Annotated in this window: 42 protein-coding genes and 1 pseudogene (2 of these 43 only partly in view); 22 read left to right on the forward strand and 21 right to left on the reverse strand. The window is 50.9% G+C overall.

The genetic code is table 11. The features are described 5' to 3' along the window. From ACDC99_RS08195 to trhA, 3 genes and pseudogenes are all read left to right on the forward strand, one after another. Nucleotides 1-272 carry the 3' end of an ISL3 family transposase gene (locus ACDC99_RS08195; RefSeq protein ID WP_042517111.1) on the forward strand. It extends 934 nt beyond the left edge of the window, so the window shows 272 of its 1,206 coding nt (coding positions 935-1,206); its start codon lies off the left edge, out of view; its stop codon occupies nucleotides 270-272. Nucleotides 273-708: 436 nt separating this feature from the next. Then, a pseudogene (locus ACDC99_RS08200) lies at nucleotides 709-953 on the forward strand (IS1380 family transposase); the annotation flags it as partial. Between the two features lie 303 nt (nucleotides 954-1,256). Beyond that, complete coding sequence (gene trhA, locus ACDC99_RS08205; protein WP_042518375.1) at nucleotides 1,257-1,907, forward strand: PAQR family membrane homeostasis protein TrhA; 651 nt, start codon at nucleotides 1,257-1,259, stop codon at nucleotides 1,905-1,907. A 132-nt stretch (nucleotides 1,908-2,039) separates the two neighbouring features. Here the strand turns inward: trhA and cysS are convergent, their stop codons facing one another. The 3 genes from cysS to ACDC99_RS08220 all read right to left on the reverse strand — a co-directional run bounded on the left by cysS (nucleotide 2,040) and on the right by ACDC99_RS08220 (nucleotide 6,337). Beyond that, nucleotides 2,040-3,530: a cysteine--tRNA ligase gene (cysS, locus tag ACDC99_RS08210; protein ID WP_044071807.1), complete on the reverse strand. Its 1,491-nt coding sequence runs from the start codon at nucleotides 3,528-3,530 to the stop codon at nucleotides 2,040-2,042. Between the two features lie 275 nt (nucleotides 3,531-3,805). Then, complete coding sequence (locus ACDC99_RS08215) at nucleotides 3,806-4,696, reverse strand: YitT family protein (RefSeq protein ID WP_044079767.1); 891 nt, start codon at nucleotides 4,694-4,696, stop codon at nucleotides 3,806-3,808. Between the two features lie 246 nt (nucleotides 4,697-4,942). After that, the gene (locus ACDC99_RS08220) at nucleotides 4,943-6,337 is read right to left on the reverse strand and encodes a TolC family protein (protein ID WP_370756548.1); all 1,395 of its coding nucleotides are present in this window, start codon (nucleotides 6,335-6,337) and stop codon (nucleotides 4,943-4,945) included. Nucleotides 6,338-6,376: 39 nt separating this feature from the next. Here ACDC99_RS08220 and ACDC99_RS08225 point away from each other — a divergent pair, with 39 nt between their 5' ends. After that, the gene (locus ACDC99_RS08225; RefSeq protein WP_288763130.1) at nucleotides 6,377-7,129 is read left to right on the forward strand and encodes a helix-turn-helix domain-containing protein; all 753 of its coding nucleotides are present in this window, start codon (nucleotides 6,377-6,379) and stop codon (nucleotides 7,127-7,129) included. Nucleotides 7,130-7,380: 251 nt separating this feature from the next. Here ACDC99_RS08225 and clpB read toward each other — a convergent pair whose 3' ends face one another. The 7 genes from clpB to ACDC99_RS08260 form a co-directional block, all read right to left on the reverse strand. After that, the gene (gene clpB, locus ACDC99_RS08230) at nucleotides 7,381-9,969 is read right to left on the reverse strand and encodes an ATP-dependent chaperone ClpB (RefSeq protein WP_288763129.1); all 2,589 of its coding nucleotides are present in this window, start codon (nucleotides 9,967-9,969) and stop codon (nucleotides 7,381-7,383) included. A gap of 441 nt (nucleotides 9,970-10,410) precedes the next feature. Beyond that, nucleotides 10,411-10,761, reverse strand: coding sequence for a TM2 domain-containing protein (locus tag ACDC99_RS08235; protein ID WP_022316605.1), 351 nt, complete (start codon nucleotides 10,759-10,761; stop codon nucleotides 10,411-10,413). A gap of 306 nt (nucleotides 10,762-11,067) precedes the next feature. Beyond that, nucleotides 11,068-11,448: a DUF2752 domain-containing protein gene (locus tag ACDC99_RS08240; protein WP_022316606.1), complete on the reverse strand. Its 381-nt coding sequence runs from the start codon at nucleotides 11,446-11,448 to the stop codon at nucleotides 11,068-11,070. A gap of 14 nt (nucleotides 11,449-11,462) precedes the next feature. Further along, the gene (locus tag ACDC99_RS08245; RefSeq protein ID WP_302962368.1) at nucleotides 11,463-11,852 is read right to left on the reverse strand and encodes a CD225/dispanin family protein; all 390 of its coding nucleotides are present in this window, start codon (nucleotides 11,850-11,852) and stop codon (nucleotides 11,463-11,465) included. A gap of 230 nt (nucleotides 11,853-12,082) precedes the next feature. After that, the gene (locus tag ACDC99_RS08250) at nucleotides 12,083-12,904 is read right to left on the reverse strand and encodes a GSCFA domain-containing protein (protein WP_042518364.1); all 822 of its coding nucleotides are present in this window, start codon (nucleotides 12,902-12,904) and stop codon (nucleotides 12,083-12,085) included. A gap of 31 nt (nucleotides 12,905-12,935) precedes the next feature. Then, nucleotides 12,936-15,815 (reverse strand): bifunctional fucokinase/fucose-1-phosphate guanylyltransferase, encoded by a 2,880-nt coding sequence (locus ACDC99_RS08255; protein ID WP_370756549.1) that lies wholly within the window; start codon nucleotides 15,813-15,815, stop codon nucleotides 12,936-12,938. A 30-nt stretch (nucleotides 15,816-15,845) separates the two neighbouring features. After that, nucleotides 15,846-18,425, reverse strand: coding sequence for a YfhO family protein (locus ACDC99_RS08260; RefSeq protein ID WP_370756550.1), 2,580 nt, complete (start codon nucleotides 18,423-18,425; stop codon nucleotides 15,846-15,848). 882 nt (nucleotides 18,426-19,307) lie between these two features. On the opposite strand from ACDC99_RS08260, the gene ACDC99_RS08265 reads away from it, so the two are divergent. Together ACDC99_RS08265 and ACDC99_RS08270 are read left to right on the forward strand one after the other, a co-directional pair. Further along, nucleotides 19,308-19,991 carry a 5'-methylthioadenosine/adenosylhomocysteine nucleosidase gene (locus ACDC99_RS08265; protein ID WP_022316099.1) on the forward strand — a complete coding sequence of 228 codons (684 nt, stop codon included), beginning with the start codon at nucleotides 19,308-19,310 and terminating at the stop codon, nucleotides 19,989-19,991. A gap of 100 nt (nucleotides 19,992-20,091) precedes the next feature. Beyond that, nucleotides 20,092-20,571 (forward strand): S-ribosylhomocysteine lyase, encoded by a 480-nt coding sequence (locus ACDC99_RS08270; protein WP_022316098.1) that lies wholly within the window; start codon nucleotides 20,092-20,094, stop codon nucleotides 20,569-20,571. Nucleotides 20,572-20,750: 179 nt separating this feature from the next. Here the strand turns inward: ACDC99_RS08270 and ACDC99_RS08275 are convergent, their stop codons facing one another. Then, nucleotides 20,751-22,055 (reverse strand): MATE family efflux transporter, encoded by a 1,305-nt coding sequence (locus ACDC99_RS08275; RefSeq protein WP_303222803.1) that lies wholly within the window; start codon nucleotides 22,053-22,055, stop codon nucleotides 20,751-20,753. Nucleotides 22,056-22,268: 213 nt separating this feature from the next. Further along, on the reverse strand, nucleotides 22,269-24,071 hold the full coding sequence (gene typA, locus ACDC99_RS08280; protein ID WP_308008285.1) for a translational GTPase TypA: 1,803 nt from the start codon (nucleotides 24,069-24,071) through the stop codon (nucleotides 22,269-22,271). Nucleotides 24,072-24,237: 166 nt separating this feature from the next. Here typA and ACDC99_RS08285 point away from each other — a divergent pair, with 166 nt between their 5' ends. The 16 genes from ACDC99_RS08285 (at nucleotide 24,238) to ACDC99_RS08360 (ending at nucleotide 42,922) form a co-directional block, all read left to right on the forward strand. Next, the gene (locus ACDC99_RS08285; RefSeq protein ID WP_278841273.1) at nucleotides 24,238-24,936 is read left to right on the forward strand and encodes a porin family protein; all 699 of its coding nucleotides are present in this window, start codon (nucleotides 24,238-24,240) and stop codon (nucleotides 24,934-24,936) included. 190 nt (nucleotides 24,937-25,126) lie between these two features. Beyond that, nucleotides 25,127-25,396, forward strand: a complete 270-nt coding sequence (gene rpsO, locus ACDC99_RS08290; protein ID WP_022316094.1) for a 30S ribosomal protein S15 — start codon at nucleotides 25,127-25,129, stop codon at nucleotides 25,394-25,396. Between the two features lie 283 nt (nucleotides 25,397-25,679). Further along, complete coding sequence (locus ACDC99_RS08295) at nucleotides 25,680-26,819, forward strand: OmpA family protein (RefSeq protein ID WP_022316092.1); 1,140 nt, start codon at nucleotides 25,680-25,682, stop codon at nucleotides 26,817-26,819. 593 nt (nucleotides 26,820-27,412) lie between these two features. Then, a complete protein-coding gene (locus ACDC99_RS08300) occupies nucleotides 27,413-28,168 on the forward strand; it encodes an FHA domain-containing protein (protein ID WP_044079328.1) in 756 nt (251 codons plus the stop codon). Further along, nucleotides 28,168-29,175 (forward strand): serine/threonine protein kinase, encoded by a 1,008-nt coding sequence (locus tag ACDC99_RS08305; RefSeq protein WP_022316089.1) that lies wholly within the window; start codon nucleotides 28,168-28,170, stop codon nucleotides 29,173-29,175. The genes ACDC99_RS08300 and ACDC99_RS08305 overlap by 1 nt, the downstream gene beginning before the upstream one ends. Beyond that, complete coding sequence (locus ACDC99_RS08310; protein WP_278839969.1) at nucleotides 29,175-30,179, forward strand: PP2C family protein-serine/threonine phosphatase; 1,005 nt, start codon at nucleotides 29,175-29,177, stop codon at nucleotides 30,177-30,179. The genes ACDC99_RS08305 and ACDC99_RS08310 overlap by 1 nt, the downstream gene beginning before the upstream one ends. Nucleotides 30,180-30,187: 8 nt before the next feature. After that, on the forward strand, nucleotides 30,188-30,832 hold the full coding sequence (locus tag ACDC99_RS08315; protein WP_370756551.1) for an FHA domain-containing protein: 645 nt from the start codon (nucleotides 30,188-30,190) through the stop codon (nucleotides 30,830-30,832). Nucleotides 30,833-30,893: 61 nt separating this feature from the next. Beyond that, nucleotides 30,894-32,522 (forward strand): FHA domain-containing protein, encoded by a 1,629-nt coding sequence (locus tag ACDC99_RS08320; RefSeq protein ID WP_022316086.1) that lies wholly within the window; start codon nucleotides 30,894-30,896, stop codon nucleotides 32,520-32,522. A gap of 90 nt (nucleotides 32,523-32,612) precedes the next feature. Continuing rightward, entirely contained in the window at nucleotides 32,613-33,908 is a 1,296-nt protein-coding gene (locus ACDC99_RS08325) for a hypothetical protein (protein WP_370756552.1), read from the forward strand. Nucleotides 33,909-34,151: 243 nt separating this feature from the next. Then, the gene (locus tag ACDC99_RS08330; RefSeq protein ID WP_370756553.1) at nucleotides 34,152-35,699 is read left to right on the forward strand and encodes a PP2C family protein-serine/threonine phosphatase; all 1,548 of its coding nucleotides are present in this window, start codon (nucleotides 34,152-34,154) and stop codon (nucleotides 35,697-35,699) included. 86 nt (nucleotides 35,700-35,785) lie between these two features. Beyond that, entirely contained in the window at nucleotides 35,786-37,210 is a 1,425-nt protein-coding gene (locus ACDC99_RS08335) for a serine/threonine protein kinase (protein ID WP_052485442.1), read from the forward strand. Next, entirely contained in the window at nucleotides 37,207-37,878 is a 672-nt protein-coding gene (locus ACDC99_RS08340) for a BACON domain-containing protein (RefSeq protein ID WP_287072047.1), read from the forward strand. Before ACDC99_RS08335 ends, ACDC99_RS08340 begins: the two co-directional genes overlap by 4 nt. Nucleotides 37,879-38,122: 244 nt before the next feature. Further along, a complete protein-coding gene (locus ACDC99_RS08345; RefSeq protein ID WP_370756554.1) occupies nucleotides 38,123-38,848 on the forward strand; it encodes a tetratricopeptide repeat protein in 726 nt (241 codons plus the stop codon). Nucleotides 38,849-39,163: 315 nt separating this feature from the next. Continuing rightward, entirely contained in the window at nucleotides 39,164-41,131 is a 1,968-nt protein-coding gene (locus ACDC99_RS08350) for a heavy metal translocating P-type ATPase (protein ID WP_370756555.1), read from the forward strand. Nucleotides 41,132-41,203: 72 nt separating this feature from the next. Beyond that, nucleotides 41,204-41,416, forward strand: a complete 213-nt coding sequence (locus tag ACDC99_RS08355; RefSeq protein ID WP_022315644.1) for a hypothetical protein — start codon at nucleotides 41,204-41,206, stop codon at nucleotides 41,414-41,416. 480 nt (nucleotides 41,417-41,896) lie between these two features. Beyond that, a complete protein-coding gene (locus ACDC99_RS08360; protein WP_042517114.1) occupies nucleotides 41,897-42,922 on the forward strand; it encodes an IS110 family RNA-guided transposase in 1,026 nt (341 codons plus the stop codon). A gap of 52 nt (nucleotides 42,923-42,974) precedes the next feature. Here the strand turns inward: ACDC99_RS08360 and mutL are convergent, their stop codons facing one another. From mutL to tig, 9 genes are all read right to left on the reverse strand, one after another. Further along, nucleotides 42,975-44,897, reverse strand: coding sequence for a DNA mismatch repair endonuclease MutL (gene mutL / locus ACDC99_RS08365; RefSeq protein WP_370756556.1), 1,923 nt, complete (start codon nucleotides 44,895-44,897; stop codon nucleotides 42,975-42,977). 130 nt (nucleotides 44,898-45,027) lie between these two features. Next, nucleotides 45,028-46,728, reverse strand: coding sequence for an OstA-like protein (locus ACDC99_RS08370; RefSeq protein ID WP_288745498.1), 1,701 nt, complete (start codon nucleotides 46,726-46,728; stop codon nucleotides 45,028-45,030). Between the two features lie 22 nt (nucleotides 46,729-46,750). Next, nucleotides 46,751-48,229 (reverse strand): peptidylprolyl isomerase, encoded by a 1,479-nt coding sequence (locus ACDC99_RS08375; protein ID WP_287072010.1) that lies wholly within the window; start codon nucleotides 48,227-48,229, stop codon nucleotides 46,751-46,753. A gap of 533 nt (nucleotides 48,230-48,762) precedes the next feature. Beyond that, a complete protein-coding gene (locus ACDC99_RS08380; RefSeq protein ID WP_287072009.1) occupies nucleotides 48,763-50,292 on the reverse strand; it encodes a peptidylprolyl isomerase in 1,530 nt (509 codons plus the stop codon). A gap of 91 nt (nucleotides 50,293-50,383) precedes the next feature. After that, nucleotides 50,384-51,862, reverse strand: a complete 1,479-nt coding sequence (gene guaB / locus ACDC99_RS08385) for an IMP dehydrogenase (RefSeq protein WP_022316683.1) — start codon at nucleotides 51,860-51,862, stop codon at nucleotides 50,384-50,386. Nucleotides 51,863-52,489: 627 nt separating this feature from the next. Next, the gene (gene recQ / locus ACDC99_RS08390; RefSeq protein ID WP_370756557.1) at nucleotides 52,490-54,667 is read right to left on the reverse strand and encodes a DNA helicase RecQ; all 2,178 of its coding nucleotides are present in this window, start codon (nucleotides 54,665-54,667) and stop codon (nucleotides 52,490-52,492) included. Between the two features lie 107 nt (nucleotides 54,668-54,774). After that, complete coding sequence (gene clpX, locus ACDC99_RS08395; RefSeq protein WP_044075215.1) at nucleotides 54,775-56,025, reverse strand: ATP-dependent Clp protease ATP-binding subunit ClpX; 1,251 nt, start codon at nucleotides 56,023-56,025, stop codon at nucleotides 54,775-54,777. A gap of 17 nt (nucleotides 56,026-56,042) precedes the next feature. Next, on the reverse strand, nucleotides 56,043-56,708 hold the full coding sequence (clpP, locus tag ACDC99_RS08400) for an ATP-dependent Clp endopeptidase proteolytic subunit ClpP (protein WP_022316690.1): 666 nt from the start codon (nucleotides 56,706-56,708) through the stop codon (nucleotides 56,043-56,045). Between the two features lie 117 nt (nucleotides 56,709-56,825). Next, on the reverse strand, nucleotides 56,826-57,671 hold the 3' portion of the coding sequence (tig, locus tag ACDC99_RS08405) for a trigger factor (RefSeq protein WP_278840588.1). It continues 513 nt past the right edge of the window; the window shows 846 of its 1,359 coding nt (coding positions 514-1,359); its start codon lies beyond the right edge, outside the window; it ends in the stop codon at nucleotides 56,826-56,828.

A 57,671-nucleotide genomic window follows, 5' to 3' on the forward strand; every position in this document is an offset into this window, starting at 1 on the left:
AAACCAACAAGGATGATGCAGAATTGGTGCTAAACGAATGGGTGCGGCAGGCCATGGATTCAAAAATACAGCCATTGGTCAAAATGGCTGCTACCTTGCGGGCCTACAAGCCATATATACTTGCATGGTATGACTACCCGATATCAAATGGCCCTACTGAAGGTATAAACAACAAGATTAAAGTGCTGAAAAGACAAATGTATGGATTCAGAAATGATGAATTCTTCACGTTAAAGCTATACGCTCTACACGACAAGCGTCTACGCATTTAACGGAAGAACCTCTTTTTCTCTGTTGCAAATGTAGTAAATATATATTAACCTGCAAGCTTTTTAATAATTTTCTTTCGTTTTATCGTTATTTTCTTTGTTTTGCTTACTTTTTTTATACTATATACACATTAATAAACTATCCTCACATTATTTAATATAAGCAAAAATTTATCAATACAAGCCAAAGTACAAGTAAAATAATATAAGTTAAAAACTTGCCAGATTAAACAAAAAGTCTTACCTTGCAAAACGTTCAAGAAAACAACATTCTTATGCCGTTTTCTTAATTACACATAACAATGCGCTTGTGACGGAATTGGTTGACGCGATAGACTTAGGATATAGTGTCTGAGCCGAGCGGCCTATGATTTTGCCATGTCGAAGAATTCACTTATCTTAGTGTCGCAAAATAAGCAAGAGAATTCAACGATATGACATGGCGAAGATACAAATTATATCTGAGAAACTCACTCCTTTTGGAGGAATGTTTTCGGATCATGGAGCAATTTGACTCCACATTGTCATGTTCTCTCATGAGCATCTACTTCTGTGGTGGCTCATGTACCCCAGGATGTCACTACTCATTTGATGAACCATCTCTCGCTTCATCCGACAATTCGCACTTGTAGCTCAGACACTATCCTCAGAGCGATAAAGGAGCTGAAGCAAGAAAACATTTCAGACAGATTTTGGATAACGCCTACAACTTATGGGTATGATACTGCATATTGCCTCAAGTCGCATTGTGGGGGTAAGGGGATATGAGAGGATGTGTACACGCAAGAAGGACGTTGAAAGGCTTAGTTGCGGATTTGAGATTTATATATACGAAAGAGAGGAAACAGGAAGTTTTTTGAGACTTTCGCTTTGTGCTTATCTCGCCTTGCATTATCTTTGCATCATCTTCTGACAGGATAAGCTGCGGCAGCAGCCAAGAAACATTTCAACTTTAGACACAACAGAAGCAATTAATAAAAGAAAACAATGAAGATTCACTTTTCACATAAGGAAGAGTTGTGGAACTCGTGGTCGCATTTCGGTGGTGTGGTGATGGGCGTGGGCGTAGGCATCGCGTTCCTGATATTCTGTATCGGTCATCAGAACGCATGGGCTACGGCTGGCGTATCGCTATATCTCTTCGGTATGCTATGCTCGTATATAGCCTCAACGGTGTATCATGCGCTGAGCGCACGGAGCGTATGGAAAGAGAGATTGCGCAAATGGGACCATGCCGCCATCTACTGGCATATCGCAGGCAGCTACTCGCCACTGACGCTGACGGCACTGAGAGAGGACGGCGCATGGGGATGGGGACTGTTCGTGTTTATATGGACGTGTGCCATCGTGGGCACGGTGATGAGTTTCAGAAGACTGAAGGACCACAGTAATCTGGAGACGGCGTGTTTCGTGGGTATGGGATTGAGCATCCTCGTGGCTTTCAAACCACTGATAAACAATGTGAGCGAGGCTGCGGTGATATGGATTATCGCTGAGGGAGTGAGCTACATCACGGGTGCCGTGTTCTACAGTCTGAACAAGCGCAAATACATGCACAGCGTATTCCATTTCTTCGTCCTCGCCGGCAGTGTGTGCCATATCATCGCCGTTTGGGATGTATTGATGCAATACCTTTAAACCCCAAACGGTCATTAGGGCTTAATCTGTTGATGACAGATTTGGGATAAACAATAATGCGGATTGCCTTCCTGCCAACAGGATAAGCAATCCGCATTGTTTATAGTTCCAAGATTGTATTATCTATCTTATTTATTTGTTCAGTCTCCAGGTCACACCGTCCTTGGTGTCGTTCACCTCGAAGCCGGCCTCCTTGAGAGCATCGCGAATCTGGTCGCTCGTAGCCCAGTCTTTGGCAGCCTTTGCCTTGGCACGAAGGTCGAGCACCATATCCATGACCTTGCCGAAAGCCTCCTCACGGGCATCGCTGCTGTCGGCACGCTCGTCTTTGAGTCCGAGGATGTCGAAGGCGAAGGTGTGCATAGTGGAAGTAAGTTCGTCGAGACACTCGCTGCATATTGTTGCCTTATGGTCGATGAGCTTGTTGATCACGGTGCATGCCTCGAAGAGATAACTGATCACCTGTGGTGTGGCGAAATCGTCGTTCATGGCGTCGTAGCACTTCTGGCGCAGCTCCTTCACCACCTTCTCTGTCTCCGGGTCGCACTTGTCGCTCACGTTCACATGACCGAGGTCACTGATGCCGTTGAGCAGCTTCTCCAGTCCCTTCTCGCTTGCCTTCAGTGCTTCATTAGAGAAGTCAACTGTTCCGCGATAGTGTGCCGAAAGCATGAAGAAGCGGATAGTCATCGGCGAGTATGCCTGGTCGAGCAGACGGTGCTTGCCGGTGAAGAACTGCTCCAGGGTGATGAAGTTTCCGAGGCTCTTGCCCATCTTCTGTCCGTTGATGGTGAGCATGTTGTTGTGCATCCAGTATTTCACCATCTGGTCGCCCTGGCTTGCCACAGCCTGGGCTATCTCACACTCGTGGTGTGGGAACACGAGGTCCATTCCTCCGCCGTGGATGTCGAAGTGGTCGCCGAGGTATTTGCGACCCATCGCCGTACACTCGCAGTGCCATCCCGGGAATCCGTCGCTCCAAGGACTTGGCCAACGCATGATATGCTCCGGCGACGCTTTCTTCCAGAGGGCGAAGTCTGCCTGGTTGCGCTTCTCCCCCACTCCGTCGAGCTGTCGGCTCTCGTTTATCACGTCGTCGAGGTTGCGGTGTGAGAGTATGCCATACTGGTATTTCTTGTTGTATTTCTCGATGTCGAAGTATACGCTGCCGTTGCTCTCGTAAGCGAATCCGTTGTCGATGATCTGCTTCACGAGTTCCTCCTGCTCTATGATGTGGCCCGAGGCGTGTGGCTCGATGCTGGGCGGCAGCACGTTGAGCGCCTTCATGGCGTCGTGGTAGCGGTTGGTGTAATATTGTGCTATCTCCATCGGTTCGAGCTGTTCGAGGCGTGCCTTCTTCTCTATCTTGTCGTCGCCCTCGTCGGCATCATGCTCCAGATGGCCCACATCGGTGATGTTTCTTACGTAGCGCACCTTGTAGCCGAGATGCTTGAGATAGCGGAATACGAGGTCGAATGTTATAGCAGGACGAGCGTGTCCCAGATGTGGATCTCCATAAACAGTAGGTCCACAGACATACATTCCCACGTTGGGGGCATGCAATGGTTCGAACGGCACTTTCCTTCTTGTCAGAGTATTATAAATCAAAAGTCTCTGTTCCATATCATTGTGTATTTGTTGTTATAATCTTTTTTCCTTGTCTCTTGTACTGTAGCCAGACCTTCCGTCAGAAAACGAATTGACGAGTTGGCGAGTAAACAAGGATATTCTTTTATCCTCTCAAGGAACATCACCGGCCGCTGCATTGCAGAATCCGGTTCAGGGTCCTTGTTTACTTGCCAACCCGTTTACTGAGAGAGAGTTCCCAGCTATTATGTCAATCCGCGGGATATGGGCAAAGCCTTGAGGCTGCCCTCGTTCCCGAGGGTATATCTCTATTATTTTATATTGTCAAAGCCTTCGCCGAAGATACCCTGGCAGTTGGTCTGCGACACAAGTGCATTGGAGTCAATCTTCTTGATATAGTTGTATATATCCTGCGACTCATGACGGCGAGCCATCACCACGAGGAGGTTCACCTCATTCTTTGAATACCATCCCTTGCCCTCAACCACGGTAACACCGCGGCGCACGTTGTTGTTGATAACATCGGCAATCTCCTGGTATTTTCTTGATATGATGATAAACTGCACGGTCTGTCTTGCTCCGTTCACCACATAGTCGCACATATAGCTGGCAATCAGCGTGAAAGCCACACCATATACGATTGTCTCGGTGCTGTGGAAGAGCAGGTAGCTGGAAGAAATGATGGTGATATCCACAAACTGCATCGCTCTTCCGAAGCTCATGCGGAAATATTTGTTGAGCATGGCGATAACGATGTCGGTACCACCGGTAGAACCGTTGTGTGAATAGATAAGACCGAGTCCGCCACCACCGAGCACCGCTCCGATAAGAAGGTGCATGAATCTGTCTTCGCCGGCTGTGATTACAGGATGCGCAGCGAAGAATGGCTGGAAAACAGCCACTACGATAGACAATATCGTAACTCCCAACACGGTACGCACGATGAATTGTCTTGACAATGTCTTGATGGCGATGCCAAGCAAGACAAAGTTGAGGAGCCAGATTGAATATGCTGGTGGGAAATGCCATGCATAGTAAAGAAGTGCCGAGCAACCCGACACGCCTCCCATCACAAATTTCTCAGGCAAGATGAATGCTGTGTAACCAAAGGCGTACATAATCACGCCAAGGGTCAAGAACATGAAGTCCTTAATCTGTTCACGGTCAATTCGCAGTTTAGCTGCTGATGCTTTAATGCTCATCGTTAGAAAGAATTTTATTTTGTTTAAATGTGTGTAACATGGCATAAGCCGAAGGGTATCGGCAATTTCCAGTGCAAAGATATAGAGAAAAGAGATAGCGTCCAAATTAAAACAAGAAAAAAGGATGGTAGATTTTCTTCTCCGCCATCCTTTATGATTTATATAGTGTCACCGATTATATAGAGGCCACGACAGCCGTTTTCCGGGCATATAGGGAATGCTGCGCGGCATCATGCCACAATAGCTCTATACCTGAGAGAGGCGGCGCTGCCGGCGCAGCTCCTTGAGACGCTGTTGGCGATGGAAACCGCGGAGCACTCCCATACCCACCTTGGGCCAGTCAGGGATATGTTTCACAGGGCGGCGCACCATTGGGATGTCCCACAAGAGCATCAATATGGCAAAGAACAGGGCGGCGATGAGCGTCCAGCCGAACAGTATCTTGATGCTCTGCGCCATGAATCCCTGGGTGATGCTCTCCATCATAGCCGGGAAGTCGGCATGACGTGCCGACATCCTCACGCTGTCGATATAGCCGGAGCAGCGTGCAAAGCCGTCACCAACATAGTATTTCATCCCTCGGGCATGGAGCGAAGCTCCCACGAGTCCTCCCACGAACATATGGAGGACATTGAACACGGCGAGCGCCTGGAAGAAATGCTCGAACGACATTATTTCATGCAGACACCACATGAAGGCTATACACAACACGGCATAGCTGAACCCGCGCCACACCAGTGGCAGGCGGAGCTGTTCGCCCATGAAATTCTCCGACGCCACGAGAGCCACCTTTGGCATCATCTCGCTCTTGGCGAGCTTCAGCTGCTGGTCTGATGCCTGCATCTCGAGCGCCGACTGGCGTATGACGGGCGACTGCATGGCTGCAGTGTTCTGCAGGTCTGCCTCCTTGATGCCGGCATCGCCAATTCTGTCGAGGTCCACCTCCGGCTCCACCATCACGCCTTCGAGACCGAGGGTATTGCAGAGCTGATGGTTCAGGATCCTCTTCTGGTCTTCGAGTTTCCTCTTGCCGAGTTTCAGCTGCTCCATCTGCAGTTCGTAGCGCGTCACGTCGTTCTTCAGCGCCATGCCCTGCTGCTGTTTGGTATTTATGTCGGCAATGAGTTTCTCGGTGAGCGCAATGTTGCTCTCATACACCTTTATGCCGTTGTCGAGTTTATAGAGGTAGAGATACTGCCCCAGGGCGAGGAAACGCTGCTGGTTGCGTGTCTGCGCCACGGCATTCTCACTCATGCTCTTCTGGAGTTCGGCGAGTCGGATGCTGGCATCGATGGCTCCTCCGGCATACACCACCTGCTGTGCCTCAAGAGCGAAGGAGTTTCCGAAATGTGGCTGCGAGAATCCTTTTACATTCCCGAAATCACGGTCGGTCATCACCACGTTTCCGTTGTAGCTCAGCTGTAGTGAAGCACCCACATCGGGCAGCCTCTTGCTTTTTGCCTCTTCAATTCCCCGTGCTGAAACATCCACTCCGCTTTTCTGCATTCTCAGCGTCTTGCTGCCACTCTCCACCAGAGTGAACAGCTCTCCGATGGTAATCTTGCGCTGTGGCGTCTGGGCTGTGGCATGCTGTGCCATCATCATTGCGACGACGGCACAGCAAATAATTCTTCTTTTCATTAACTGATAATAATATTTCTGTGTGTATTGTAATGCGGAATGATAATGATATGCCGCACGGGCAGCGCCTCGATACGCGTGAACTTCTCAATGTGGAAGCTCAGCGCCGGATCGGTGTTAACGCTCTTTCCCAACGACATGGTGACACTGACGGAGAGGAGCGAGGACTTCAGTGTGGAGGTATTGGAATACAATGCGACACTGCTACGCGAGGCGAGTCTGCAGATGGAGCAGACTGTCTATTCCCAGTTGCGGGCGGACCGTTGCCGCACGGAATCACCTATAGTGACCAACATCATAAACGACATGTTCTCACTGCTTAAGATTTATTTCGACCAGCCTGAATGTATGTGTCTCGACCAACTCGTGCTTCTCCAGCTGAAGGCTTTCTTCGTAGGGTTCTACGACTATATCTACCGTTTTCCGCAGAAGCGCAAACCCGAAGAGGGCAGTCCGAGGGTAAGGGAACTTTTCAATCTCTTCATGATGTATCTCGAGACTCATTTCAAGGATTCGCGCGATGTGACATACTATGCCTCACTGCTGAACATCACTCCAAAATATCTCAACATTATAGCGCAGCGGATAACGGGCAACACTGTGAAGGCGCTGATAAACGAATATGTTGTTATGCAACTGAAGCTATCGCTCTGCTCCGGCAACACGTCGATGAAGATGTTGGCTGGTGAATACAATTTCAGCGATCTCTCGTTCTTCTGCCGCTATTTCAAACAACACACGGGAATGACTCCCATGCAGTTTGTCAAGAGCGAAGCGCCCAAAAGGACTTGACGCCAATACTCCCCAACGGTCATCTACCCCGTTTAGCCATAATGAACGTTTAGCCATAATGAACATCAGGGATTAGTCATAATTACCGTTAGAAGTTCAATCATGACGCCTGTTTGTGGTTCAGTTCTAATGGCCGTTTGGCTATTAGGCTGATTGGGGATGGAAAAAAAAAACGGAATACTGGCCTTTGTGGTCAATACTCCGTTTTTTTCTTTATCATTCATTAATCAGTTTCATTCCTATACCCCGCATCAGTTTCTGAACTGCAGACCGGCGCCGTTGGCATCGATAACGATAGGTTTCTCGCGGCTTACCTCCTCGGCGAGGATTTTCTTTGAGAGATCGTTGAGCACGAGGCGCTGGATGGCTCTCTTCACCGGACGTGCACCGAACTCTGGGTCGAAGCCTGCGTCGGCAAGATACTGTATTGCGGCATCGGTCACGTTGAGCGTGAAGCCCTGCGGCTCGAGCATCTTCTTCACGGCGTTCATCTGCAACGTCACTACCTGTGCTATCTCCTGCTTCGTGAGCGGCAGGAACATGATAGTCTCGTCGATACGGTTGAGGAACTCCGGACGGATGGTCTTCTTCAGCATCTCCATCACCTTCTGCTTGGTGTCGCTGATGATAGTGTGGCGGTTCTGGGCGTTGAGCTTCTCGAATTCCTGCTGTATGTACTGGCTTCCGAGGTTGGAGGTCATTATCACGATGGTGTTCTTGAAGTTTACGGTCCTTCCCTTGTTGTCGGTAAGCCTACCGTCGTCGAGCACCTGCAGCAGGATGTTGAACACGTCGGGGTGTGCCTTCTCTATCTCGTCGAAGAGTACGACGGAATATGGTTTGCGGCGCACTGCCTCGGTCAACTGTCCTCCCTCATCATAGCCTACATATCCTGGAGGTGCTCCGATGAGTCTCGACACACTGAACTTCTCTTGATATTCGCTCATGTCGATACGCGTCATCATCGTCTCGTCGTTGAAGAGGTATTCGGCGAGTGCCTTTGCCAGCTCCGTCTTACCCACACCTGTGGTGCCGAGGAAGATGAACGAGGCGATAGGTCTCTTGGGATCCTGCAGTCCGGCACGGCTACGACGCACGGCATCGCTGACGGCGGTGATTGCCTCATCCTGTCCGATTACTCTTTTGTGGAGCTCCTCTTCAAGATGCAACAGCTTCTCACGCTCGCTTTGCAGCATACGCGTCACTGGTATTCCGGTCCAACGGCTCACCACTTCTGCTATATCATCGGCAGTGACTTCCTCTCTCACCATGGCTTCAGCACCTTGTGCGTTGCGCAGCTGACTCTGTATGGCATTGATGTCCTCTTGCAGCGACTTCAGTTTGCTGTAGCGTATCTCTGCCACACGCTCATAGTTGCCTTCGCGCTCGGCACGTTCAGCCTCAATCTTCAGGTTCTCAATCTGCTGCTTGTCTTCCTGAATCTTGTTCACGAGGGCTTTCTCTCCTTCCCATTTGGCTCTATACTGCTTCTCCTGTTCTCTCAGGTCGGCAATATCCTTGTCGAGCTGATCAATCTTGGGCTGGTCGTTCTCTCGCTTTATTGCCTCGCGCTCAATCTCGAGCTGTTTCAACTTACGCGTAATCTCGTCGAGTTCCTCAGGCACGGAGTCACGCTCCATACGGAGTTTTGCTGCAGCCTCATCCATGAGGTCGATTGCCTTGTCTGGCAGGAAACGGTCGCTGATGTATCTCTCTGAGAGTTTTACGGCGGCAATACAGGCATCATCCTGTATACGCACCTTGTGGTGGTTCTCGTAGCGCTCCTTCAGTCCACGCAGGATTGAGATGGCGCTCATCTCGTCTGGCTCGTCCACCATCACAGTCTGGAATCGTCTTTCCAGAGCCTTGTCCTTCTCGAAATATTTCTGATATTCGTTGAGTGTGGTGGCTCCGATGGCCCTGAGTTCTCCACGTGCCAATGCCGGCTTCAGGATGTTTGCGGCATCCATGGCTCCCTCTCCGCCTCCGGCTCCCACGAGGGTGTGTATCTCATCGATGAAGAGGATTATGCGGCCTTCGCTCTTGGTCACCTCGTTGATTACGCTCTTGAGTCTTTCCTCAAACTCGCCCTTGTATTTGGCTCCTGCCACAAGTGCTCCCATATCGAGAGAATAGAGCTGTTTGTCTTTCAGATTCTCCGGCACGTCACCTCTGACGATACGCTCGGCGAGTCCTTCCACGATGGCTGTCTTACCGGTTCCCGGCTCACCGATGAGGATCGGGTTGTTCTTGGTACGCCGAGACAGTATCTGCAATACTCGTCTGATTTCGTCGTCACGGCCTATCACTGGGTCGAGTTTGCCGGAGCGTGCCTGCTCCACGAGGTTCTTGGCGTATTTGTCGAGACTCTGATAGTTCTCGTCGCCGCTCTGCGAGCTCACCTTCTGTCCCTGCCGTAATTCGAGAATTGCCTTGCGCATGTCGTTCTCCGTGCACCCGGCGTCTTTCAATATTCTGCCTGCCGTGGCTCCATCTGAAATGACAGCCAGGAGAATCGTCTCCACGCTGACAAACTCGTCGCCCATCTGCTTTGCAAGGCTCTGCGATTTGGCGAGCACATTGTTGGCGTCGGTAGAGAGATACGGCTGTCCGCCCTGAACTCTCGGCAGGTGTTGTATCTCCTGGTCGGCAAGGGTCTCTATCTGCTGTGCGTTGACGCCGAGCTTCTGGAAGATGAAGTTGGCTACATCACGTCCCTTGAGGAGTATTCCCTTGAGGATGTGTACAGGTTCGATAGTCTGCTGACCGTTCTGCTGCGCGGTGTTGACGGCTTGCTGCACCACCTCCTGCGCCTTGATTGTAAACTTGTCGAATGTCATATTTTTATCTCCTTTCTTTTGTTATTATTCTTTATCCTGATTCTTTTTACCTTAACATCAAACAGTCATCAGGCCGTTTGAGATAATATCCTAAAGATGTGAAATCCAAACAAGTCTTAATGACCGATTCGGGTTTTGTTCATTCTGTTCGCTACCGATAGCGCAAAGGGCATACCACGCGAAGAAGCACGACAAATCGGCAGAAGTCTCTGACTATCAGGCATAAAAAAAGCCCCGCCAACCGACAAATAGTCAGAAAGCAGGGTATATTCTACCAATCTGCAATAGGCAGACCTTTCATCTGCAAGGTTTCAGTTCTTTTGTGTCATGGCTTTGCCTTGCTGATATAAAACACCACGACCTTAGAAAAAGATAGTAAACCACCGGAAAATGGGCAACGCCCGTGCCCAATTTCGACATAAATCCATTGACCGGGACAGATCAGAATCCGTTGCCCATCATACCGCCGTTTAGCAGCAGTTGGGCGTTCTTCTCCTTGGTCTTGTCCATGATGAGGAAGAGGTCGACGAGCCACCACACTCCACATCCGCCACAGGTGAGCAGCTTGATGACACCGAGACCAACATCGCCGATATACATACGGTCGATGCCGTAGCCGCCAAGGAATATTGATATCAGCAGACTGATGGTGGGGTCTTTCATCTGCATGAAGGCGACGTTGGCGGTATTGCTGTCCATTGTCTCCAGACGGCTCTTCACCATCGGATACATGTTTGCGGGAATCTTGCTGCCGTATACCATAAGCAGCTGGTCTATCTGATTTCTGTCCATATCACAGGAGGGTTATCGGGTGAATATAATATTTTAACCCAAAACGGTCATTAGGCCGTTCAATGTAATATTTTATAACTGCTTGCAGTCTTTTGCTTTTTATAAGGCGTCTTTTGCTTGTTTTTAATGAGTAATAGCTCGCTATTACTCATTAAAAGCCAAACAAAATCCATCCTTCTAAAAAATCAAAATCCAAGCAAGCCCTAATGACCGATTTGGGTTTAAAGTTTCGCAGGCTTTCAATTTGCTTTGGCTGTAAACAAGGTGACAAGATACGAGTAGACAAGGGGGATATGTATATGGTCGTCAAATGCCAAGGATGTTTCTCACTATCATCCAGATGAAGAAGGTGATGATATAGAACCACACCACGCAGCGGTGTTCTATCACCCTGGCCAAGGCATCGCGCCTCTTGCCATGCGGCATCGCCCACTCCACTATGAAGAGCAGGGCGTATGGCAGCGAAAAGGCGAGATAATAGTTATAGCGCAGCGCCGCCATCGGTTCGCCGTGGAGCAGAGCATGCAGGAAGCGCTGTATGCCACAGGCGGGACAGCTCAGTCCGGTGATGAGTTTCATCGGACATTTGGGAGCGTAGACAGCGTTAGACGGGTCTACGAGAAACAGTCCGCCCAGGATGACCGCTGTTATACCTATTATTATATATATACGCTTGGAGTATGCCACCTGTCAGTTTTGCTCTACATCATTGCACTGCACATACCTGCCATGAAATAAAATATGAACGAAATTACATTAATCACCAATCCGGAGATAAGTCCTATCATACTCCATTTCTTGGCGTCGGCAGCTGATGCCACGGCAGCCTGATACTGACCTGCCATATAGAGTGAGTTCACCTGACTTGCCTTCACGATACCTACGATGCCGAGGGGCAGACAGCAACACAAAGTGACGAGGATGGCAAGCACCATATTGTTGTCTGGCTTTGGAGGCATGTTGCCGTTGCCGAAGCCATTCTGGAAGCCACCATTATTCTGGAAGCCGCCATTGTTCTGATAGCCGTTGTTGTTACCATAACCGTTATTATACTGCTGATTAGGCTGCTGTGGTTGATAGTTCTGATCCATAACTGATGGGTTTTAGTTGGTTTATGGGGAAATTACTCGAAACAATCTTATTGCCTCTTCAAAGGCATCCACCGCCATGACCATTCCTTTCTTTTGACTTGCGACGGTGCTCTTTCTTGTTTCTAATTACAAAAGTACATAAAAAAATGCAAAATGATTAACCCCGGACTTATTTTTTTCAATAAACAACAGAAAAACAACACAATAGAGGTCATCAGGCCGTTTGGTGGTTAGACATCAAGCAGCGGATAATCCTTTTTCAAGTCAGCGATTTTCTGCTGAGTGCGCTGCACGAAGAGCTTATGTTCTTCGCTGTCGGGATTGAAGGGTTTATGGCCGAGAGCCTCACGGATGGGGCGCCAGCGGTTGAGAAATACATTGGTGGCAGCACTGAAATATAGGGACGAAAGGCGCTCCCAGATATAGCTGACGGTCTGATCCGAGGGATGGAGCATGTCTTCCTTATAGAAGCGATAGTCGCGCAGTTCGTCGTTCACTATCTCATAGGCCGGGAAATAGCTGCAGCAGTCGTATTCACTACAGAGTTTGTCGGCAGCCAGAAGCAGTGTCGCCTTGGATAGCTGACTGCCATGGAATCCGTATTTGGCATAGCGGATGGGACTGACGGTCACTATCACCTTCAGGTCCCGACATACGCCACGGAGAATACCTATTGCCTCGGCGAGGGCATCCCGACACTGGTCGATGGTGAGTTCTTCTTCCTGAAAGAGGCGTTGCGGACGCTTCTGGCAGTTGTCCACAATCTCGCCGGTCTCTCGCAGACGATATACGTGGTTGGTGCCGAGGGTGAAGACGCACACCAGACGGTCGTAGCTGTCAGCTTGCAACGGCATGGCGAAGCGGCGCACGGTGTGCAGGATGCTCACCGGATTATACATCACGCCGTAGGGGTTCACCACGGCACGGAATTTTTCGTCGGCAAACCGGCGCCCGATATTGTCGGCGAAACAAGAGCCGACAAACAGCATCTGCTCCAATGGCTCTATGCTGAATGTCGGCTTTGGTATGTCTACTTCTGTTCTGAATATCATATCATCCAATGATTTTATCTTTGAGCCTCACTTAGCTGCGGCTCACCTGCAGACCGGTTTCGCTGAGCGTCATGTCAACGAAGCGGGCATTGGCGTTGGGACGGTTCTCATTGATTATCTTGCGGATGCGGGCTGCCGCTTCCTGATCTTTTGCCACCATATACAGATAGCCGCCGCCACCGGCTCCCGGCAGTTTGTAGCCGAGGCAGAGGTCGTCGACCATATTCGTTATCGCCCTCACACTGTCGGGATTGGTACCGCTGTCCATCGCCTGGTTCTGCGTCCAGGTCTTGCGTATCAGTCCTCCCATGCGCTGGAAATCGGCACGCTGTATGGCGTCATACATGTCGAGCGTATGGCATTTCATGTCTCTGAGCATAGCGAGTTCTCCACTGTGGTTGAGGAACATCCGTCTGACTATCTCCGAGAGGATGGTCTTTGCCGTGCGTGTGATTCCTGTGTAGTACAGCAGATGGCAAGCCTTGTATTCATTGCGGGTGAAGAGGTCGCCCGGCAACCAGCGCACCGTAGGGTTCTGGTTGAAGCCACGCTCCGTCTGCAGCAGTTTCACTCCTTCGAGCACTCCGCCGAACTGGTCTTGCCAGCCTCCACCGGTGGTGAGCATCTGCTCCAATGCCAGAGTGCGCCTGCCTATCTCTCCCTTGTCCCAGGAGAGTCCGCAGAAGTCGTTCAAGGCTCCAAGCACTGTGGCGGCGAGCACACTGCTCGTGCCCAGTCCGCTGCCGGCAGGGATGGCAGAGAGCAATGTCAGTTCTATTCCGCAACCGAATGCCATCAGCTGGTCTTTCAGCGTATTGTGCTGCTCCACGGCGTATGCCGGAAGGAATCCGGCAAGGGCGAGGGCTGCCTTGGGGATGGAGAACGGACTGCCCACGTGTCTGAAGTCAGCGAGCTGTTCGAATGTCGTTATCTGCTCAGAGGCTCCCAGGTCGATGCTCCGCAGTATGATATGCGGTTCGCTGCAGGGCCTGATGTATGTCTGCAACGGCGGCTGGCCGTTGAGTTCTATAGCGAGGTTTATCACGTTTCCGCCTTCCATCAGGCAATATGGCGGCGTATCGGTCCATCCGCCGGCGATGTCGATTCTCACCGGACTGCGTGCCCACACTATCTGGTCGGCATATACCGACATGCGTGGCTGCTGCTTCACGGCGGCCTGCGGAGCGATGAGCCCCTGACGGAGAAGGGCGAAAGCCTTCTCTTCAAATTCCGCCGAACCAGAAGTGTCGCCGCAGCGTCTCGACAGTTCTGAGCGGAACATGTTGTCGTGTATCCTCGTCAGCAGCGGAGCGGAGTCGGCAATAGGTTCCGGAGCCGGGATGCCGTAGAGGGCAAACTCCTTTGCGGCATCGCTGAGGTCCACCTGATAGAACACGCTGTGGCGATAGTTCTTTGCCACCGATGCCCAGCTCGACGCTCTGAATTCGTTGCGCTGTCTGGTGAGGCGTTCGAGGTCTGCCTCGTTAGAGATGTCGTCAGCACTGAGGCGGCGTGCCTCCTGCCAGAGAGCGAGAGCTTCATCACGTTCCTCCTCGCTGAGCTCCTGTCTGCCGTCTATCATCCAGCGCAGCAGCAGCTGCATGCCGTAGGTATCGTATACCACTGGGAATATGCGGGCAGACTGCAGGTCTTCTTTTCCGTCGATGCAGTTTATATCTATGTTGCGCTCTGCAGCCCATTGCGTGAATGGCATTCCGAGGTATTCCACTGATGGGTCGGAGAGATTGCCACGGAACTTGTCATTGAATCCATAGGGGCGCACCACGTATCCGTTCTCTTCCACCGGCACGATGTCAACACACTGTCCTGGCTGCAAATGCAGGCTCCAGTCATTCTCCGGCACTCCGGTGATGATATTCTCGCGGGTGAGAGTCCAGTTCTTGCCCACCCAACTGTTCTCTATCCAGATGTTCTGGTTCTCTGCCGTCAGCTGACAGTCTCTCTCAGCATTCTGCACGAAGAGTGAGGGATGCGGCTTGAGGGAGTGGTGCATGATTTCGCGCTGGTCGTTCACGAGGTTCTGTATGGCGAGCGTGGATGAGAGTATCTCGTGGCTCGTGCCATAATGGTAGAACTCGCCGCCCGGCAACGGGAGCACGGCGACGGTGAGGTCGGCCAGGTCACTGTCTGGCGACGTCGGTTTGTCGCCGAGGGCGCAGCCGAACTCTGAATACATGTCGTAGTTGATTATATCGCCACTTGTCAGGTCGCCATTCTTCAGCGATTTCTTCATGAGCATCTTCACAGCTTTGTCGCTGAGCAGCCAGATGCCGATGTCGGTGAGATAGAGGTGGGTGTTGAGAAGTTCGCCCAGAGTCTTCACCGATGGCTTCTGGAGCATGCATTCCATCTCTGTGGGGTTGTCGCGGCGCGACACGAAAACGCCGTGGTCTTTGGCTATCTCCGGTCCGAGCCATAGTCCGTAGCACACCACGTCTGCCTCGGGTATGTCGCCCAGGGGGTCGGTGGCACGGATATACACGTCGCCGCTCACTATCATAGTGTGAAGCGAGCGTGGCGCTGCATCCATTATCTGCTTATATAGCGGTATCTGCAACGAGAGCAGATCTTGCGACAGTCTCTGTCCGCGCTCCCATCGAAACACGGGTATCGGCGTCAGAATCTTTCCCGACGGGGCGTATGCAGGCAACCGTCGGCTCTGTCCGCCGGCATGCAGGATAAGGCGTCTGTCGGCAGAAAGCCATTCGTCGAAGGTCTTTCCGGCGGCATCGGCGGCATAAGCCTGTTGCAGCAGCCATGTGGTGCCGCCTCCCGAACCGAGTTTCTTCCCTACCGGGTCATTGGAGCAGAACCACTCCTTCCTGTCGTATCCGGTGATATCATGAAAGCAGTCCACCAAGTTTGGCGGAAGTGACAATAGTTTCTTCATCTTAGATCTATAGTTTGTCAGTTTCGGTTTCTACGCTTCTGTCTTGCCAGCCTTGCGTCTTCTGTATTCTCTATATACGAGCAGCAGGAGGATTACGACGAGCAGTGAATATCCTATATAGGCAATGGTCTCTGTGGTAGTCACCGTGGCTGGCTTGAAGGTGAGCACCACCTTGTGTTTGCCCGGTTTCACGTTGATGGCACGCAGGATATAGTTCACCCGTCCCATCTCTACCGGCTGTCCGTCAACGGTGGCTGTCCAGCCCGGATAGTACACCTCTGAGAACACCACTACTCCACCCTTGTCGGAGTTCACGTCGTAGGTCAGCTCGTTTGGCTGATATGAGGTGATGGTGACGAGCGAGTTGCCGTCCTGCTTCGTGGCGTTGCCTATCTGCCGTGCGAATTTCTTGTCTGCCACAGCCTCGTGGCGCAGGTCTATCTTCGCCATAAGATCCATCTCCTGGTTGGCATTGTCTACGAAGCTTACCTTATCCACAAACCATGCCACTCCATAGGCATAGGGGTTCATGATAGGCACTGTCTGTCCGCCGTTGAGCGGCATCACGAAATATTTGGCGTTTAGCATGCTTATCACAGGATAGATGCTGTCGCCGTTCACCTTTGTCATGTCTCCGCCGGCCTCAACGATTGCCGTCATAGCCTTCTGCATCTGCGGCTGGATATAGCGCTCTATCATCTCCTGATAGCGGCGTAGCTTGGCCGGATGGTATCCGCCGAGGCTCTTGTGGAAGTATGACGTCTCGTTCTCGCTGAAGGTATTCGACGCGAAGTTGAGCACGCGGTAGTTGCCACACTCGGTCTTGTCCTGTAGTATCTGCTTGTCGGTAGCTGTCATCTGGATAGGATTCTCGCGCACGCTCTTCTCCACGAACATTCCGTCGTTGAGATAGCGTTTGTCTATCTGCCACATGTCAACGAGACAGAGCACGCAGATGAGTCCTACCATGGCTTTGGCATTGAGTTTCCTGTATATGAAAGCCATGAGGAAGGCGCTGCCGATGAGTATGATGAAGAACGAGCGCCAGCAGTCTGCCGTAAACACGGCGATACGCATCTGGCGAAGGTTGGCGAGCAGCGGATTGAGATATTCCTGAGGTATCTGCGAGAGAGCGCGCATCTCGTTCTGCGACACGAAGTCGGAGAAGAATGCCGTAGGCATCAATGCAAAGGCGAGGGCAATTCCTGCCGTCATAAGGAAGCTGATGAGGATATAGTCGCGCTTTTTGCGGGCGAAGACTGACAGCCACGACACGAATATCGTAACCGGCAGCTTGTCGCGCATGGTGAGTTTCTCCTGCAACACTTCCGGGTGTTCTATTAATTCCTTCAGGGCGAGCATGGCGAGGAGCGGGATGGTGAACTCGGCGATGACGAGTATCGACGCCACGGTGCGGAACTTGGCATACATCGGCATATAGTCGATGAAGAAATCTGTCAGTCCCATGAAGTTATGTCCCCACGATAGCATCACGGAAAGATAGGTGGCTGCCACGAGCGCCCACTTTATAGGTCCCTTCACTATCAGGGCTCCAAGGAAGAAGAGCATCAGCACGAAGGCTCCCACATACACCGGTCCGCTGGTCATTGGCTGGTCGCCCCAGTATTGTCCGAGCTGCTGGTATACCTCCATAAACTGTGGGTCTGCCTTCTGCATCGCCGTCTCGCTCTGCGCCAATGGCACCGAGGCTCCTCCCTTGGTGTTTGGCACGAGCAGCGTCCATGTCTCGTCCACTCCGTAGCTCCACTGAGTGATGTAGTCGCGCTCCAGTCCGCTGTCGGTCTGGTTGGCTGAGCGCTGCTTCACGAGCTCGCTCTTGCCTCTCATCGACTCCTTGCTGTATTCCCAGGTGTGGTAGAGGTTGCTGAGGTTGATGCTCACTCCGATGAGGGCACCGAGGGCACACACTCCGGTGGCTTTCAGGAAGTGTGCCATCTGCTTCTTGCGGATGGCGTCAACGAGGTATGCCACTACCATGAAGAAGATGATGAAGAGATAATAGTATGTCATCTGCACGTGGTTGGCAAATATCTCAAATGCCGTGAAGAGTGCCGTGACGAAGAGTCCCCAGAGGTATTTTCCTCTGTATGCCAGCACAATACCTCCTATCATAGGCGGCAGATATGCCAGTGCCATCACCTTCCAGATATGTCCGGCAGCGATGATGATGAGGAAATAGCTGGAGAATGCCCACACCACGGAACCGAGCGCCGCAAGATAGGTCTTGAAGTTGAACGCCCTGAGCATGATATAGAATCCGAGCAGGTAGACGAAAAGATACCACACGTTTTCGGGCAGTCCCAGATGATACACGTCTACGATGTCGGTGAGCGTGGTGAGACTCTTGTATGCCGGTGAAATCTGATATGTCGGCATACCGCAGAATCCGGATCCCGTCCAGCGAGTGATGTCGCCGTCGGTGCGGTCACGATATTCCTGTGCTTCATGTCCGAGTCCTACTCCGGCTTGGGAGTCGTGGCGGAAGAGCACCTTGCCGTCGATGTCGGCAGGAAAGAAATAGGCGAAAGAAATCACTGCAAAGAGCAGCACTGCCAGCACGTCCGGCAGATATTGTTTCCAGTTTTTCATTATAGCTATAAATTGTTTATTGTCTTGTATTCGCTTGCAAATTTAGACAAAACAAATGAATTACAGGTATCGGGAAATGGAAAGTTGAACTTTGCATTGCAAAATTATATATTATGATTACCCGTTGGCTGAATTAATTTAAGTTGGTCGACATGAGCAAAAGTTGCCCATATCGCTGATTCTTAGCAAAAACGAGAATTTCTGAAAAACTGTCAGATTGTCTGGTTTTTTATCGTAATATTCTGGCAATCAGACAGTTGACTGCCAGGCAATTGTCAGCCTATTGTCTGGATGGTTTGCTGATGAAAAGAGAATTGTCAGGTGAAAAGAATTATCAGATGAAAGGAATTCAGACGACAGGAATTGTATGCGTTGGCAGAATCCTGAAAACAGGAATATGGGTGTTACAACATTAGCTTATTGGGCAGACGCCTTACAGCAAATCTGCCCAACAGGGGCAAGCACGTTGCCCATGATGGGCAAGCACGTTGCCCCACTTGGGCAAGCACGTTGCCCATTTTAACCCAAATCGGTTATTAGGGCTTGCTTGGATTTTGTTATTTTAGAAGAGTGGATTTTGTTTGGCTTTTAATGAGTAATAGCGAGCTATTGCGAATTAAAAACAAGCAAAAGACACCTTATAAAAAACAAAAGACTGCAAGCAGTTATTAAAATTACACTTTAAACGTCCTAATGACCGATTTGGGTTTAACACAAACTGACATTAGGATTAAGTATGCACTAATCTAATTCCGCCAACGGGCTATGATTACCTTTAAATAATAAGCTAAGCGGCATCTCGGGATAAGAAATGAAGGAATTCATTTCGTTCTCCACTCGATTTGCATTACCTTTGCAAAAAGATTAAAAAGGAAACAGTATATGAAAATAGGAATTATCGTCGCCATGGACAAGGAGTTCGTACAGCTGAAGACTCTACTGAGCGACACCACGGTGGAAAGGTTCCACCACAAAGACTTCGTGACCGGACGCATCGGAGACAAAGAGATCATTCTACAGAAATGCGGCATAGGAAAGGTGAACAGTACTATCGGAGCGGTGGAGATGATTGACCGCTACGCTCCCGACCTCGTGATTTCTACCGGCGTGGCTGGTGGCGCCGACGTGGAAATGAACGTCACCGACGTGGTGGTGGGCACGGAATATGTATACCACGACGCTTACTGTGGCGACGAATGCGAATACGGACAGATTATCGGCATGCCGGCAAAATTCCAGGCTCCCAAGGAACTCGTGGAGAAAGCACTGGCGGCTGGCGGCGACACTCCGGTGCATGGCGGACTGATAGTGAGTGGAGAATGGTTCGTTGACAGCAAGGAGAAGATGGGGGGCATCTTGGAGCATTTCCCGAATGCAAAGGCTGTGGACATGGAGAGCTGCTCGATAGCACAGACATGCCACATATACCACGTGCCGTTCATCAGCTTCAGAATCATCAGCGACATACCGCTGAAGGACAACAAGGCTTCGCAGTATTTCGATTTCTGGGCGCGCCTCGCCGAGGGATCGTTCAACGTGACAAAGCATTTCCTGCAGAGCATCTGACAATCTGAATATATTCGTAAGGAGGATTGCCGCTATGACGGTGCCCCCCTGACAAAAGCAGAACTGAATATCCACAACATTAAAAAATACAGTAATCACTATGAAGAAGATTCCAAGTTTCACCATCAATCACGAACTGTTGCTGCCGGGCATCTACGTATCTCGCAAAGACGAGGTGGGCGGCGAAGTGGTAACGACATTCGACATTCGCATGAAGGCGCCTAACCGCGAACCGGCTCTACACGCCGGAGCGCTGCACACCATAGAGCATCTGGCAGCCACATATCTGCGCAACGACGAGGAGTGGAAAGACCGCATCATATATTGGGGACCGATGGGATGCCTCACCGGAAACTACCTGCTCATCCGCGGCGACTACGAATCGAAGGATATCGTGGAACTGATGAAACGCACGTTCCAGTTTGTTGCCGGATTCGAAGGTGACATACCGGGCGCTGCGCCGAAGGACTGCGGCAACTGGCTCCTGCACGACCTGCCAATGGCACGCTGGGAATCGAAGAAATATCTCGAAACACTACGCAATATTAAGGAAGAGAACCTGGTGTATCCGCAGAACTAAACTGCTGCGGACACAAGGGAACGGCAAACCTGTGAGAACGCTATACGCTCTGCCAATCACATTCAGACTCTAACAAGCTCCCCCTTTCATAGTATATCCCCAAATCAGTCATAAGGGCTGACACTTCACTAACGAAGTGTCAGCCCTTTGTTTTTATCCTAATGACCGATCAGGGTTAATTACTCCACTCGCTTCATCTCTCTCTTCCACAGCAGGGTCTGGGCAACGCCTCTCATCGCCATATAGGCGAGGAAGGCAATCCAGAGGGCGTGGTTGGCAAGGGAGGAACGCAGGGAATAATACACCGTGAAGAACGTGGCTGCCGAGAAGAACATCGAGAGGAGCATGCCGCGGGTCTTGGTGCAGCCGATGAAGACTCCGTCCCAGATGAATGCCGCCATTCCCAAAAGCGGTACCAACGATGCCCAGAATGAATATCCATGGGCTGCTGCCACCACAGTATGGTCGTCGGTGAGGAGCGACAGGAACGCGTCGCCTCCTATTATATATAATAAGGTGAATATCACGGTCATCGCAGCTCCCCACCCGAAGAGGTTGCGCACAGACTGCTGCAGTCCCGATCTGTTACCGGCACCGTAGTATTTGCCGCTTATCGCCTCGCCGGCATAGGCGAAACCGTCCATGAAATATGAGAATATCATATAAAACTGCATCAGCAGCGTGTTGACGGCAAGCACCGTCTCGCCCTGCCATGACCCGGCGGAGGTAAAGAAGAGCATCACGCTGATGAGACAGAGAGTGCGCAGGAAAATGTCGCGGTTTACTCCAAGAAAACCTTTCATCGAACGCCATGCGAAGAGGGCTTCTGACTGGAAATGCTTCCACAGTCTGCCATACGCCACTACCCACATCACCACCGCCATGAGGAATCCGGCATACTGAGCCACGAGGGTGCCGAGGGCTACGCCTTCCACCTTCATTCCCAATCCGAAGACAAGACCGAGACTCGCCACGATGTTGACCACATTCTGGGTTATCGCTATGACCATCGGCATTCGGGAATTCTGCATCCCGATAAACCATCCCGTGAGACTATAGAGACAGAGCATTGCCGGGGCGCCCCATATCAGAATGTCGAAATAAACTTCGGCAAACTCTCTCACTGCCGCAGAGGGCTGCATCACGCTGAGTGCCATCTGCCTCAATGGCACCTGCAGCAGTATCATCACCAACGCCACCGCCAGAGCCACTCCCACCGACCTGACAAGCAAGCGTACTGCCTCGGTGAGGTTGCGCTGTCCGAGAGCCTGTGATGTCATGCCGCTCGTTCCCATGCGGAGGAATCCGAACAGCCAATACATCACGTTGAATATCATTCCGCCCACGGCGATGGCGCCTATATATGCTGCCGAACCGAGGTGGCCCACTATCGCCACATCGATGAGTCCGAGCAGAGGCACGGTGATGTTGCTCACGATGGCTGGCAGGGCGATATGGAGTATCCGTCTGTTGAGGTCTGTCATTTTCTTTTTTATTATTCTGTTGTTGGGATATGTGGCAATGTATGATGGATTTGAAGAATAGAATAAATTCAACGCCCATCGTTGGTATCCATCAAAAAGAGGCGTGTCGGAAGCTCTCTTCAAACTCCTTCACGCCTCTGTATATTTGATGCTGCCTTGACCTGGATAGGTCATCGGGGTATCAGCTGCGCTTTTCCTTTATGGGAAAACGCTTTATTCCTTGTTGGAACGCTTGCGCTCCAAGTGGTCGAGCAGTATCTTGCGCATACGCATACTCTTCGGAGTCACCTCCACGAGCTCGTCGCACTTGATATATTCGAGAGCCTCTTCGAGAGAGAGCACCGTGCGTGGCACGATACGAGCCTTGTCGTCGGAACCGCTGGCACGCGTGTTGGTGAGCTGCTTTGCCTTGGTCACGTTCACCACGAGATCGTTGTCGTGAACATGTTCGCCTACTACCTCTCCGCCGTATACTTCCTCACCCGGATCGATGAAGAACTTACCGCGGTCTTGCAGCTTGTCGATAGAGTAAGCATATGCCGTGCCGGTCTCCATGGCTATCATACTGCCGTTTACACGACGTGTGATTTCGCCCTTGAACGGCTGGTATTCCTTATAGCGGTGTGCCATGATGGCTTCGCCCTGTGAGGCGGTGAGCACGTTGGTACGCAGACCGATGATACCTCGCGACGGGATGTCGAACTCGATGTCAACGCGGTCGCCGAGGTTCTGCATGGATGTCATCTCTCCCTTGCGGCGTGTCACCATATCAATCATCTTGCTGGCAAATTCCTCCGGCACGTTGATGGTGAGCTCCTCGACAGGTTCGCATTTCACTCCGTCTATCTCCTTGTAGATAACCTGTGGCTGGCCCACCTGCAGCTCGTAGCCCTCGCGACGCATGGTCTCGATGAGTACCGAGAGATGCAGCACTCCTCGTCCGCTGACAATCCACTTGTCGGTGGAATCCTCAAAAGGAGCCACTCTCAGGGCGAGGTTCTTCTCCAGCTCCTTCTTCAGTCTGTCGCTGATGTGACGGCTGGTAACGAACTTTCCTTCGCGGCCGAAGAACGGTGAGTCGTTGATAGTGAAGAGCATACTCATGGTAGGCTCGTCGATGGCGATTGGAGGCAGTGGCTCAGGGTTCTCGAAGTCGCAGATGGTATCTCCGATCTCGAAATTCTCCAGACCTACCACGGCACAGATGTCGCCGCTCTTCACCTCTTCCGTCTTGGCATGTCCCATTCCCTCAAAGGTGTCGAGCTCCTTGATCTTGGTCTTCTCCATAGAACCGTCGCGGTGGGCGATGGTCACGTTCATACCGTCTTTCAGCGAACCGCGATGCACGCGGCCCACGGCGATACGGCCTGTATAGCTTGAATAGTCGAGACTGGTGATGAGCATCTGTGGTGTTCCGTCGAGCATCTTCGGAGCCGGTATCACCTCAACGATCTTGTCGAGCAGATACTCGATGTTGTCGGTTGGCTCCTTGTAGTCGGCGCTCATCCAGCCGTTCTTGGCACTTCCGTATACAACGGGGAAGTCGAGCTGGTCTTCTGTGGCATTGAGAGAGAACATCAGGTCGAACACCATCTCGTAAACCTCCTCCGGGCGACAGTTTGGCTTGTCCACCTTGTTTACCACCACGATTGGCTTGAGTCCTATCTGCAGGGCCTTCTGCAATACGAAACGTGTCTGTGGCATCGGTCCCTCGAAGGCATCGACGAGAAGCAGACATCCGTCTGCCATATTGAGCACACGCTCCACCTCACCACCGAAGTCGGAGTGTCCCGGAGTATCTATGATATTGATTTTTGTACCTTTCCAGTTAATTGAAACGTTCTTTGAGAGGATGGTGATACCACGCTCACGTTCCAAATCATTGTTATCCAACACTTGGCCGCTCAGGTCCTTTCCGTCACGGAAGAGGTTTCCGGCCAACATCATCTTGTCCACCAATGTAGTCTTACCATGGTCTACGTGGGCAATAATCGCAATGTTTCTGATATCTTGCATAATTTACCTTAATAATATGAGTGCAAAGGTAGTGTTTTTAATTTACATGACAAATAAGCGCATGCCATTTCTTTCATTTAGCAACAGATTATTAACACGACTCGTGCAATAATCAGTGTATCGGGGCGTTTATATAAAAAAGGTAAAACAAAAAAAACAAGTTACTATGAGAAGAATATTTCTTACCGCCATATCATTGGTTATCGGCGTCGTGGCAACAATGGCCCAGCCAAAGGCAGGCACTTTCTCCATAATCCCAAGACTGGGTGTGGCCATAGCCAAGGTGACGGGCGACAAAGTGTACACCAATCTCGCATCGGCATACGGCGATGCCACGCATTCGAACTACAAACCGGGACTGATGGCCGGTGTGGACTTTGAATACCAGTTCTGCGACATGCTGGCGGCATCCATAGGTGCGTACTACAGCAGACAGGGCGAAAGATTCGACGATGTAAAGGAGGCACACGACATGTCGACCAAGCAATGGAACGAAGTGAGAGACTGGAAACAACACCACGACTATGTGAATGTGCCGCTGATGGCAAGTGCATACGTGGCAGACAACCTCGCACTGAAAGTAGGCGTGCAGGTGGGATTCAACGTGGACGGAAAGATGGAATACACCGAAGCGAGCTTCGTGCGCGACCAGGCAGGCGTGGGCTCTACGGAGAGCGTGAAGAAGATAAAGGGTGACGTGAAACTGAAGAAAGTGGATTTTGCCATTCCCGTGGGCATATCATACGAATACATGAACGTGATTCTCGATGCGCGCTACAATATCGGACTGACAAAGGTCTACGACAACATAGATGGCAAGAACTCCGTGTTTACGTTTAGTGCCGGATACAGATTCTCTCTGTAAAAAACGACAGGCGGCAAACGGCAGAATCCGCAAGCCATGGCGCAATACGTACGCATCAGTGACCCAAAATGCAAAAGAATATTAAAATACCAAGATATTCAAGGCCTCTTGCTTTGTAAACAAAATAATATTCTTACCTTTGCACCCGCTTTATGCAAATATAAATAACAATTTTAACAAAATCAAAACAATGTATTTAGATCAAGCTAAAAAACAAGAGATCTTTGGACAGTACGGAAAGTCTAACTCTGATACTGGTTCAGCTGAGAGCCAGATAGCATTGTTCTCATACCGTATTTCCCACTTGACGGAGCACCTGAAGAAAAACCGTAAAGATCATACTACCGCAAGGTCTCTGACCAAATTGGTAGGTAAGCGTCGTGCATTGCTCGATTATCTCTACGACCGCGACATTGAGCGCTATCGTACTATAATCAAGGCTCTCGGTCTGCGTCGATAATCATCGCGCTGCTGAATGCACAAAAAAGGACTAATCCCGATCGGCAACATGCCTGTCGGGATTTTTTGTTGCCACTACATAATGTTTGCTGTCGTCGCCATAGCGCTTTATGATGAACAGAAAACACAAAAATATACATTTATATAGCATTTTTCATACTAAAAGTTATGTAATTAGAAAAAAAAGATTAACTTTGCACCATATATCACAATATTTAAAGGAGGAAACGGCAGTTTTATTCACAAAAATATAGAAATAACGAATTAGATTTATTAATACGGTTATGAAAAAGTTCTTAATTATGCTGGCTATAGCCGGCGTTTCCCTGACCTCAATGGCACAGGAAACAGAAACTACAACAGAAAAGTATAGCGTAGCAACTAACTCTTTCTGGAGTAATTGGTTCGTACAGGGGGGAGTGCAGTGGACTGCGTTCTATTCTTCACTCGAGCATGGTTTCGACACATCAAACAACCCTCTCAAGAGTTTCCGCTCTAACCCACAGGCTTCTGTAGCTATCGGTAAGTGGTTCACTCCTGGTCTCGGACTCCGCACAAAGGTGTCTGGTATCTGGGGTAAGGCAAATGGCGACAGCTTCAAATACTGGAACGCACAGGAGCAGGTGCTCTTCAACCTGAGCAACATGTTCTGCGGCTACAACCCTAAGCGTGTCTACAACTGTATTCCATTCGCTGGTGCAGGCTTTGCACGCAACATGAGCTCTGACATGTATGCAATGGGTATGAGCATCGGTTTGCTCAACGAGTTCAACATCAACAAGCGCGTTGCCATCAACCTCGAGTTGGGTTGGAACCGTCTGGAGAACGACTTCTACTCAGAGGGACACGCAAACAACGGTCCTCGCGGATGGGATTCTCACGACAACTACCTCTATGCAGAGCTCGGTCTCACTCTCAACATCGGCAAGACCGGTTGGGCTAAGGTGCCAGATGTTGACGCTATCAAGGCTCTCTCTCAGTCACAGATCGACGCTCTCAACGCTCAGCTCGCTGACTCTAAGTCAGAGAACGAACGTCTGAAGGCTATGCTGAACGAAAAGCCAAAGGAGGTTGCAATGCCTGAGTCTATCAAGCAGTTCATCACTACTCCGGTATCTGTATTCTTCAACATCGGCAAGACAGACGTTGCCAATCCTAAGGACCTCGTCAACGTTGAGGCTCTTGCTAAGTACGCCAAGACTAACAACTCTAAGATCATGGTTACAGGTTTCGCCGACAGCGCAACAGGTACTCCTCAGATCAACCAGAAGCTCTCTGTTAAGCGTGCTGAAATCGTTAAGGGCGAGCTTATCAAGATGGGCGTACCTGCTGACAACATCTCAACTCAGGCTCACGGTGGTGTAGAAACACTCTCACCAATCTCATTCAACCGTCGTGCAACAGTTCAGATCACAGAGCAGTAATCTGCTCGTCTGAAAATCATAAATTAACAGGAAGCCTTCCGTCTCATCGCAGACGGGAGGCTTCTTTCGTTTTTTTATAACTACTGCCACGCCTACAACAGAAAGGAGTCTGCTCTTATGGTGCTTTTTGCATCTCCTTTACTAACGTTCATTCCATGAAACATTGTGGGTACGTTTTTGGCTCTGATTATGCCCAACCGGGGCAAGCTGCTTACCCAACCGGGGTAAGCAACGTTTACAACCGGGGCAAGCAGCGTTCCCATTTCTTGAAGTTTTTGCTATCCTTGTCAAGGATCCGACCAGCCTGTTTGGAAAACAAATACCAACCATAAAAATGTCTGCCCTTATGTAGCCCTGCAATAGGTTTTCCGGAGAGTAATAAAAATAAATCTGATGCAGATTACCGAACTTTTTAAGTACGAATAATCCAAGATACGACACGTTCAATCCAAAATACACACAAACGGAACATTTACCATTTTTTTTGTATTGTTAATTTTCGTACATTTGTAGATGTGAAAAAGAAATGTGCAAGACAGTTGTACTGCACAGAAAAATTAATCTAACGAGAGTTCATTTAAAACAAATAGCTTATGTCTCAGAACAGAACAGTAATCCAAGGTCTCGAACCAGACAACGGACAGGGTGGAAACAACATGAACAGCGGACTTGGCAACAGCTTCTATTCCAGAAGCGGACGCCAGGCAGCAAAAGGCACCGTGGTGCCGGGAATGATGGGCAACGAAACACGGCAGCCAGACAACAACTCCGGAGAACAGCCACAACAAAGACAGCGCACCATACAGCCAGGAAAACCGGTTGTAGGATTCCTGTACTCTGTTTCCAGAACAGCTGCAGGAGAGTTCTGGCCTCTGCAGATTGGCCGCAACACTATCGGACAAAGCGCAGACTGCGACATACAGCTCGCCGAAGGCACCGTGTCGGGCAACCATGCCGTAATCGTGGTGAGACAGCAGGAGGGCAAAGGCGTGATAGCTTCTATCAAAGACCCGGAATCCACCAACGGAACAAGACTCAACGGAACACAGCTCGGATTCGACGCTGAAGCCTGCCACAACGGCGACATCATAACAATAGGCAACAACTACGAACTGCTGCTCATCCTCATCGATGCAGAGAAGGCAAACCTGAGAGTGAACCCTAACTTCATCGCCGTGGCAACGGAGGAGGACAGCGACGAATTCGGTGACGTGCCGCCATTCCGCAACGGACAGACACGCACCGAAGCCTACGACCCATACGGCAACAGCGGATACAAACCTACAAACGGCACTGTAGGAATGGACGGATCTATCGATCCTAACCACGGCGGAACAATCTCCATGTGATGCAACCTAAGAAGACTGTATTAAAACGTGGTGCATACATATACCTCTTTGCCGAAGGGGTGTGGTACTGCTATAACCCGGCAGAGATGCCATTGGGCAGCGGCGCTATGGGCGACGTGTATCTTGGCTTCAGATGCGACGACGGAGTGAAGGTGGCGATAAAGAGAGTGAAAGACTATTTCGCCAACAACCCCATGATAAGGCAAAGGGCACGTCAGGAGGCTTCACTCGCCTTCAGACACCCTAACCTCGTGGAGATGCTCGGATACTGCGAATATGCCCCCGACCGCGGACCCATCTGGATTATAAGCAAATATGTGCAGGGAGACGATGCTGACAAATATGTAGCGGCATTCCCCAACACTCACAACCGCGCCGAGAAAATCTGCCGGCTGATAATGCCGGTGATGGACGCCCTGGCATACATACACCAGAAGGGAGTGGTACACCGCGACATAAAGCCGTCGAACATCATGGTGGAAAACGGCAACAACGTGCGACTCATGGACCTGGGAATATCAAGGGTGAATGGCGGCAACAAGTTCTCGCAATACGGATTTATCGGCACACCGCAATATTCATCGCCCGAACAGATAAAGAGGGACGAGAGTTCGGGTGCCGAGAGCATAAACGGCCGCAGTGACATCTATGAGCTGGGCATCACGCTATACGAGCTGATAACCGGCAGCAACCCCATGGACAAGGGAAACGACACCGAGACGCTTGCGGCACAGATATCCGAGAAGCTGCCGCCCAGCGACAAGATACCGCCGCAGCTCATGCGGGTGATATGGAAAGCAACAGAGAAGGACCAGATGAAGAGGTTCCAGACAGTGAAAGAATTCAAGCAAGCAATAACGATGGCTCTCACCTACCAGCCTACAACGATGGAGAAGACAATGGAATGGGCAAAGCGGAACAAGGCTCTTGCCGCGATAATGGTCTTCCTCGCCATCTGCGCTATGGCAATGGTCATCGTTTTACCGTTCATCATAAATCAACAATAATGGATCTGCAGAAGATATATTCAGACAGCTCTGCCGACGTCATCGCATTTGCTGAAAGCCGCATCGGAGGAAGACGCGAAAACCAGGACTCGTTCGGATGGAACGACACGAGGCTGGGATACCTCGTCACCGTTTGCGACGGCATGGGAGGCGGACCGGGCGGAAAGACTGCATCCACGATTGCCGTGAAGGAAATCGTAGACTCCATAACGGATGCCTCGGAGAAAGACGACCCGAAGACAGTGGTTGCCGATGCCGTGAGAAGAGCCAACGACGCCATTATAGAGGCCGGCAAGCAGACGCCACAACTCAAGGGAATGGGCTCCACGGCGACGGTGCTCCTAATCGGCAAGCAGTCGGCAATCGTGGCTCATGTGGGCGACAGCCGCATATACCAGCTGAGGAGAGGAAGGAAGGTGTTCCGCACATTCGACCACTCCATGGTGTTCGAGATGGTGAAGCAGAAAGTGATAACAGAGGAGCAGGCACGCCTCTCTGCACAGTCTAACATCATAACGAGGGCTCTCGGCGCCGCCGAAACGGTGGATGTTGAAATTGCCGAGGTGGCGTATGAGAAGGGCGACCGCTTCATGCTCTGCTCCGACGGCATACACGGCACGATGCCTGAGAAGGAACTGTTGAAGCTGGTGTCGAAAAGAAGCGTAAGCCTCGCCACCGTGACCGACGACATCGCCACCCACGTGGACAATCTGGGACACAACGCCGGAGGCGGACACGACAACCTTACGCTTGCCCTCGTAGAAACAAGAAAGTACTCTAAACTAACTCCAAAGATGACCAAAGCAGCAAGAATAATCATCGCCGTAATGCTCGTGGGACTCGCGGCAAGCATCATGACAAACGTGATGCAATATCGCACCGCCAATGCGGCAACCAAGGCAACCGCCGACAGCATTGCATTATACAAAGACTCCGTGAAGAAAAGCCAGGCCGCAGTGGCTACCCTCACCGACTCCATCAAGAAAATAACTAAAAACAAATAATTCTGACTATGAAAGTATATTCTATTGGAAGAGAGACAGGATGCGACATCGTTATCAACGACAGCACCGATGTCATAAGCCGCCGACACGCCATCCTCAACGTCACGTCGATGGGAAAGATGACGATTGTTGACCAGAGCCATAACGGCACCTATGTCAACGGCATCAGGATAGCGCCCAATGTGCCGGTGCCGGTAACACGCAAAGACAGCGTATCGTTCGCCCACGTGGCACGCCTCGACTGGAACCGCGTGCCAAAGAGCGGCGAGGCAATAAAGTATGCCATCATAGCCGTAGTGGCGCTTGCAGTCATTGCCATAGCCGGATTCGGCATCAAGGCGGCAATGGGCGGCGGCAGCTCTGCCGGAACGCAGGAGAAACCTGCTGCCGTGGCTGACACCACGAAGACCCAGAAAGACGAGGACAAGCAGAAGGAAGAGAAAGCCGAAAGCAAGGACGACAACAAGAAGGACGAGCAGAAGGCTGACAAGAAACAGACAAAGAAAGACAACAAGCAACAGGCAAAAGACGACAAGCAGCAGAAGAAAAACGACTCAAAGGCTGCCGACGCCGCAAAGAAGGACAAGCAGCAGAAAAAGAACGACACTACGAATGAAGACAACGACAAGAAGTCTGCCGGACTGAGAATCTGATGCCAGGCAACTGTCAATAGTATACATATTATTATATAATCAATAAAAAGAACGCTACACTATGAGAATATTGAAAATAGGACGCGACGCAAGTTGTGATATCGTCATACAGAGCCCGATGGTAAGCTCGGTACACGCTGAACTGACACTGCTCGACAGCGGTGACATGATGATAGAAGACAGAGGCAGCCACAACGGCACCTTCGTGATGGGACAGCAGATAAAGCCGGGCACACCGGCAAAGGTGACACGTGGCGACAAGATAACGTTCGGCAACGTGGACCTGCAGTGGAACCAGGTGCCGATGCCTGAGGACAACTCGGCATACAAGGGCATCTACGGCATCGGAAGCCATTTCAACAACGACATACAGGTGACGGGAGCCACGGTGAGCCGCTATCACGCCACAGTGAAACAGGGACGCGACGGAAAGTTCTATATCTTCGACCACAGCAAGAACGGAACGACCGTTGACGGTGTGCGCATACCGAAAGACACGCCATACCGCATCAAGAAGAAGAGCGCCGTGGTCTGCGGCGGAGTGCCGGTGAACCTCGCCACACAGTTGCCATGGCCAAGCGAGTCGTGGAAATATATCGTGGGAGCAGTGGCAGGCCTGGTAGTCCTCGTCGGAGTAGGATTCGGACTGATGAAACTCATCGGTGGCGGATTCGGCGGAGGCAAGGAGTATAGCGACGAAGAGCTGTATGCACGCTACAACACTTCCATAGCCATGATAATCGGAAACAACCACCTGGAGGTGACATGCGGCGACCTCGACCTTGCTGCGTCGGCCGGAATACCGACAAAATGGGTTCCCATCAGCAGAGCCACTTCCATCTCACAGGAAGAGATAAACAGCATCAACTACAAGTCGTGGGCAAACAAGGCCGTAGTGCTCGTCACTGCAAACTACTACTTCGTGGGTGCTGAGGACATATCCGCCATACAGGAGTACATCCTCAACCGCACAAGTTTCGCCACGGGATTCTTCGTCTCGCAGGACGGACAGCTCGTCACCAATCTGCATGTCGTGAAGCCTTGGCTCTTCGACACGTCGGTAAGCGAACTTGAGATGAAGATAAAGACACAGCTCTCGGCAATGGCTACAAACAAAGAGTTCATGAACAACATACAGATGAAGTCTGCCGACGGTCTGCAGGCATACACCACCATGGTGAAAGTAACCGGCGTGAACGATGGCATCAGCATCATCCCACAGGCCAAGTATTTCTCAGTGGAGAACCTCATCCGATGCAGAGTGCTCTCTGCCGGCGACGACACGAATGTGGACGTGGCTCTCATACAGTCTGACAAGGGTGAACTGCCTCACGGCAGCACATTCATCAACCTGAAGGACTCTATGGACGTGAACGACAACGACCTCACCGTAGGCACACACATCTACACCATCGGTTTCCCATTCGGAATCAGTCTTCAGAAGACCGACTCTGAAAAAGGCATACAGGTGCTGGCACGTGGCGGAAGCATCACACAGATGCCTACAGAGTTCAGCTTCGGATTCGACGCCGCATCCTTCGGAGGTGCCAGCGGATCTCCTATCTTCAACAAGAAGGGAATGCTCGTGGGAGTGCTCAACTCCGGAGTATCGGTATCCCAGGGCTTCAACTATGGCATAAAGGCGAAATTCGTGAAGGAGCTCGTGGAGAACCCTCACGTGGTGAAATAGGTCCCTAACGGTAATTCGGCTGTTATAATACTGGCTCTGGCAGTAGACAAAATACGAGTAAACAAGGAGGAAACTATAAAGATGACAAACATGAAGAAGATAATAATGTCGATAATGATGACGGCGATATGCACAATCGCATCTGCCGCCATCACACAGAAGATATACCTCAAGAACGGTTCGGTGCTCAGCGGCTTCATTGCCCATCAGGAAAAGGACGGATACATGGAGGTGAGCACCGACGAGGCAATCATCTGCATCAGCGCTTCTGACATCACGGTGAAGGAAGTGACACGAAAGGAAAGCCAGCTCGACAAGGCATGGCGCAAATGGGCAAAAGACAATGATGCGCTCATGGGCTACGGCAACGACAAGTCTTTCACTCTCTGCAACATCTCTACCGGAGTGGATGTCAGCGACTCGATAGCCAGCGAACCGGACGAACTCGACTTCGAGGAGCGTCTGGCTGAGGATGGCAAGACATTCAACAACGTGCGCATCCTGGAACGTGGCATGAAGGTAAGATTCCTGCAGCTCGCTCCCGACAGCTATATTCTGAGATGGGACGAGATAGACCGCATAGAGGGTGTGCGCAGCGCAAAGAATGCTCTCTCGGGACTCAAGCGCACTTACATGCTGAAGTCGGGCAGAACGGTAGAAGGTGAATATGCCGGTGAATCATTCGAGACGGTAAGCGTGTTCAAAAGCGACGGTACGGTGGAGACAATGCCCTTCGGCGACATCAAGACACTGAAGATTTCTGCCGTCAACCCCAACCAGGACATCTCCGAACAGAGTCCGCTGCGCGATGTGGTGACACTGACCAACAACCGCACGAGACGCGGAATCATCGTGGAGCAGTATAACGGAGGACCGGCAAGCGCCAACTACATCAAGATGCGCAACTCGAATGGTGTGGAAGAGAAGATCATGACCAGCTACATCGAGTCTATTGGCAAGGAGAAGAACACGGCTTACAATCCTCTGTTCGACATCCTCCTGAAGCCGGGCGAAGTGATGGTCAACAGAGAAAAGGCTGAATTCGTGAAGGTCACGGAAAAGGACGATGCCCTCGTTCTCGACTCGATACCGGAAAAGGTCATCAGACTGAAGTCTAAAAGTGGCATGGCGACATTCGACGTGGAATACAACGGTGACGTGAAAGCCGAAATGTTCCAGGTGGTGACGCTGACAAAGAAAACCGTCAAGAAGGTTGATGTATACAGCTTCACCTACAAAGACCTCGCACGCTCCACATTCCAGCCCAAGAAAGAAGAAACAAGCATGAACGGCACGAAGAAAGTGACATTCAGCGTTCCTGCAAATGCTGTCTTCGCCATATACTATTCCGCTTCAAACCGAGCCATACCTATCAAAACTGAATAACAGACATATCCCGGCGGCAATAAATGACTCTATTGTCCGTTATGGATACTGAGTGAGAAGCGAACAGTAACCAGTGCCTATAGCCGTATGTCGCCCGAAAGGCGGCATCCGGCTAATGCTGGTTAAAAAGAACTCTCCATTAAACGGTTTGATGCCCGTTGAGGTAAAAAGGTCTGATGACCACTTTGGGGCAATGCTCCGACAACTAAAGTAACGAAGAAAAAAGCTAAAAACAAAGAACCGATGTTCCCTATATTCTCCAAGACAATCAGCCTACACGGAGCTGCCAACTCCATGCAGGGCGGACGAAAAGAAAACCAAGACGACCTGGGATTCATAGACACGCCGCTTGGCTTCCTCTTCGTGGTCTGCGACGGAATGGGTGGCGGACCGGGAGGCAAGACCGCCTCAGCGATAGCCAAACAGGAGATTGCCAGACATCTGAACTCCTGCAATCAGCTGACGCCACGCAAACAGGCTCTGCGCATCGCCGTGGCAAAAGCCAACGATGCCCTCAACGCCGCAATGGCAGCCAACAAGGAGCTGCGCGGCATGGGAACCACAGTGGTGGCGATACTCATCAACAGTGAATCTGCTATAGTATGCCACGCCGGCGACAGCCGCTGCTACAGGATGCACGGCAGACTGATGCTCTTCCGCACGCAAGACCATTCGCTCGTGGGAGAGCTGGTGAGAAAGAAGGTGATGACGGAAGAGGAGGCTCGCGTCTCTCCCCAATCCAACGTGATATCCAAAAGTCTCGGAAGCAAGACCGACCACAACCCTGATATCGAAGAGACGGGCTATCGCAAGGGCGACCGGTTCATCCTCTGCACTGATGGCGTGTGGGGAAGCATGCCGCACAAGAAGCTGCTGAAATTCTTCGCCGCCAAGGGACAGACAGCAAATGTGGTGGGAAGCATATCGAGCGAAGTGGACAGACTGGGATTCGCCAAGGGCGGACACCACGACAACCACACCATCGCAATAATAGAGATGGACTGCAACTCCAAGCTCCACGACAAGTGGTATAAGATGATGCTGACAGCAATCTGCGGCATTGCTGCCCTGGCGGCCTTCATCATCGGAATATGCCTCTACAGCGGCAGTGCCGGCAATGACACGGCAAGCATCGGCAACACGCCACAGGAATCCGGAAAAGCTCTTCACATCGGCAACGGACCGGCTGCTACACCTTCCCAGACGGATGGCAAAATCACGGAAAACCTGTCGGACAAGAATCTCCTGAAGGATGTCAACGACACCACAAAGAAGAAGGACGAAGCCGCTGACGGAGACAACAAGGGAAATGCCTCTACAGCGGACAACAAGAAGGCAGATGCAGAAAGAAAAGCCAACGCCGACAAGAATGCCGACTCCGGCAAGCATCCTGCTGCCGACAAGAATGGCAGCAAGGATAACAAGGATACCGGAAAGGGAAAGAAGACCGTTGCCTATGGCGACCCTGCCAAATTCAAGACATCTGTCAACAAGGCCCTGACGGCACTCGACAACATGTTGGGATATCACAATGGCAATGAGAAAAAGACCAAGGAGCAGAAGGGACTTCATGCCGACAAGGTGATAAAGGCAATTCAGAACTTAAAGGCTCTATGCGGCAAACAACGGGAACCGGAGGTTAACGGTGTTCTCGCCTATGCCAAGAAGAACAAGACCGCGATGGCTGAAGTGTCGAAGGGCAGCAAGTCATACGGATCGAGCCCTAAAGCCCAGGGCATAATAAAAAAGATAAAGGAGAAATTGGAGAAGATAAAGAATAACACGAAATAAATGCGGCGGCAGGTTAACGCAACGCCTTGCCGACGACAGGAACAGATAATCAACAGAACATTAATAAAGAAACAAAACATAGGATTATGGCAATAATAAAACTTCAAGGTGAAGCTGAAAAGCGAAACCACATTTGTTATCAGTTTAATTCTGAAGAACCGCCTATCGGTGAAGGCGGAATGGGAAAAGTATTCAAGGGAGTCTGCGTTGACGAGCGTACGGGAGTGTCACGCCCAGTAGCCATCAAATTCATGTTCGACGACCTGCCGGCAAATGCCTACGAGAGAGCAAGGCGTGAGGCTGAGATACAGCTGCGCAACGACAACCTCGTGGAGATGCTCGGATTCATAGAGATTAGCGACCGCAACAACGTGGGCGAGGTGGTGACACACTATCATGTGGTCAGCGAACTGCTCACCGGTGTGTCGCTGTCGGATATCCTGAACGGCAAGACACAGGACAGAAACGGACAGGACGTGCCGTTCGCCGTGAAACTGCTCACCGACTACAAGAAGGACCCGGAGCGCTTTGCCAAAGTAGTGGTCATGAACGTGTTGTCGGGACTTATGGCGCTGCATGATGCCGGATATATACACCGCGACATCGACCCTTCGAACATCATGGTGACTACCGACGGACATATCAAGCTCATCGACTTCGGTATCGCCAAGCAGATGAACACGCTGACGACAAGCGACAAGCAGCTCACCGTTGCCGGCAAATTCATGGGAAAACCGGAATATGCCGCTCCTGAGCTGGCTCTCGGCGACATCAGCCACCAGAATCAGACAACTGACATTTATGCCGTCGGCATACTTCTGTATCAGTGTATCGTGGGACACACTCCTTTCGAGGGAGCGCGCCACGAAATCCTGCACAAGCAGCTGAAGGAGAAACTGCCGCTGGGCAAGATAAAGGACAAGACACTGAAGAAAATCATTGAGACGGCATGTCAGAAGAACCAGTCGCAGCGCTTCCAGACCTGCGCCCAGATGCGTGTCGCCCTGGAATCCGGCGAAGTGGCTGGCGGCGGAGCTTCAAAGAAGACAATGGTCATCATCGCCGCTGCCGTGGCTGCATTGCTCATCATCGGTGGTGCATTCGCCATCCACACCAACCAGAAGCAGCAGGAGGTGGAGCAGCAGCAGGTTGCCATGGTGCAGAAGCAGAAAGCAGAGCAGAAGACCAAGAATATCGACGACAAGATAACGGCTGCCGACATGCTGGCGCTGAAAGGTCAGGACCGGTCTAAAGACGACTACGAAAAGAAGCTCATGGAGGCATATACTTCATACAAGCAACTGGCTGACATGATAGGCAGCGACAGCGACCTGCAGGCAAAGGCTACTGAAGTGCAGACCAAGATGGGCAACGTGGCAAAGGAACTGAAATCCGCCTGCCAGGAACTGTCGAAACAGATTAAGTTGGTGGAAGGCACTGAATATGAGAGCAAATACAGAGAGAGAGTTAATAGATTGAATGACTTCATAAACCAAAACAAGATACAATGAAAAAGATAATCAGACTATGCATCTGTCTGGCAATGCTTTTCGTTGCCATCGGAGCACATGCGCAGACTGCTGCTGACGGAATTTACAGCAAGGGAATGGCACTGAAGAAACAACGCACCAAGACTTCGCTTACACAGGCTATAGCAAATTTCAGAAAAGCCAAAGGACTTTACGCCACCGAGGCTGGAAAGGACAAATGCGACGCACAGATTGGCGCATGCAACTATCTCTTGAAAAGGATTAACAAGCCGAAACCAAAACCGAAACCTATAACGAAGAATGATGCCCAAAAAACTGTCGTTGAAGAGGTTGCACAGGTTGACAAGCACAAGAACGTGGAGATAAGTCTCTCTGAGGACTACCTTGACTTCAAGTCAAGGATGGAAGGCGGAGCACAGTCCGTCACCGTGACCTGCAACTACGACGACTGGTATATCGAAGACCAACCCAAATGGGTGAAGGCAAGCAAGGCTGGCAATGACAAGATATACGTGGAAGTGGAAGACAACTTAGGCAAAGAGAAGCGCAGCGGTGTGGTTTCCATCAAATGTGGCGACGTGGATGTCGATCTTGTCATCAACCAGAAGAAGGCCGACATCACACGCAAAGTGAAAGAGGGTGCCGTAAAGGTGTGGAAGAGCCTTTTCGGCGGCAAGAAAGACAAATAATAGAGACACTTATATAGCACCTGTATTTTCCCCCCTGCCGTGGGGAACACATCCCCCTAATGTGGGGTTTTGTTCCCCACGCCAGGGGGATTTTTTCGACCAATGCCTATCGCTATCCCAAATCGGTCATCAGGCGGTTTTGTATTATACGTTTGTGGATTCAATACAGGGCTATATTTTGCCGTTACGCGTTTTTTTATTATTTTTGCGCCAGTAATAAAACCTATCAAAAATCCAGACGACAATGAAAAAGACATTCTTGACAATACTCCTGTCCGCAGCCATGGCAATGGGTGCAACGGCACAGAACTCCAAGGCATTCAAAAACGCAATGGCAGATGCTATGGCTGGCAACGTGGAAGCCCAATGCTATGTGGGCACCTGCTATATGAATGGCAACGGTGTGGACGAAGACCCTGCCGAAGCCATGAAATGGTTCAGAATGGCATCCGACAAGGGTGACGCCCTGTCTCAGTTCTTACTCGGTTCTCTATATTTCAAGGGAATCGGAGTGGAGCAGAACTACAAGGAGGCTGCACGCTGGTTCCGCAAGTCTGCCACCCAGGGTAACGTTGACTCCCAGTACCAGCTTGCCGTCTGCTATGTTGAAGGCATAGGAGTGGGCAAAGACCTGAAAGAGGCTACCCACTGGTATGAGCAGGCAGCAAATCAGGGCGACATACAGGCTACCTACGAGCTCGGCGGATGTTATCTGAATGGTGAAGGAGTGGCACAAGACAAGGAGAAAGGCGTCAGCATGATACGCACGGCAGCAGAAAAAGGTCTTGCCCAGGCACAACGCAGTCTCGGCATCTGCTATCTCAACGGTGATGGCGTGAAAGAAGACAAGGCGCAGGCTAAGGAATGGCTGAAGAAAGCCGAAGCTCAAGGCGACACCATTGCATCCGGCATCTGTCAGGATAATGGTTTCACCATCATCATGCCGGGAGGCAAGAAACAGGACAACTGACGATATTCGAATAACAGGATGGTTAAAGGCGGTATTTGTATGATTTTATGCAAAAGCCGTTAAAGGTCATTAATTTATGGGACTATCAGGTTCTTATTCTTATGGAAATGCTTAATTTTGCAACTTTCAAAAAGGCAAAGAAAGGTGTGCAAAATCAAGCATTTCTTTCTGAATATTTGATTTTTCCATATTTTGCAAATAGGTTGCAAAAGATTATTTTGACTTTTGCAACCAAGATTGTCGTATGCCTACCCTATCAATAATGACTTAGGGTCGCATACATATATTTATAACAGGTAAATAAGAAAAAAGACAATGAAGAAAACAATACCAGTGATTGGCATGGCATGCTCAGTGTGTGCTGCCAATGTGGAGCGCAAGCTCAACTCCCTTGAGGGCGTAAATTCCGCCACCGTTTCCTTGGCAGGACGCACCGCCCTTGTCGATTATGACCCGGAGAAGATTACCCTCGAAGATATGAAGCGTGAGATTTCCAATGCTGGCTACGACCTCGTCATCGAGGCAGACCGCAGTGCTGAGGAAATCAATCGCCGTGAATTTACTCTCTTGAAGCGCAAGACCCTTCTGTCCTGGTTCTTCGCCATTCTCGTGATGGCGTTCTCCATGGGCTGGGTTTCGACCGGTATGGAGAACACCGTCTCTATGGGCAATGGCATGATGAGGGATAGCCACGCCTCGGCTTTCAACAACCAGATTTCCTTGATTCTCGCCCTCTTGAACATGTTGTATTGCGGTCGGATGTTCTATGTCTCGGCGTGGAAGCAACTCAAGCATCGAACCGCCAACATGGATTCTCTCGTGGCTCTGAGTACTCTCATCGCCTTTCTCTTCAGTGCCTTCAACACCTTCTTCGGAGAAATGGTATGGGGCGCAAGGGGCATCGAATGGCATGTCTACTTCGATGCCTCGGTGATGATCATCACCTTCGTTCTGACAGGAAGATGCCTGGAAGAGAAGGCGAAGGATGGCACGGCGGCAAGCATCAAACAGTTGATGGGCTTGCAACCGAAGACCGCCCGACTGGTCGCCGACGGGCAGTTGGAGGAGGTGCCAATCTCCACTATCCAACGTGGTGATGTCATCGAAGTGCGTGCAGGGGAAAAGATTCCTGTGGATGGCGTGGTAACCCAAGCCGAGAGCTTTATGACAGCTGATGCGGCATACGTGGACGAGGCCATGATTACAGGCGAACCTACCCCTGTGGCAAAGCGGGTGGGCGATGAGGTATTGTCCGGAACGATTCCGAACCAAGGCAAGCTCCGCATGAGAGCCAGACAGATAGGTGAGAACACCACCCTGGCACATATCATCAGGATGGTGCAGGAGGCACAGGGGAGCAAGGCTCCCGTACAGCGCATCGTGGATAAGGCGGCATTGGTGTTTGTGCCGGTGGTGGCAGGCATCGCCTTGATTACTTTCTTGGCATGGTGGATAATCGGTGGCAATGCCTGTCTGCCTCAGGCTATCATGAGTGGCGTGGCGGTATTGGTAATCGCCTGTCCTTGTGCCATGGGCTTGGCAACGCCTACTGCCTTGATGGTGGGAATAGGAAAGGCGGCACAGAAGCAAATTCTCATCAAGGATGCCGCCGCCCTCGAAAATATCCGTAAGGTGGATGCCCTCGTCATCGACAAGACGGGCACGCTCACCATTCCTAACCAGAATGTAGACTTCACGAAAGGGGACGGATTGGATGACCTTGAGTCTCGCGAAACCCTCAAGCCTCATGCTTCCGAGGCAATGAAACTGTTGGAAGAGGAAGGCATCGAGGTGTATATGATGAGTGGTGACCGGGAAGAGGCGGCTCGCTATTGGGCAAACAAGGCTGGCATCAAGCATTATCAGAGCAAGGTGAAGTCTGACGACAAGCAAGCCATGGTCAAGAAACTCCAAGCGGAGGGCAAGCATGTGATGATGATAGGCGACGGCATCAACGACACCCAGGCATTGGCTCTTGCTGATGTCAGTATGGCGATAGGCAAGGGAACGGATGTGGCGATGGATGTGGCACAGGTTACACTGATGGACGATGATCTGATGGCGATACCTGATGCCGTGAAACTAAGCAGGAAGACGGTGGGCATGATTTGGCAGAACCTCTTTTGGGCATTCATCTACAATCTCATCTGCATCCCTCTGGCGGCAGGTGTCCTGCATCTCTTCGGCATCGACTTCCAGATTACACCGATGTGGGCAAGTGCCCTGATGGCATGTTCAAGCGTGAGTGTCGTTCTCAACTCTTTGCGATTGCGCTTCGCTTAAAGGTAATAGGGTAAAAAAAGTAACAAACATCCGAAACCAAGATTTAAGTCTCGGATAAAAGGAGATATATTTATGTATTCAAGATATATATTGCTCAGTGCCTTGTTGGTTATTGGTGCTGAGACTTATGCAAAAAACAATAAGACAGAGGTTGCGTCTCTGTTATCATATAATGATTCTGAAGGAAACGCCCCAGCTGATTCCTCCTATCAGGATTCCATCTTCAAGGACCAGACCTTGCAAGAGGTGAAGGCGGTGGCACGCAAGCCGGGAACTGTGACTTGATGTAAAATCAGACAACCCCATAATAAACAAATTGCCCAAGATGACAACTCAAATGTTCATCTTGGGCAATTTGTTTATATGGTCAATTGAAGGTTGTATGACTTATAATACAACAAAACCATCATCATAAACCGGCAATATTGGGAACCAGTTCATACAAACTGATTTGGATTTAAATCAAAATCAGCCTAATGAACTCTAAGTTTGCAGAAGATTGCGACGAAGTCGCATAAACTCCAAAATAATCAAGGTAAAACTATGATTGCTAAAGACAGTTTCGTACCTTTGTTGTAAAAAGGTAGAATCGGTCTGTCGAAGAGGTAAACCAGCTAATGACCCAGCCGTAAAGCTATAAATCGTTTAGGTCCTCATCGACATAGTTGCAAAGACCAGATAGAAAGTTATCGGCTCTGAGCCTTGTTAGAGTGTTAGTCCATACAACTATTGACCAATTCTACACAATATAACTCGTACAAAGTTATGAAGAATTTATTTATCGGAGTTGATTTTTCGAAAGAAAAAGTTGATGTGGCTATCCTTTTTGCAGACGGACTGGCAGAAACCGCTGCTAGAGTGTTCAACGAGTTCAAGACAACCGTGTCTGGCTATAGGCAGTTGGTCAAGTGGGTTGAGCAGAATTCCTGCGGTATCGACTCGTCCTTGTGGCTCTTCTGTGGCGAGAACACGGGCGACTACAGCAAGGGACTGTGCAACTTCCTCTACGGTAAAGGCTACGACATGTGGCTTGAGAACGCAAAGAGCATCAAAGACGCATCTGGTCTTAGACGATTGAAGTCTGACCGTGCTGACGCCTCGATGATTGCAGAATACGCCATGAGGAATTACGATAAAGCCGTTATGTACGAGCCTCTTAGCGAGTCGCTTACACAACTGCGTGAGCTGTTCCTATACCGTCAGATGATCGTAAGACACAGATGCAGTTTCCAGGTGCGTAGAGGCGAAAAGCGACTCACTATGGAGAAGTCGCCAGTCAAGACAATGATTTCGCAGAGCGGACGGCACATCGTCTCTGAACTCAATAAGGAGATAGAGAAGATAGATAAGCGCATTGCCGATCTCATCAAGTCGGACGAGGAACTCACCGAGGTGTTCACCATCGTGACCTCGGTGCCTGGCATAGGAACGCAGAACGCTGTGTGCCTGATGGTGTACACCGACAACTTCCGGCGTTTCAACTACGACTCACGCAAGATTGCCTGCTATTACGGCCTAGCTCCATTTGGCAAAGATTCGGGAACCAGTGTGCATTCCGATCCGCATGTACATTATATGGCTAACCGCCAGATAAAGGCCATGCTGACGCAAGCGGCACTAGCTGCCGTCAACTTCAATCCCATTATGGCGAGGTACTACATGCGCCTCGTAGAACGAGGAAAGAAGAAGCAGGTTGCACTGAACAATGTCAAGAACAAACTTGTACATTTGGTCACAGCCATGGTCAGAAATCGCCAAACATTCACCCCTGAATATAAAATCTCAGCATAAATTGAAAATAATGGTCAAAACATTTGGATATTAACATAGAAAGCGATTTGGGTTAAAACAGATGGTCGATTTCTCCCTGCGAGAGGATGGCGATAATGGTCTTGCCGTCGGGGGCATAGTTCACGTTGGTGGATGCGAAGAGTTCGTTCACAAGGTTCTCCATCTCCTTAGAGTCGAGCACCTGTCCGTATGGTATCGCCGCATTGCGTGCCAATCCGAGGGCTACGGCATGCTTTATCTCTTCGGCTGCCGACACGGTATCTTCTACCGCAAGAGCCACGATGTCGCTGACGAGAGCCGGAGGGTTCAAGCCTTCGAGTCCTGCCGGCATACCGCCGATGGCATAGCTGCCGCCACCAAGATCGCTGAAGTCGAAGCCCAGCAGCGTCATATCTTCCTGTATGCTCTGGAACACTACGTTGTCTGACGGACCGAACTGCACCATCTCCGGAAAGAGGAGCTTCTGCGAATGCCCTGCCTTGTCGGTTATCTGCTGCATATATCCATCATAGAGCACTCGGATATGTGCCCTGTGCTGATCGATTATCATCAGTCCCGACTTCACTGCCGTCATGATATAACGGCCCTTATACTGATAGTGCGACGGCGACTTCTCTTCTATCGGCATTTTGGCATTGAGGGCAGAAGAAACCGGTTGCCCTTCCCCACCCTCTTGCAGTTCGCTACCGCCATTCTGGAATTCAAAATCATGAAACAGCGGCTGAGTCTCGCCGGCATCCGTTCCACCGAAAGAAACGGTCTCACCTCCCGGCAGAGAATCATCTTGGATATCACCGGCTCCCTCATAGAGCTGCTCCCAGTTCTCGGGTATTGCCGGCTGACGGAAGTTGCTGCTGAATGGATTATACGAAGGATTATAGTCCACCTTCGGCATCTGGAAATCCTGCATTTCCCCTGTCTGATGAAACATCGGAATGTCGGGTTTCCCCTCGGTGTCGAAATCTATCGACGGCACATCGTTGAAGCGTCCCAGCGAGTCCTTCACGGCAGCCATCAATATCTGCCATATCGTCTGCTCGTTCTCGAATTTTATCTCTGTCTTAGTGGGGTGTATATTCACGTCGATATCTTCTGCCGGCACATCGAAATATATGAAATACGGCACCTGCTCTCCTTGCGGAATGAGTCTCTCGAAAGGTGTCAGCACCGCCTTGTTGAAATAGGGATGCTTCATATACCTGCCGTTGACGAAGAAATACTGATGGGCATTCTTCTTTTTCGACGACTCCGGTTTTCCCACAAAACCATGGATACGGCACACCGTGGTGTCAACGCCTACAGGCAGCAGGCTTTGGTTTAGACGCTTGCCGAAGACTTCGATGATGCGCTGACGGAAACTGTCGCCATGCGGACGCAGGTTCAGCACCTCGGTACCGTTACTCGTAAACGTGAAGTGGATATGCGGGTATACGAGCACGATGCGCTCGAAGGCAGCCATGATATTGTTCAGTTCCGTGGTATTCGACTTGAGGAACTTCCGCCTTGCCGGCACGTTGAAGAAGAGGTTCTGTATTAGGAAATTGCTTCCCTCCTGACAGGCGATAGGTTCCTGGTTAAGCACCTTGCATCCTGAGATGGACAGCAGCGTGCCCACCTCGTCGCCCTTCTGACGGGTCTTCAGTTCCACCTGTGCCACGGCAGCTATTGACGCCAGCGCCTCGCCACGGAATCCCATGGTGTGTAGAGAGAAGAGGTCGTCGGCCTGTCTTATCTTCGATGTGGCATGGCGCTCAAAGGCGAGACGCGCATCGGTGTCAGACATTCCCTTTCCGTCGTCGATCACCTGGATGGATGTCTTTCCCGCATCCACCACAAGCACGTCGATGCGGCTGGCTCCGGCGTCAACGGCGTTCTCCACCAGTTCCTTGATGACAGACGCGGGGCGCTGTATCACCTCACCGGCTGCTATCTGGTTGGCCACGGAATCGGGCAGCAGTTGTATTATATCGCTCATATATTATCTGTAATCTTTTATCTGTATCAGCCCCAGTCTGGGTGCTGCTTGAATTAAATCCGGCGGGAGACTTTGCTGCTGTACATCGCCCCTTCCACGGACAGTCTGCCGGGAACAGTCACCGGCAACATCAGTTCTCCGGCTTGTTCTCCGTAGCCGCCACGCTTTTCAGTTCGCCACCCTCGATATGCTGCAGCGGAGCGGCATGGCGGGTGATGTTCTTCAGCTGCGTACCGTCTTTCTTTCCGCGCCATTCATAGATGTCGTCTTTGTTTATCGGACGGATATAGTCGAACCATGTGAATCCGTCGAGCTTGTATCGCTCCGGCGGAATCTGCGTCATGGGATACCACGTGCCGTCGGTTTTCGATGTCCATATCTTCTGCAACTGTCTGTCGCGCATAAACATCTTCATCGTGTCGGTCTCGATATACACCAGTCCCATGAGCGTTGAGTCTTTGTCGTCAACGGGATAGTATATCGACCTGACATTGCCTATCGCCTCGGTCTGCGTTATCTGTCCCTTGGTGAAATAAGCGAACATCTCCTTCGACGACAGCTGCTGGTAGTGATCCTTGTCTGGCATCAGCTCGGCAGTGAGTGCCTGGTTGATTATATGCGCACGGTCGATGGTGGAGTCTTTCATGAACACCTGTATCTCCTCGCCGAGCAACTGTCTGTCGCCGCTCCATGCTATAGGGTCGCGATACATCGTCATGCAGGAGTCTTTGGTGTTGTAGACGAGGGAGTCGCACACCGCCTGCACATCATTGCGGAAGGCTCTCACCTTGTTGTAGCAATGCGCCGTGCGATACACGGAGTCGGTGTTCAGATGATATGTTATCACCTTTATGGTGTCGGAATGCACGAAGAGTGTGTCCTTCTGCGAATATTCCATCATCACGGGATTCTCCGTAGCGAAGGCGAAACCGTTTTTCTCGTTATACCACAGATAGTTGCAGTGGAGTTCGTTTTTCTTCTGCGTGTCTTTGTATATCACGTTGCGATAGCCCTGGCTTATGCCTCGCTTCTCGTCGTAGAAGAGGCTGTCGCCGGTTATCTCCTTGCCTTTGTTCGACATGGTAGACCTGCCGTAGAGCCGTGCCCTCCCGGTGTTGGTGTTGTAATATCCTTCTGAAGTGTGTATCACGCTCTCCTTGCTGCGTATCACTGATGGTCCCACGATATTGGCGAGCGATGTGCGGGTGTCGTAGTGCAGGGTGTCGGTGGTGAGGGTGAACTTCGGGTTGCGCAGGTTCACGTTGTAGTTGAACACCGCCTTGCGTGTCTCGGTGTCGTATTCTCCCCAGTCGCTCACGAGCACGTTGTTTCTGTCCACCATCTTTCCTCCCTCGAAGAAATATCCGATATTGTAGAGACGGTCGTAGTTGAGACTGTCGGTATACAGTTTCGTTCCGCGATGGCGTAGCAACACGTTGTGTCGAGCCTCTGCCATCTGGTTGTCGCCGTCGTAGAAGGCATAGTCGCTGGTGAGCGAGAGGGTGTCGCCCTGTCGCATCTTCACATGTCCGAAGGCTTTGAAGGAATTTGACTCCTGATAGAAATAGGCACTGTCGCAGGTGAGCAACGCTCCTTTGTGAAGAAACGCCACATTGCCGTTGAGGATCTGTGCCCCGGCATGTTCGCCATATTGGTTGAAGCGCAGCATGTCGGCATGTTTCAGATACACACGCTCGTCGGTCTTGGGGCGATGGCGGCCTTTGGCTACCTTTCGCGACTGTGCCACGCAAAGTCCAAACAGGCATAGAACAACAGCCAACTGTATTCTATGCCCGCTCAGATATCTTGATATCTTGTTTATTGTATTCATCTAATATCTTGATGATGCTTCGTTATTTCACCCAACCTTTATATTCGAAATTGCAGTTGCGGTATGCTTCGTCGATGTGGATGTATGTGGTCTTGATCTTCTTCTGTATCCACTCCTTCAGGTAGTCTGCCTTGCGGCGTGCCATCACGATGTCTCTCATAGCCTGGAAGTCTTCGGTAATGGTAGCACGGTGAGCGTCAACACGATTCACGAGCTTGGCTATGACGCAGACTGTCTTTCCCTTGGAGTTGACCATCTGGAATGACTTGGAAATCTGTCCCACCTTCATGGTGTCTACCACTGCCGCCACCTCTCTCGGCAGGTCGCGCATGCGGAACTTGCTGGTGTAACCGTCTTCCGACTGGTTTGCCATCAGTCCGTTGTTGTTCTTCGTGTCTTTGTCGTCAGAGAGATATGAGGCTGCTGCTTCGAAAGTGAACTTGTTGGCACGGATGTCGTTTGCGATGGAGTCGAGACGGTTCTCGGCATGGGTGATTGCCTCCTGGCTCACCTTCGGGATGCGCAGGATGTGGCGTACCTTGATTTTGTCGCCTCTCTTGTCGATGAGCTGGATGATATGGTATCCGAACTCCGACTCCACGATCTTTGATATCTTCTTAGGATCGGTGAGGTTGAACGCCACTGTGGCAAACGCCGGGTCGAGCATTCCGCGGCCTACATAGTCATCGAATTCTCCTCCCTGACGAGCCGTTCCGGGGTCCTCAGAATAGAGTCTGGCGAGGGCGGCGAAGGATGTCTCGCCACGGGTCACACGGTCGGTATAGTCACGCAGGTCGTTCTTTATCTTGTTTATCTCGTCTGGCGAAACCTTAGGTGCCTGGGTGATAATCTCCACTTCCACCTCGGTAGGAATCAGCGGCAGACTGTCTTCTGGCATATTCTCGAAATAGCGGCGCACGTCGGCAGGCGATGCCTGGATGTCCTCAACGAGTTTGCTTCGCATGCGCTCAATGAGCTGGTGGTTCTTGAAGTCGTCGTGCAGGCTCTCTTTCATCTGCTTCACGGTCATCTTCTTCCACTCCTCGAGTTTCTCGCGGCTGCCGGCATTGCTTATCCAGTAGTTTATCTGCTGGTCTACGCTTTTCGTCACCTCTGCCTCTGACACCTCGATACTGTCGAGGGCTGCCTGATGCAGAAAGAGTTTCTGCACTGCGAGCTGTTCCGGTATGACGCAGTCGGGATCGCCGTTCCACTTCATTCCTTCCATCTCGCCCTGCAGACGCATGGCCTCGACGTCAGACTTGAGGATTGCCTCGTCGCCTACCACCCACACCACTTGGTCTATGATGCTCCGTTCGTTGGCGGGTCTGTCGTCGCTGTGTTTCTTGTCAGCACCGGCTTTGCCGGCATTTGCCGAGTCGGCGGCTGTCACATCGTCGTTGGCAGGGGTTGCCAGATAGCGGCTTGCCGCACCGTTTGCCACGAGCAGCACTCCTGTGAGTGCAAGGGCGAGGAATTTCTTCTTTAATCCGTATCTCATTTACTTTCTGTCGTTAATATAAAAACTAATACTCTTGTGTTAAATCCCATACGGCAATCAGAGCGTTTAATGCAGAATTATATTACCGCTTTCTGTCTTTTGTCTTTATCAAGTGTCCTTTATCTGTTTTCAATCCACAACAACTCGCCATTGCGAATCAAGAGTCAAACGAAATCCACTCTTCTAAAGAGCCAAAATACAAGTAAGCCCTAATGACCGATTTGGGTTAAAAATATACTATTGGGCAAAGGTACATATAATATTTCATCTATCACTCCGCTTTTAATCTTTTTTATTCCATGTTATGAAATAATCTCGACGTCTGCGATATGATTGAAGGCAGGATATGGGTGTGGGATGGATTGGAAAGCGAATCTACGAACATCCTGCAACAGAAAAACGCCGTGGCGACTTCTATGTGAAATCATGCCACGGCGTTATTGCTGTTTATCCCCTATCGGCAACCATACCGTTTTCGGTGCATCCTGTTTCAAGACTCGTCGTCATCAGAAGCAGGTGTTAAATTTTCTGCATCAATGCTTGTTTACGGTTTCAAGCACCTCCTTGTTTACCACTACAGGATACTTCTTGCGGAGCTCTGCTATCCAGCGCTCTTCGAGCAGGTTCTGGTAGTCGGCGATGACAAGGCCCTTCACGTCCTCATACTCCTCCGGACCCTTCTTCAGAATCTTGCCGAACACGTCATCGATAGGATAATCCTTGAGCGACTGCACGGTGGTGTCTTTCTTGAATACCATCTTGTCTACGAAGGCATTGTCGCCCTTCTTGAAGATTCCCTTCTCCACACGGATGCGGATAACGGAGTCGTTGTTGAATGTGGTGCGCAGCTTGTCTGCCCACTTGCTGAAGGCAAGACCCTTCACACAATCCTTCACTGCCTTCTGGTCTTCTACGTTCTTCACGTGGAATGCCATACCCTTGAAGCGAGGCTCCGACCATGCGTAGTTCTTCTTGTGCTTCTTGAAGTAAGCGGCAAGACCTGCCTCGTCTTTGGCTGCCTTGTCCCATACGTTACGGTTGCTGATCTCAAAGAGCATCAGTCCGTCGTGATACTCACGGATGAGGTTCTTCAGGTCATTGTCCTTGGCTGTCAGCTCCTCTGTGCGCTGGGCGAGCACCTTCTCTCTGGTCAGTGCGCCCTTTGAATTCTTCACAATGTTGGTCACGCTGTCGGTGGCTACCTTCATGCGGACGTTTCTCGACTCAAGGAACTTCATGATGTTGGTTCTCAGACTGTCGTATGGCTCGAGCTGCTTGCGGTCTTTCATATATATGATATGATAGCCCACGGAGGTGAGCACCGGCTTCGACATCTCGCCGACCTTCAGTCCGTATGCAGCGTTGTCAAACTCTGGCAGTGTCTGACCAGGAGAGAGCCAGTTCAGTTCTCCGCCCTTGCGGGCAGAACCCGGGTCCTGAGAATATCTCCTTGCGAAATCAGCGAACACCTTCTCGAATTCCTCCATGCCTACCGGTACGGCCGGCTCGGTGACCTTGATGGTCTTCTTGCCCTTCTTCACGGTCTTCACAACCGGTGCGAGAGGCTTAGGCATCTTGGAGAGGAGCACATTATAGATGGAGTCTGCACGCTGTGCAGCCTCAGTCTTCTGCTGGTCTTTGGCGTCTTGAGGGAGATAGAGCAGGATGTGCATAGGACGAATGAGTCCCTTGTCACCGATGCGGTCTTTGGTGTCCTGATACATCTTCTTTGCCTCAGCCTCAACGGCCTCGTCGCTGGCGAACGACGGCAACACCTGCTGGTCGCGGTAGGAGCGGAACTCCTTCTTGAAAGACCGCAGCGTGTCCACCTTGGCGTCGTATGCCGCAGCGACCTTCAGCTTATAGTTGATAAACAAATCCACATAGTCAGCGACGCTTTTCTTGTCGATGACGCCCTCAGAGTTGTTCTTGTTGTATGAATACTCAAACTCAGAGCGTGATACCGGCTGCCCGTTGATAGTCATTATCGTCGGGTCGTTTTGCTGTGCGTGTGCCACTCCGCTCACAAGCAGCATGGCACAGAACAATGATTTGAATTTCATCTGTTTTCTGTATTGTCTTTAAGATATTATGGCATGAGGTCTACTGTAAACGGTAAGACCTCACGCCATGTCGTGTAGTTAATAATAATGTTTATTCTGGACGTGAATAGTTTGGAGCCTCGCTTGTGATAGAGATGTCGTGTGGATGACTCTCAAGCACTCCGGCGTTTGTGATACGCACGAACTTGGCAGAATGGAGATCGCTGATAGTGTTGGCTCCGCAATAGCCCATACCTGAGCGCAGACCACCAACGAGCTGATAGATAACCTCCTGCAGTGTTCCCTTGTATGGCACACGACCGGCGATTCCCTCCGGCACGAGTTTCTTCACATCCTTGGTGCCAGCCTGGAAGTAGCGGTCCTTCGAACCGTTCTCCATAGCCTCGAGACTACCCATTCCGCGGTAGCTCTTGAACTTACGTCCGTTGAAGATGATTGTGTCGCCAGGGCTTTCCTCTGTTCCGGCTACGAGCGAACCTATCATCACTGAGTATCCACCGGCAGCAAGTGCCTTCACCACATCGCCCGAGTAGCGCAGACCACCGTCGGCAATCAATGGCACTCCTGTTCCCTCAAGAGCTGAAGCCACATCATAAACGGCACTCAGCTGAGGCATACCGACACCAGCCACGACACGTGTGGTGCAGATCGAGCCAGGACCGATACCTACCTTCACGGCATCAGCACCATTGTCAACAAGCATCTTGGCAGCGGCTCCTGTAGCCACGTTGCCTACCACGATGTCAACATTAGGGAATGATTTCTTTGCCTCAACGAGCTTCTCAATAACATATTTAGAATGTCCGTGAGCGGTATCGATGACGATGGCGTCAGCACCGGCATTCACGAGAGCCTGCATGCGGTCGAGTGTGTCTGCCGTAACGCCCACGCCGGCTGCAACGCGCAGACGGCCCTTATCGTCTTTGCAAGCCATTGGCTTGTCCTTTGCCTTGGTGATGTCCTTGTATGTGATGAGTCCCACGAGGTGGTTTTCACTGTCCACAACTGGGAGCTTCTCAATCTTGTTCTCCTGCAGGATGTTTGCTGCAGCGGCAAGGTCGGTTTTGATATGTGTGGTTACGAGGTTCTCCGATGTCATCACCTCGTCAACCTTGCGGTCGTGGTTGAGTTCGAAGCGGAGGTCGCGGTTTGTGACGATACCTACGAGATGGTTGTCATCATCGACTACCGGAATACCACCGATATGATATTCTGCCATCATATCGAGGGCCTCACCGACTGTGGATCCACGGCGGATGGTCACAGGGTCGTAGATCATACCGTTTTCGGCACGCTTCACGATTGCTACCTGTCTTGCCTGTTCCTCAATGCTCATGTTCTTGTGGATCACGCCGATACCACCCTCTCGTGCGATGGCGATGGCCATTGCCGACTCTGTTACGGTGTCCATGGCAGCCGTAACGAATGGTATGTTCAAATCGATGTTACGCGAGAACTTGGTTTTCAACTCTACTGTGCGTGGCAGTACTTCTGAATAAGCTGGGATTAGGAGGACGTCGTCGAAGGTGAGACCGTCCATTACAATTCTATCTGCAACAAATGATGACATAATTTGTATTTAAAAAATTTATTGCGTGCAAATTTACTGTTTTTTTTCGATACGATAAACTCTTTTGCCAGTTTTCTGATAGCGTTAAAAATATTTAACCCAAATAGGTCGTCAGGGCTTGCCTGGATTTTGCTCTTTTAGGAGAGTGGATTTTGTTTGGCTTTTAATGAGTAATAGCGAGCTATTGCGAATTAAAAACAGACAAAAGATACCTTATAATAAAAAGCAAAAGATAGCAAGCAGTTATAAAATACTACCTTTGAACGGTCTAATGACAGATTTGGATTTAATTCGGACTCGTAGAATCTGATGTTTATTATAAACAGACGAGCAGACAAGCCGTCTGGGAAGAACGCAATCTCCACATCCATTTGTCTCCTCGCCTGCTTCTATATATACGTTTTGGCAACCAGCATCTCCCCTACGGGGGAGAAAGAGAGGGGGCTGATGTTCAAATCATAATCTTCATACTGCTGTTACTGCTGACTTTAGCCCCCACCTAACCTCCCCCGTAGGGGAGGGACTGTATGTCCGGAACTGACCATCTGTGAATGTCCGGAACTGACCATCTGTGAATATTTGGGACTGACCGTCTGTTTATCCTACAGGGTAGGGATTGTCTTCCACTTAGTTCGCCAACTCAGAGAAGAACTTTATCCTGACGAGTCTCACCTCATCCTCGGTATAGTCCTCGCCGAGTTCGTCCATTGCCACTTCCAGGTCGTCGGTCTCGCTCTCGCGGAAATATTCGTATATGTCGTCGATATGGTCATCGTCCATCACATCCTCAAGGAAGTAGTCGATATTGAGCTTCGTTCCACTGTATACGATTGCCTCAATCTCAGTGAGAAGGTCCTCAAAGTCGATGTTCTGTGCATCTGCAATGTCGTCGAGCGGCATCTTGCGGTCGATGCTCTGTATTATCTTCACCTTCAGCATAGACTTCTTCGGCACGGTGCGTATTCTCAAGTCCTCAGGTCTCTCGATGTCGTTCTCCTCGCAATGGCGCTTTATCAGGGCAATGAATTCCTTGCCGTAGCGGTGTGCCTTGCCCACACCGACGCCTGGGATATTCACCAGTTCTTCGAGAGATATCGGATATACCGTAGCCATCTGCTCGAGCGAAACGTCCTGGAATATCACGTATGGCGGGATGCCAAGCTTGCGGCTCGTGTCTTTTCTCAGGTCCTGGAGCATGGCAAAGAGTTCCGGATCGAGCGCCGCCGTCTGTCTCTCGCCCACCTCATCGTCGTCGTCTTCGCTGAACTCAGCGTCTTTCACCACCATGAAGGTGTACGGGTTCTTGATGAAATCGAGTCCGCCCTTAGTAATCTTCAGCACTCCATAGTTCTCCACGTCTTTCTTGAGGAAACCGGCGATGATAGACTGCCGGATTACGGGGTTCCAGATCTTTATGTCGCAGTCTTCGCCCTCTCCGAACTCCGGCAGCAGGTCATGCTTGTGGTCTTTTATGTCGTCGGTGTCGCGGCCCTTCACGAAGTCTATCACGTAGTCGGAACGGAAATCCTCCTTCAATGCCTTCACCGCCCTGAGCACTATCACCGTCTCTTTCGTGGCATCTATCTTCACCTTGGGATGCAGACAGTTGTCGCAGTTGCCGCAGTTGTCCTTGGGATAATCCTCACCGAAATAGTGGAGCAGCATCTTGCGTCGGCATACTGACGATTCGGCATACGCCGCTGTCTCCTGCAGCAGTTGTCTGCCGATGTCCTGCTCCGCCACGGGTTTGCCCTCCATGAATTTCTCCAGTTTGTGAAGGTCCTTGCGTGAATAGAATGCTATACACTTGCCTTCTCCGCCATCGCGTCCTGCCCTACCCGTCTCCTGATAGTAGCCTTCGAGGCTCTTCGGTATGTCGTAGTGTATCACGAAGCGCACGTCGGGCTTGTCTATTCCCATGCCGAAGGCTATGGTGGCTACGATAACGTCGATCTTCTCCATAAGGAAATCGTCTTGCGTCTTCGACCGTGTGGCAGCGTCGAATCCTGCATGATAGGCGGCCGCCTTGATATTGTTCGCCTGGAGCACGGCGGCAAGCTCTTCCACCTTCTTGCGCGACAGACAGTATATGATACCGCTCTTGCCGCTGTTCTGGCGTATGAACTTCACGATGTCGCGGTCAACGTCCTTTGTCTTCTGCCTCACCTCATAATATAGGTTCGGACGGTTGAAGGAGCTCTTGAACTCTTTGGCCTGGGTGATGCCGAGGCTCTTCTTGATATCCGTGCGCACCTTGTCGGTCGCCGTTGCCGTGAGGGCTATCACGGGGGCATTGCCTATCTGACCGATGATGGGTCTGATGCGTCGGTATTCCGGACGGAAGTCGTGGCCCCATTCCGAAATACAGTGTGCCTCGTCGATGGCATAAAACGAAATCTTCACCGACTTCAGGAATTCCACATACTCCTCCTTGGTCAGCGACTCGGGAGCCACATACAGCAGCTTGGTCAGTCCGGATCGTATGTCTTTCTTCACTTGGTCGATGGCAGCCTTGTTGAGAGAGGAGTTCAGATAATGTGCCACTCCCGTCTCTTCGCTCATGCCGTTTATCACGTCCACCTGGTTTTTCATCAGCGCTATGAGCGGCGACACGACAATTGCCGTACCTTCCATCAAGAGAGAGGGCAGTTGGTAGCAAAGCGACTTGCCGCCTCCCGTAGGCATGAGCACGAAAGTGTCGTTGCCGGCGAGCAGGTTGCGGATTATCTCCTCCTGTTCTCCCTTGAAGCTGTTGAAACCGAAATAGTGCTTCAGTTTTTCAGTAAGATTAACATCATTAGTCATATAACAAGCTGTTTCCTTATTATGTCTCATTCCAATGCCGGCGGCAGCATGCAGACATCCGTGGTCCGCACCTGCCGTTGGCATCGTGTGTTTTATGAATAGTTCCTTTAGTCTGTCTCGAGTTTCTGCAGATGCGCCTTGTCGAGCTGTGACTTGGCGTAGTCGAGAGTGACCGTGAATTCCTTCACGTTCTCCGACGGCACGTCGAACATGGCATCCATCATCACGCTCTCCACAATAGAACGGAGTCCGCGTGCACCGAGTTTGTATTCCATTGCCTTGTCAACGATAAAGTCGAACACGCCGTCTTCGAATTCCAGCTTTATGCCGTCTATCTCGAAGAGCTTCTTGTATTGCTTCACGATGGAGTTCTTTGGCTCCACGAGAATGGAGCGCAGGGCTTCCTTGTCGAGAGGGTTGAGATATGTGAGCACCGGCAGACGGCCGATAATCTCTGGTATCAGTCCGAACGACTTGAGGTCTTGCGGAAGGATATACTTCATCATGTCCTTCTTGTCTATCTTCTTCACATTCTGCACGGAGTTGTATCCCACCACGTGTGTGTTCAGTCGCTGGGCTATCTTGCGCTCTATGCCGTCGAACGCACCGCCACAGATGAAGAGGATGTTCTTCGTGTCGATATGCACATAGTCCTGGTCGGGATGCTTGCGGCCTCCCTTTGGCGGAACGTTGACCATCGAACCCTCGAGGAGCTTCAGCAGACTCTGCTGCACTCCCTCGCCGCTGACGTCGCGGGTAATCGAAGGGTTGTCGCTCTTGCGGGCTATCTTGTCCACTTCGTCGATAAACACGATGCCCCGCTCTGCCAGTTCCACATTGTAGTCTGCCACCTGCAGCAACCGGCTGAGGATGCTCTCCACGTCTTCGCCCACATAGCCTGCCTCGGTGAACACCGTGGCATCGACGATGGTGAACGGTACATCGAGCAGCTTGGCTATGGTGCGGGCAAGAAGGGTCTTTCCGGTACCGGTGCTTCCCACCATGATGATGTTGCTCTTCTCTATCTCCACGCCGTCGTCGGTGGGTGCCTGCTTGATTCGCTTATAGTGGTTGTATACAGCCACGGAGAGATAGCGCTTCGCCTCGTCCTGTCCGATGACATACTGGTCGAGGTAGTCTTTTATCTCATGGGGCTTTGGAACTTCCACGGAATCCCAGGAACTGAAATCGTGCTTATCCTCGCCGTCGTCGTCCAGCAGATGGTTCGCCTTGAGAATGTCGAATGCCTGGGCCACGCAATGGTCGCAGATGTAGCCGTTCATACCCGAGATAAGGAGCTTCACATCGTGCTCCCCTCTGCCGCAGAAGGAACACACCTTCTTTTTTCTTTCAGCCATATCTTCTCCCTACCTTTTTATTTTCTTGTAAGCACCGTGTCAATCATTCCATATTCACGGGCCTCTTCTGCCGTCATCCAGTAGTTGCGGTCGGAGTCGTTCCACACCTTGTCGTATGGTGTGTGTGAATGGTTGGCGATTATAGTGTAGAGTTCTTTCTTGAACTTCATGATTTCCTTTGCCTCAATCTCGATGTCGGATGCCTGTCCCTGCACTCCACCCAGCGGCTGGTGTATCATCACGCGGCTGTGGGGCAGAGCGGAACGCTTGCCTTCGGTTCCCGAAACGAGGAGCACTGCCGCCATCGACGCTGCCATACCGGTGCAGATGGTGGCAACATCGCTGGAGATGAACTGCATGGTGTCGTAGATGCCGAGACCTGCCGTCACGCTTCCGCCGGGACTGTTGATATAGATTGAGATGTCCTTGCCTGAGTCTACGGAATCAAGATACAGAAGCTGTGCCTGCAGTGTGTTGGCGGTGTAGTCGTTCACCTCAGTGCCGAGGAAGATGATGCGGTCCATCATGAGGCGTGAGAAAACGTCCATCTGGGTAACGTTGAGCTGGCGCTCCTCCAGGATGTAGGGGTTCATGTATTGAGCCTGTGTCTTCATCACATCGTCGAGCACCATACCACTCATTCCGAGGTGCCCGGTAGCGTATTTTCTAAAATCGTTATTCATATATTTCTTATGTGTTCTGATATAAAAAAAAGAGGTTATCCACCTTTTCTTATACAAAGATAATAAAAAAGTAGATAACCTCTAATATATATCAGAGATTTTTTTAATCAAAATCTATTATTCGCCCTTCATCATCTCGTTGAACTCGTCGAGAGTTGCCTCCTTCTGAGTGAGCTTCACTACATTCTTGAGTGTTGCAACGAGCTTGCGGTCGATGCTGCGGTCAACGAGTGAGTCTACGAACTCCTTCTTCTTCAGCATGTCGTTGGCATAGTTCTCTAGATACTCCTCAGGAACGTTTGTCATACCATACTGAGCAAACTGAGCGCGGGCTGCCTCCTTGGCTGTCTCCTTCAGGTCGGCGTCGTCAATCTTGATGCCGTTTGCCTCAACGAGCTGCTCGCGAACCAGGTGCCATGTCAGCTCCTTGATGCTCTGCTCGTAGTTGTCCTCAACGAACTTCTCGCCCTTATCCTTGTTCTGGGCGAGCATGAAGCGCTTGAGCAGTGCGTCCGGATACTCCAGCTTGCCTACCTTCTCCTCGAGATACTTGCGCAGGTCAACGAGGAACTTGAAGTCGCCGTCGTTGGCGAGCTGCTCCTTCAGACCCTCTGCGATCTTCTCGCGGAATGCCTTCTCGTCCTTCACCTCATCCTTGCCGTAAACGGTGTCGAAGAGCTCCTGGTTCACCTCTGCCTTTACGAAGCGGGAAATCTCTGTCACCTGGAAGCTGAAGTCTGATGTGAGGTCTGCCACCTCTTCCTTCTTCATCTTGAGCAGTGAAGAAACCTCAACGTCGCTCTCCGGGTATGCCTTCTTAGGGTTGAAGGTGATGATGTCGCCGAGCTTGCAGCCCTCGAAGAGCTTCTTCTGGTCTTCCACCTTGATATAATCCGGCATGAGGACTGCGCCCTCTACGGTGATGCCGCCTTCCTTGGTGTTGCCGTTCTCGTCGAGCTCGCG

The organism is Prevotella pectinovora, from assembly GCF_041323955.1.
Lineage (GTDB): Bacteria > Bacteroidota > Bacteroidia > Bacteroidales > Bacteroidaceae > Prevotella > Prevotella pectinovora.

Bases quoted from the DNA above. Each gene is read 5' to 3' on its own strand.
- trhA (WP_042518375.1), top strand. From the start codon at position 1,257: ATGAAGATTCACTTTTCACATAAGGAAGAGTTGTGGAACTCGTGGTCG.
- cysS (WP_044071807.1), bottom strand. From the start codon at position 3,530: ATGGAACAGAGACTTTTGATTTATAATACTCTGACAAGAAGGAAAGTG.
- ACDC99_RS08215 (WP_044079767.1), bottom strand. From the start codon at position 4,696: ATGAGCATTAAAGCATCAGCAGCTAAACTGCGAATTGACCGTGAACAG.
- ACDC99_RS08220 (WP_370756548.1), bottom strand. From the start codon at position 6,337: ATGAAAAGAAGAATTATTTGCTGTGCCGTCGTCGCAATGATGATGGCA.
- ACDC99_RS08225 (WP_288763130.1), top strand. From the start codon at position 6,377: ATGATAATGATATGCCGCACGGGCAGCGCCTCGATACGCGTGAACTTC.
- clpB (WP_288763129.1), bottom strand. From the start codon at position 9,969: ATGACATTCGACAAGTTTACAATCAAGGCGCAGGAGGTGGTGCAGCAA.
- ACDC99_RS08235 (WP_022316605.1), bottom strand. From the start codon at position 10,761: ATGGACAGAAATCAGATAGACCAGCTGCTTATGGTATACGGCAGCAAG.
- ACDC99_RS08245 (WP_302962368.1), bottom strand. From the start codon at position 11,852: ATGGATCAGAACTATCAACCACAGCAGCCTAATCAGCAGTATAATAAC.
- ACDC99_RS08250 (WP_042518364.1), bottom strand. From the start codon at position 12,904: ATGATATTCAGAACAGAAGTAGACATACCAAAGCCGACATTCAGCATA.
- ACDC99_RS08255 (WP_370756549.1), bottom strand. From the start codon at position 15,815: ATGAAGAAACTATTGTCACTTCCGCCAAACTTGGTGGACTGCTTTCAT.
- ACDC99_RS08260 (WP_370756550.1), bottom strand. From the start codon at position 18,425: ATGAAAAACTGGAAACAATATCTGCCGGACGTGCTGGCAGTGCTGCTC.
- ACDC99_RS08265 (WP_022316099.1), top strand. From the start codon at position 19,308: ATGAAAATAGGAATTATCGTCGCCATGGACAAGGAGTTCGTACAGCTG.
- ACDC99_RS08270 (WP_022316098.1), top strand. From the start codon at position 20,092: ATGAAGAAGATTCCAAGTTTCACCATCAATCACGAACTGTTGCTGCCG.
- ACDC99_RS08275 (WP_303222803.1), bottom strand. From the start codon at position 22,055: ATGACAGACCTCAACAGACGGATACTCCATATCGCCCTGCCAGCCATC.
- typA (WP_308008285.1), bottom strand. From the start codon at position 24,071: ATGCAAGATATCAGAAACATTGCGATTATTGCCCACGTAGACCATGGT.
- ACDC99_RS08285 (WP_278841273.1), top strand. From the start codon at position 24,238: ATGAGAAGAATATTTCTTACCGCCATATCATTGGTTATCGGCGTCGTG.
- rpsO (WP_022316094.1), top strand. From the start codon at position 25,127: ATGTATTTAGATCAAGCTAAAAAACAAGAGATCTTTGGACAGTACGGA.
- ACDC99_RS08295 (WP_022316092.1), top strand. From the start codon at position 25,680: ATGAAAAAGTTCTTAATTATGCTGGCTATAGCCGGCGTTTCCCTGACC.
- ACDC99_RS08300 (WP_044079328.1), top strand. From the start codon at position 27,413: ATGTCTCAGAACAGAACAGTAATCCAAGGTCTCGAACCAGACAACGGA.
- ACDC99_RS08305 (WP_022316089.1), top strand. From the start codon at position 28,168: ATGCAACCTAAGAAGACTGTATTAAAACGTGGTGCATACATATACCTC.
- ACDC99_RS08310 (WP_278839969.1), top strand. From the start codon at position 29,175: ATGGATCTGCAGAAGATATATTCAGACAGCTCTGCCGACGTCATCGCA.
- ACDC99_RS08315 (WP_370756551.1), top strand. From the start codon at position 30,188: ATGAAAGTATATTCTATTGGAAGAGAGACAGGATGCGACATCGTTATC.
- ACDC99_RS08320 (WP_022316086.1), top strand. From the start codon at position 30,894: ATGAGAATATTGAAAATAGGACGCGACGCAAGTTGTGATATCGTCATA.
- ACDC99_RS08325 (WP_370756552.1), top strand. From the start codon at position 32,613: ATGAAGAAGATAATAATGTCGATAATGATGACGGCGATATGCACAATC.
- ACDC99_RS08330 (WP_370756553.1), top strand. From the start codon at position 34,152: ATGTTCCCTATATTCTCCAAGACAATCAGCCTACACGGAGCTGCCAAC.
- ACDC99_RS08335 (WP_052485442.1), top strand. From the start codon at position 35,786: ATGGCAATAATAAAACTTCAAGGTGAAGCTGAAAAGCGAAACCACATT.
- ACDC99_RS08340 (WP_287072047.1), top strand. From the start codon at position 37,207: ATGAAAAAGATAATCAGACTATGCATCTGTCTGGCAATGCTTTTCGTT.
- ACDC99_RS08345 (WP_370756554.1), top strand. From the start codon at position 38,123: ATGAAAAAGACATTCTTGACAATACTCCTGTCCGCAGCCATGGCAATG.
- ACDC99_RS08350 (WP_370756555.1), top strand. From the start codon at position 39,164: ATGAAGAAAACAATACCAGTGATTGGCATGGCATGCTCAGTGTGTGCT.
- ACDC99_RS08355 (WP_022315644.1), top strand. From the start codon at position 41,204: ATGTATTCAAGATATATATTGCTCAGTGCCTTGTTGGTTATTGGTGCT.
- ACDC99_RS08360 (WP_042517114.1), top strand. From the start codon at position 41,897: ATGAAGAATTTATTTATCGGAGTTGATTTTTCGAAAGAAAAAGTTGAT.
- mutL (WP_370756556.1), bottom strand. From the start codon at position 44,897: ATGAGCGATATAATACAACTGCTGCCCGATTCCGTGGCCAACCAGATA.
- ACDC99_RS08370 (WP_288745498.1), bottom strand. From the start codon at position 46,728: ATGAATACAATAAACAAGATATCAAGATATCTGAGCGGGCATAGAATA.
- ACDC99_RS08375 (WP_287072010.1), bottom strand. From the start codon at position 48,229: ATGAGATACGGATTAAAGAAGAAATTCCTCGCCCTTGCACTCACAGGA.
- ACDC99_RS08380 (WP_287072009.1), bottom strand. From the start codon at position 50,292: ATGAAATTCAAATCATTGTTCTGTGCCATGCTGCTTGTGAGCGGAGTG.
- guaB (WP_022316683.1), bottom strand. From the start codon at position 51,862: ATGTCATCATTTGTTGCAGATAGAATTGTAATGGACGGTCTCACCTTC.
- recQ (WP_370756557.1), bottom strand. From the start codon at position 54,667: ATGACTAATGATGTTAATCTTACTGAAAAACTGAAGCACTATTTCGGT.
- clpX (WP_044075215.1), bottom strand. From the start codon at position 56,025: ATGGCTGAAAGAAAAAAGAAGGTGTGTTCCTTCTGCGGCAGAGGGGAG.
- clpP (WP_022316690.1), bottom strand. From the start codon at position 56,708: ATGAATAACGATTTTAGAAAATACGCTACCGGGCACCTCGGAATGAGT.